Origin of the sequence: Mesorhizobium sp. M0207, assembly GCF_040321995.1 — a bacterium.
Lineage (GTDB): Bacteria > Pseudomonadota > Alphaproteobacteria > Rhizobiales > Rhizobiaceae > Mesorhizobium.
Genome location: NZ_JAMYSQ010000027.1, coordinates 1 through 55,734, shown reverse-complemented (window position 1 = coordinate 55,734; position 55,734 = coordinate 1). Strand labels below are relative to the sequence as shown.

General features: G+C 61.5%; 56 protein-coding genes and 6 pseudogenes (1 of these 62 only partly in view). 30 read left to right on the top strand and 32 right to left on the bottom strand.

All coding sequences use genetic code 11. The features are described from left to right. The 4 genes and pseudogenes from NKJ15_RS27215 to NKJ15_RS27195 form a co-directional block, all read right to left on the bottom strand. On the bottom strand, positions 1–616 hold the 5' portion of the coding sequence (locus NKJ15_RS27215) for a protein-L-isoaspartate(D-aspartate) O-methyltransferase (RefSeq protein WP_352818851.1). The gene continues 59 nt to the left of window position 1, outside the view; 616 of the gene's 675 nt are visible here — the first part of the coding sequence; it begins with the start codon at positions 614–616; its stop codon lies beyond the left edge, outside the window. Positions 617–1,326: 710 nt separating this feature from the next. Further along, positions 1,327–2,085 (bottom strand): annotated as a pseudogene (locus NKJ15_RS27205) (tyrosine-type recombinase/integrase); the annotation flags it as partial. A 151-nt stretch (positions 2,086–2,236) separates the two neighbouring features. Beyond that, positions 2,237–2,920, bottom strand: coding sequence for an RES family NAD+ phosphorylase (locus tag NKJ15_RS27200; RefSeq protein ID WP_352818812.1), 684 nt, complete (start codon positions 2,918–2,920; stop codon positions 2,237–2,239). Further along, positions 2,913–3,698 (bottom strand): hypothetical protein, encoded by a 786-nt coding sequence (locus NKJ15_RS27195; protein ID WP_352818810.1) that lies wholly within the window; start codon positions 3,696–3,698, stop codon positions 2,913–2,915. The genes NKJ15_RS27200 and NKJ15_RS27195 overlap by 8 nt, the downstream gene beginning before the upstream one ends. Between NKJ15_RS27195 and NKJ15_RS27190 the strand changes: the two genes are divergently transcribed. The 3 genes from NKJ15_RS27190 to NKJ15_RS27180 all read left to right on the top strand — a co-directional run bounded on the left by NKJ15_RS27190 (position 3,673) and on the right by NKJ15_RS27180 (position 5,240). Next, positions 3,673–3,822 (top strand): DUF1612 domain-containing protein, encoded by a 150-nt coding sequence (locus tag NKJ15_RS27190; RefSeq protein ID WP_352502796.1) that lies wholly within the window; start codon positions 3,673–3,675, stop codon positions 3,820–3,822. The two genes, NKJ15_RS27195 and NKJ15_RS27190, sit on opposite strands and share 26 nt — an antisense overlap. Continuing rightward, on the top strand, positions 3,782–4,330 hold the full coding sequence (locus NKJ15_RS27185; protein ID WP_352818848.1) for a DUF1612 domain-containing protein: 549 nt from the start codon (positions 3,782–3,784) through the stop codon (positions 4,328–4,330). The genes NKJ15_RS27190 and NKJ15_RS27185 overlap by 41 nt, the downstream gene beginning before the upstream one ends. 712 nt (positions 4,331–5,042) lie before the next feature. After that, a complete protein-coding gene (locus NKJ15_RS27180) occupies positions 5,043–5,240 on the top strand; it encodes a hypothetical protein (protein ID WP_352818807.1) in 198 nt (65 codons plus the stop codon). Between the two features lie 13 nt (positions 5,241–5,253). On the opposite strand, the pseudogene NKJ15_RS27175 reads toward NKJ15_RS27180, so the two are convergent. The 6 genes and pseudogenes from NKJ15_RS27175 to NKJ15_RS27150 all read right to left on the bottom strand — a co-directional run. Next, positions 5,254–5,409, bottom strand: a pseudogene (locus NKJ15_RS27175) (hypothetical protein); the annotation flags it as partial. A gap of 137 nt (positions 5,410–5,546) precedes the next feature. After that, the gene (locus NKJ15_RS27170) at positions 5,547–5,918 is read right to left on the bottom strand and encodes a hypothetical protein (protein ID WP_352818805.1); all 372 of its coding nucleotides are present in this window, start codon (positions 5,916–5,918) and stop codon (positions 5,547–5,549) included. Further along, entirely contained in the window at positions 5,867–6,388 is a 522-nt protein-coding gene (locus NKJ15_RS27165; protein ID WP_352818802.1) for a PAS domain-containing protein, read from the bottom strand. The genes NKJ15_RS27170 and NKJ15_RS27165 overlap by 52 nt, the downstream gene beginning before the upstream one ends. 25 nt (positions 6,389–6,413) lie before the next feature. Continuing rightward, positions 6,414–7,181: an ATPase domain-containing protein gene (locus tag NKJ15_RS27160; RefSeq protein ID WP_352818800.1), complete on the bottom strand. Its 768-nt coding sequence runs from the start codon at positions 7,179–7,181 to the stop codon at positions 6,414–6,416. Further along, positions 7,162–7,434 (bottom strand): BrnA antitoxin family protein, encoded by a 273-nt coding sequence (locus NKJ15_RS27155; protein ID WP_352474883.1) that lies wholly within the window; start codon positions 7,432–7,434, stop codon positions 7,162–7,164. The genes NKJ15_RS27160 and NKJ15_RS27155 overlap by 20 nt, the downstream gene beginning before the upstream one ends. Further along, positions 7,418–7,720: a BrnT family toxin gene (locus tag NKJ15_RS27150; protein WP_352818797.1), complete on the bottom strand. Its 303-nt coding sequence runs from the start codon at positions 7,718–7,720 to the stop codon at positions 7,418–7,420. The genes NKJ15_RS27155 and NKJ15_RS27150 overlap by 17 nt, the downstream gene beginning before the upstream one ends. Before the next feature lie 337 nt (positions 7,721–8,057). On the opposite strand from NKJ15_RS27150, the pseudogene NKJ15_RS27145 reads away from it, so the two are divergent. From NKJ15_RS27145 to NKJ15_RS27130, 4 genes and pseudogenes are all read left to right on the top strand, one after another. Beyond that, a pseudogene (locus tag NKJ15_RS27145) lies at positions 8,058–9,029 on the top strand (ParB N-terminal domain-containing protein); the annotation flags it as partial. A 59-nt stretch (positions 9,030–9,088) separates the two neighbouring features. Further along, a complete protein-coding gene (locus NKJ15_RS27140; protein WP_352541829.1) occupies positions 9,089–9,265 on the top strand; it encodes a helix-turn-helix domain-containing protein in 177 nt (58 codons plus the stop codon). Positions 9,266–9,933: 668 nt separating this feature from the next. Continuing rightward, positions 9,934–10,926, top strand: a complete 993-nt coding sequence (locus NKJ15_RS27135; protein WP_352474894.1) for a LacI family DNA-binding transcriptional regulator — start codon at positions 9,934–9,936, stop codon at positions 10,924–10,926. Between the two features lie 44 nt (positions 10,927–10,970). Next, positions 10,971–11,384, top strand: coding sequence for a heme-binding protein (locus tag NKJ15_RS27130; protein WP_352818795.1), 414 nt, complete (start codon positions 10,971–10,973; stop codon positions 11,382–11,384). 40 nt (positions 11,385–11,424) lie between these two features. Here the strand turns inward: NKJ15_RS27130 and NKJ15_RS27125 are convergent, their stop codons facing one another. Beyond that, a complete protein-coding gene (locus NKJ15_RS27125; RefSeq protein WP_352818792.1) occupies positions 11,425–12,456 on the bottom strand; it encodes an L-idonate 5-dehydrogenase in 1,032 nt (343 codons plus the stop codon). A 15-nt stretch (positions 12,457–12,471) separates the two neighbouring features. After that, positions 12,472–13,392 carry a 2-hydroxyacid dehydrogenase gene (locus tag NKJ15_RS27120; RefSeq protein ID WP_352818846.1) on the bottom strand — a complete coding sequence of 307 codons (921 nt, stop codon included), beginning with the start codon at positions 13,390–13,392 and terminating at the stop codon, positions 12,472–12,474. A gap of 100 nt (positions 13,393–13,492) precedes the next feature. Here NKJ15_RS27120 and NKJ15_RS27115 point away from each other — a divergent pair, with 100 nt between their 5' ends. The 9 genes from NKJ15_RS27115 to NKJ15_RS27075 all read left to right on the top strand — a co-directional run bounded on the left by NKJ15_RS27115 (position 13,493) and on the right by NKJ15_RS27075 (position 21,251). After that, a complete protein-coding gene (locus NKJ15_RS27115) occupies positions 13,493–14,305 on the top strand; it encodes an SDR family oxidoreductase (RefSeq protein WP_352818843.1) in 813 nt (270 codons plus the stop codon). Next, entirely contained in the window at positions 14,274–14,852 is a 579-nt protein-coding gene (locus NKJ15_RS27110) for a gluconokinase (RefSeq protein ID WP_352818790.1), read from the top strand. Before NKJ15_RS27115 ends, NKJ15_RS27110 begins: the two co-directional genes overlap by 32 nt. After that, positions 14,849–15,733, top strand: a complete 885-nt coding sequence (locus NKJ15_RS27105; RefSeq protein ID WP_352541833.1) for an NAD(P)-dependent oxidoreductase — start codon at positions 14,849–14,851, stop codon at positions 15,731–15,733. The genes NKJ15_RS27110 and NKJ15_RS27105 overlap by 4 nt, the downstream gene beginning before the upstream one ends. 80 nt (positions 15,734–15,813) lie before the next feature. Next, a complete protein-coding gene (locus NKJ15_RS27100) occupies positions 15,814–17,310 on the top strand; it encodes a sugar ABC transporter ATP-binding protein (protein ID WP_352818787.1) in 1,497 nt (498 codons plus the stop codon). A gap of 19 nt (positions 17,311–17,329) precedes the next feature. Beyond that, positions 17,330–18,385: an ABC transporter permease gene (locus NKJ15_RS27095; protein WP_352818785.1), complete on the top strand. Its 1,056-nt coding sequence runs from the start codon at positions 17,330–17,332 to the stop codon at positions 18,383–18,385. Between the two features lie 22 nt (positions 18,386–18,407). Further along, a complete protein-coding gene (locus NKJ15_RS27090; protein WP_352818782.1) occupies positions 18,408–19,343 on the top strand; it encodes an SMP-30/gluconolactonase/LRE family protein in 936 nt (311 codons plus the stop codon). 73 nt (positions 19,344–19,416) lie between these two features. After that, positions 19,417–20,532 carry an ABC transporter substrate-binding protein gene (locus NKJ15_RS27085; RefSeq protein WP_352541837.1) on the top strand — a complete coding sequence of 372 codons (1,116 nt, stop codon included), beginning with the start codon at positions 19,417–19,419 and terminating at the stop codon, positions 20,530–20,532. Between the two features lie 132 nt (positions 20,533–20,664). Continuing rightward, positions 20,665–21,054: a hypothetical protein gene (locus NKJ15_RS27080; protein WP_352541838.1), complete on the top strand. Its 390-nt coding sequence runs from the start codon at positions 20,665–20,667 to the stop codon at positions 21,052–21,054. A 23-nt stretch (positions 21,055–21,077) separates the two neighbouring features. Beyond that, positions 21,078–21,251: a hypothetical protein gene (locus NKJ15_RS27075; RefSeq protein WP_352541839.1), complete on the top strand. Its 174-nt coding sequence runs from the start codon at positions 21,078–21,080 to the stop codon at positions 21,249–21,251. A 247-nt stretch (positions 21,252–21,498) separates the two neighbouring features. Here NKJ15_RS27075 and NKJ15_RS27070 read toward each other — a convergent pair whose 3' ends face one another. Continuing rightward, positions 21,499–23,427 (bottom strand): adenylate/guanylate cyclase domain-containing protein, encoded by a 1,929-nt coding sequence (locus NKJ15_RS27070; RefSeq protein ID WP_352818779.1) that lies wholly within the window; start codon positions 23,425–23,427, stop codon positions 21,499–21,501. Positions 23,428–24,064: 637 nt separating this feature from the next. On the opposite strand from NKJ15_RS27070, the gene ligD reads away from it, so the two are divergent. Further along, positions 24,065–25,837 (top strand): DNA ligase D, encoded by a 1,773-nt coding sequence (ligD, locus tag NKJ15_RS27065; RefSeq protein WP_352818776.1) that lies wholly within the window; start codon positions 24,065–24,067, stop codon positions 25,835–25,837. Between the two features lie 74 nt (positions 25,838–25,911). Here ligD and xth read toward each other — a convergent pair whose 3' ends face one another. Further along, positions 25,912–26,700, bottom strand: coding sequence for an exodeoxyribonuclease III (gene xth / locus NKJ15_RS27060; RefSeq protein WP_352818773.1), 789 nt, complete (start codon positions 26,698–26,700; stop codon positions 25,912–25,914). Between the two features lie 355 nt (positions 26,701–27,055). Next, on the bottom strand, positions 27,056–27,286 hold the full coding sequence (locus tag NKJ15_RS27055) for a hypothetical protein (protein WP_502904314.1): 231 nt from the start codon (positions 27,284–27,286) through the stop codon (positions 27,056–27,058). Between the two features lie 204 nt (positions 27,287–27,490). On the opposite strand from NKJ15_RS27055, the gene NKJ15_RS27050 reads away from it, so the two are divergent. The 4 genes from NKJ15_RS27050 (at position 27,491) to NKJ15_RS27035 (ending at position 31,029) form a co-directional block, all read left to right on the top strand. After that, positions 27,491–28,633: a Fic family protein gene (locus tag NKJ15_RS27050; protein WP_352818770.1), complete on the top strand. Its 1,143-nt coding sequence runs from the start codon at positions 27,491–27,493 to the stop codon at positions 28,631–28,633. 420 nt (positions 28,634–29,053) lie between these two features. After that, entirely contained in the window at positions 29,054–29,302 is a 249-nt protein-coding gene (locus tag NKJ15_RS27045; protein WP_352455498.1) for a plasmid stabilization protein, read from the top strand. Next, on the top strand, positions 29,299–29,712 hold the full coding sequence (locus tag NKJ15_RS27040) for a type II toxin-antitoxin system VapC family toxin (RefSeq protein ID WP_352818767.1): 414 nt from the start codon (positions 29,299–29,301) through the stop codon (positions 29,710–29,712). Before NKJ15_RS27045 ends, NKJ15_RS27040 begins: the two co-directional genes overlap by 4 nt. A 225-nt stretch (positions 29,713–29,937) precedes the next feature. Then, the gene (locus NKJ15_RS27035) at positions 29,938–31,029 is read left to right on the top strand and encodes an AI-2E family transporter (protein ID WP_352818765.1); all 1,092 of its coding nucleotides are present in this window, start codon (positions 29,938–29,940) and stop codon (positions 31,027–31,029) included. 86 nt (positions 31,030–31,115) lie between these two features. On the opposite strand, the gene NKJ15_RS27030 is transcribed toward NKJ15_RS27035, so the two are convergent. Then, the gene (locus tag NKJ15_RS27030) at positions 31,116–32,105 is read right to left on the bottom strand and encodes a Tim44 domain-containing protein (protein ID WP_352818841.1); all 990 of its coding nucleotides are present in this window, start codon (positions 32,103–32,105) and stop codon (positions 31,116–31,118) included. A gap of 366 nt (positions 32,106–32,471) precedes the next feature. Here NKJ15_RS27030 and NKJ15_RS27025 point away from each other — a divergent pair, with 366 nt between their 5' ends. The 5 genes from NKJ15_RS27025 to NKJ15_RS27005 all read left to right on the top strand — a co-directional run bounded on the left by NKJ15_RS27025 (position 32,472) and on the right by NKJ15_RS27005 (position 37,344). Next, on the top strand, positions 32,472–33,191 hold the full coding sequence (locus NKJ15_RS27025) for a FadR/GntR family transcriptional regulator (RefSeq protein ID WP_352503247.1): 720 nt from the start codon (positions 32,472–32,474) through the stop codon (positions 33,189–33,191). Positions 33,192–33,205: 14 nt separating this feature from the next. Next, positions 33,206–34,411, top strand: coding sequence for a mandelate racemase/muconate lactonizing enzyme family protein (locus tag NKJ15_RS27020; RefSeq protein ID WP_352541846.1), 1,206 nt, complete (start codon positions 33,206–33,208; stop codon positions 34,409–34,411). 39 nt (positions 34,412–34,450) lie between these two features. Continuing rightward, positions 34,451–35,434: a sugar ABC transporter substrate-binding protein gene (locus NKJ15_RS27015; RefSeq protein ID WP_502895713.1), complete on the top strand. Its 984-nt coding sequence runs from the start codon at positions 34,451–34,453 to the stop codon at positions 35,432–35,434. Positions 35,435–35,629: 195 nt separating this feature from the next. Next, complete coding sequence (locus tag NKJ15_RS27010) at positions 35,630–36,610, top strand: ABC transporter permease (protein WP_352818761.1); 981 nt, start codon at positions 35,630–35,632, stop codon at positions 36,608–36,610. A gap of 2 nt (positions 36,611–36,612) precedes the next feature. Further along, positions 36,613–37,344, top strand: coding sequence for an ATP-binding cassette domain-containing protein (locus NKJ15_RS27005; RefSeq protein WP_254819755.1), 732 nt, complete (start codon positions 36,613–36,615; stop codon positions 37,342–37,344). A gap of 52 nt (positions 37,345–37,396) precedes the next feature. Here NKJ15_RS27005 and NKJ15_RS27000 read toward each other — a convergent pair whose 3' ends face one another. The 11 genes and pseudogenes from NKJ15_RS27000 to NKJ15_RS26950 form a co-directional block, all read right to left on the bottom strand. Further along, the gene (locus NKJ15_RS27000) at positions 37,397–38,395 is read right to left on the bottom strand and encodes a sugar-binding transcriptional regulator (RefSeq protein ID WP_352541848.1); all 999 of its coding nucleotides are present in this window, start codon (positions 38,393–38,395) and stop codon (positions 37,397–37,399) included. 97 nt (positions 38,396–38,492) lie between these two features. Beyond that, positions 38,493–39,548: a hypothetical protein gene (locus tag NKJ15_RS26995; RefSeq protein ID WP_352541849.1), complete on the bottom strand. Its 1,056-nt coding sequence runs from the start codon at positions 39,546–39,548 to the stop codon at positions 38,493–38,495. Next, entirely contained in the window at positions 39,549–40,631 is a 1,083-nt protein-coding gene (locus tag NKJ15_RS26990) for an ABC transporter ATP-binding protein (RefSeq protein ID WP_352541850.1), read from the bottom strand. Positions 40,632–40,708: 77 nt separating this feature from the next. Then, positions 40,709–42,034, bottom strand: coding sequence for an iron-containing alcohol dehydrogenase (locus tag NKJ15_RS26985; RefSeq protein ID WP_352541851.1), 1,326 nt, complete (start codon positions 42,032–42,034; stop codon positions 40,709–40,711). Further along, positions 42,027–43,556 (bottom strand): xylulokinase, encoded by a 1,530-nt coding sequence (locus NKJ15_RS26980; protein WP_352541852.1) that lies wholly within the window; start codon positions 43,554–43,556, stop codon positions 42,027–42,029. The genes NKJ15_RS26985 and NKJ15_RS26980 overlap by 8 nt, the downstream gene beginning before the upstream one ends. Positions 43,557–43,621: 65 nt before the next feature. Then, a complete protein-coding gene (locus NKJ15_RS26975; protein WP_352541853.1) occupies positions 43,622–45,151 on the bottom strand; it encodes an ABC transporter substrate-binding protein in 1,530 nt (509 codons plus the stop codon). Between the two features lie 47 nt (positions 45,152–45,198). Beyond that, positions 45,199–46,098, bottom strand: coding sequence for a carbohydrate ABC transporter permease (locus tag NKJ15_RS26970; protein WP_352818755.1), 900 nt, complete (start codon positions 46,096–46,098; stop codon positions 45,199–45,201). Continuing rightward, complete coding sequence (locus NKJ15_RS26965; RefSeq protein WP_352474341.1) at positions 46,098–47,009, bottom strand: carbohydrate ABC transporter permease; 912 nt, start codon at positions 47,007–47,009, stop codon at positions 46,098–46,100. The genes NKJ15_RS26970 and NKJ15_RS26965 overlap by 1 nt, the downstream gene beginning before the upstream one ends. A gap of 553 nt (positions 47,010–47,562) precedes the next feature. Beyond that, positions 47,563–48,260: pseudogene (locus tag NKJ15_RS26960) on the bottom strand (ArdC family protein); the annotation flags it as partial. A 587-nt stretch (positions 48,261–48,847) separates the two neighbouring features. Further along, positions 48,848–49,240 (bottom strand): hypothetical protein, encoded by a 393-nt coding sequence (locus NKJ15_RS26955; protein WP_353016357.1) that lies wholly within the window; start codon positions 49,238–49,240, stop codon positions 48,848–48,850. Positions 49,241–49,935: 695 nt separating this feature from the next. Further along, the gene (locus NKJ15_RS26950; protein WP_352818751.1) at positions 49,936–50,277 is read right to left on the bottom strand and encodes a hypothetical protein; all 342 of its coding nucleotides are present in this window, start codon (positions 50,275–50,277) and stop codon (positions 49,936–49,938) included. A 358-nt stretch (positions 50,278–50,635) separates the two neighbouring features. Here NKJ15_RS26950 and NKJ15_RS26945 point away from each other — a divergent pair, with 358 nt between their 5' ends. Beyond that, positions 50,636–51,103, top strand: coding sequence for a hypothetical protein (locus tag NKJ15_RS26945; protein WP_352474337.1), 468 nt, complete (start codon positions 50,636–50,638; stop codon positions 51,101–51,103). Positions 51,104–51,575: 472 nt separating this feature from the next. Here the strand turns inward: NKJ15_RS26945 and NKJ15_RS26940 are convergent. After that, positions 51,576–51,997: pseudogene (locus NKJ15_RS26940) on the bottom strand (exopolysaccharide biosynthesis protein). Positions 51,998–52,067: 70 nt separating this feature from the next. Then, a pseudogene (locus NKJ15_RS33070) lies at positions 52,068–52,275 on the bottom strand (hypothetical protein); the annotation flags it as partial. Between NKJ15_RS33070 and NKJ15_RS26935 the strand changes: the two are divergent. Both NKJ15_RS26935 and NKJ15_RS26930 read left to right on the top strand, forming a co-directional pair. Further along, positions 52,224–52,547, top strand: coding sequence for a DUF4142 domain-containing protein (locus NKJ15_RS26935; RefSeq protein WP_352541855.1), 324 nt, complete (start codon positions 52,224–52,226; stop codon positions 52,545–52,547). The pseudogene NKJ15_RS33070 and the gene NKJ15_RS26935 overlap by 52 nt on opposite strands. A 188-nt stretch (positions 52,548–52,735) precedes the next feature. Next, on the top strand, positions 52,736–52,978 hold the full coding sequence (locus NKJ15_RS26930; RefSeq protein ID WP_352686328.1) for a polymerase: 243 nt from the start codon (positions 52,736–52,738) through the stop codon (positions 52,976–52,978). 105 nt (positions 52,979–53,083) lie between these two features. Here NKJ15_RS26930 and NKJ15_RS26925 read toward each other — a convergent pair whose 3' ends face one another. Next, a complete protein-coding gene (locus NKJ15_RS26925) occupies positions 53,084–53,983 on the bottom strand; it encodes a DUF1236 domain-containing protein (RefSeq protein WP_352818746.1) in 900 nt (299 codons plus the stop codon). 201 nt (positions 53,984–54,184) lie between these two features. Between NKJ15_RS26925 and NKJ15_RS26920 the strand changes: the two genes are divergently transcribed. Beyond that, positions 54,185–54,484 carry a DUF1236 domain-containing protein gene (locus NKJ15_RS26920; protein WP_352541859.1) on the top strand — a complete coding sequence of 100 codons (300 nt, stop codon included), beginning with the start codon at positions 54,185–54,187 and terminating at the stop codon, positions 54,482–54,484. A gap of 249 nt (positions 54,485–54,733) precedes the next feature. On the opposite strand, the gene NKJ15_RS26915 is transcribed toward NKJ15_RS26920, so the two are convergent. Further along, the gene (locus NKJ15_RS26915; RefSeq protein ID WP_352818743.1) at positions 54,734–55,108 is read right to left on the bottom strand and encodes a hypothetical protein; all 375 of its coding nucleotides are present in this window, start codon (positions 55,106–55,108) and stop codon (positions 54,734–54,736) included. A 233-nt stretch (positions 55,109–55,341) separates the two neighbouring features. Beyond that, a complete protein-coding gene (locus NKJ15_RS26910; protein ID WP_031211977.1) occupies positions 55,342–55,599 on the bottom strand; it encodes a hypothetical protein in 258 nt (85 codons plus the stop codon). Positions 55,600–55,734: the final 135 nt, after the last annotated feature.

Sequence of the window (55,734 nt, the reverse complement as noted above, 5' to 3'; positions counted from 1 at the left end):
CTGCCGCATCCTTGTCGATGACAGTCAGAAACTGTGCTTCTTTAGATCCCAAAGGCAGAACCAGCCGTCCCCCCGGCTTGAGTTGCTTCAGAAAAGCCGGCGGTGTCTGCTCAGCCGCCGCCGTGACCAGGATCTTGTCGAATGGGGCGTGCTCGGGCCAGCCGCGAGACCCGTCTCCGACACGAATGCCGACATTGGATAAGCCTAGCTCCTGCAGGAGAGCCTCCGCACGGCTTACGAATTCCTCGATGATTTCTACGCTCCAAACCTGCCCGGCGAGTTCCGCGAGGATTGCGGTTTGATAGCCCAGGCCAGTGCCGATCTCGAGGACCGCCTCGTGCGGTTGGGGAGCGAGGAGATCGGTCATGAGAGCGACGATGAATGGCTGCGAGACGGTTTTATCGAAGCCGATCGGCAGCGGCATGTCCTGGTAGGCATAAGGTGCAACCGAGGCTGGCACGAAGCGATGCCGCGGCACTCGCCGCATCGCCGCCGTCACCCGCTCATCGAGCGCTGCCTTGCCGAGTTCTTCGCTTGCAAGGTCGGTATGGATTGCAATCATCTCGACCATGTGCCTGCGTATGACCGCAAGGTGCTCTTCGTTCATTGGCTTCATGACGGTGGGGCCTTCCTCAACCAGCTTGCTGCCGGTGAGCATTATATCCTGTTCGTCACGGTAGCGCCCGCCATCGTTTCCATTACGGGTGCCCACGGCAAGCGTGGGTGACCGTCTTGGCAGGCTATCGCCGGCGGCGACCCTGGAGATTCTGGGCGCTATATCGCATAGCGGCGTGTCCCACATACGGCTATCTCGCGCATCAGCTTCGCCAGCACCGGCCGGGAGGGCGAGGCGCCGGAGCCGTGCTCCTGGTGGGCGAGGCGGCAGCCAGCCGCCTTGACCTCGTCGGGCGTCGGTCGCCCGATCCTCCGTCGAGACGCGGGGATCGCCAATGGGCGGCCGATCGAGAGAACTGGACGTTGTGCGTGCATTTGGCCGGTTTCGGGGGCGACATTGTCGATCTGAGGACGGCGCAAGGCCAGGCCGACGCCCAGTTCGAAGATATGGCTTGTGCCTGGATGGATTTTCTCGTCGATGGCAAACGGCCGCCGTCATGGAGCATCCACGACCGCTTGGTTGCTGAAGGCAAGTTCGGCATTCTCGTGCCCAGCTTCGCCCCAGGTGCCGGCACATCCGATCAGAACCTCGTGCTATGGAGCTGGGGCGAGGGGCTCCCGCACCAGGTCAAGGTGATCGATCCGGAAGGCCGGCTGCCTCGGAACCAATTGTCTGGAGCTAACGCCGCAAGGGTCGGATCGAATTGCGACTCAGGCGATTATCCGCGCCGCCCGCGAGCGTGCGTTCCGCGTCATTGTAATAGTTTGAGGCCTGCTGCGCGGAGCGATGCTGCGACTGCTGCATGGCTTCGGGCAGCGGAATACCGCGGCGTGCGATTTCGGTGAGATAGCCGGAGCGCAAGCTGTGGGCGGAGAAGGCTTCCGGATCGAGCGCCCGGCCTCGGCGGTGCGCCGCTTCAGGATCAGATTGACGGCCTGCGGCGTCAGGACGCGCGCTTCGAGATTGCCCCAGTGGTCGATGCCGCCAAACACGACGCGGTCGCTGATCCTGGCGCGTTCCAGCCAGCACAGGCCGGCCGACGAGCAGCACGAAAGCGTCGCTGTCGGCTTGCGTCGTCTCTGTGCGGCCGAGCCGTATCGACAGGCACGGCAATTTATCGCCGCCGGGAGCGTTGGGATCGGCCGGAACCGGGTCTTCGTCGACCAGCTGTTCGACGCGAAGAGCAGAAATTTCGCTGCGACGCCGGCCGCTGCAGGCGAAGGCCGTGATGAGAATCGCGCGATCCCCGACGTCGACGAGACGGTCACCGGCGCATGTTTCAAGAGGGCGGCCAGAATATCGGCGGTCACAGCGTTCCTGCTCTTGCGGCCGCGGACGGGCCTGGCGCGCACCGCCAGTTTGATCGCGCTCTGCAGGCCCCGGGGCTGCAAAATTTCCGCGCAAACCGCGCCATTGAATCACGTCGAACAGCTCGACAGCCGCCAGCGCACGGTGCACGGCGCATACGGACGGCTTTTACCCGCAACCGTCCCTCCGCCTTCGGCGCGGCCATGACCGCAACGGCACACTCTGATCAGACGGTTGCCGGAAGGCGCGGCTGGGGAGGTCAGCGACTACCTCGTTGTGCCCCCAGAATTGCCATGATCTCCTGTCCCGCCATCAGAAGCTGATGCCTACGATCTTTACGCCGATACGATCGGCGAGTTCGAGCAATTCGGAATAGACGTCAGAATTCCCGGTCAAATCGAGCGACACGCCGGACTGCACCAACGTCCTTGCCGGAATTCGATCGCCAAACAGCATCACGGCGAGAGCCCGGTCGTCCTGCCGAGAAATCCAGCAAAGTCCCTGGATATCTGGGCATTGTACGTGAATGGCTTCAGCCCAGGGGCGTGTTGCTGGGTAGCGGTCCTTCTCGGTGTCGATGATCTGGCTGCGCTTGATGCCGAGTTTCCTCAGCGCTGTGACGCTCAGATCAGCCAAGACCAATTCGCCCTGCGGCGCCACCTGCGAATAGACTTGATCCGCCAGTTTCCCCTTGTCGTAGGTCTTCAGGCCCGGCGCGAATGGCACATCGTGGAAGACGGTTTCCATCGCCGCGCAGTCAAAGGTCGTGCCGCCGTACAGAGTTGGGATATTGGCCCCAGTTGCATTCTTGATCGGGCTGAAACGGGCATTGCCTTTCAGGCCTGGATTGAACTCGACGCCGGCATAGAGATTCAAATGGATACGATGGATAACTTGGTCCGCCGGCCATATCGTTCGGGTGATGATATCCTGCAAATCGTGCGATGGAACGGGAACTGGAATCCCAGGTCCCCGTCCAATCTTTGATTTAGCCATGGAGTGCGCCTACCAACTCATCCTCGGCGGCTGCAAGAACGCGCTCGGGTTGCGCAGGGAGCACATCTTGCGGACGCTTGCCCCCAAGGAAGCTATTGACCGATGCAAACCAATAGGCGAGCCCCCAGTCGTCTTTTTTCTCGTGTAAGACGCTCAGAACCTTAGCGAGCGTTTTGATAGGCCGATATCCAGCGGCGGAATCCAGAGCATACCCAGGGAAATAGTCTACGCCCCGATGCCGAACTGCAAAGATCTGGCCTTCTTTCTTCCACTTGTTTGGCTGCGCACTCAGGTTGCTTGTGCTGAACCCAGCCATTTTGGCGATTTGGGGAGCGGTCAGCCAATCGCCGCTCTCCAGCACTGCCTTTCTCGCCTCGGCCGTCATCCGCGCCTCGACAAGCATGTACTGCGGGGGCGGCACCTGAGGGACCAGGGCCTCGATTATTAAGGTAATGGCTTCACGTTGACGACTCATCAGGATGGTACGGACCAGAGGCGCGATGCTGACGACCGTGTCCGCAAGGGCGCGAACTGCGGGTTCACTCCCATGCTCGAACGTTAGCGCTATGACTTGCTCCGCAGTCAGCCGATCAAGTTGGTCACCAACCTCCTTCGGAGTTCCGGTGAGCGCGCCAAATCCCGATAGCTCAAAGGTGTCATTGGTATGTGCCATAATATTCCACTCCGCTGGGTTGGTGAGGATGATTACATATATAGCACGATAACCGATCTCATCAAGTGCTGTTGCTGCGATGCTCTCGGACGCCTGGGAAGACATCAGTCCACTCCAGCATCAACCCTGGCTCGGCACCCTTCTAGTCGCTCGCATGCTGCGGCAGCGCCGCAAGACCGCGGCCCCACCTGCTGGCGCTCAACAGCGGCCTGCACGTTATCGGCCGTGAGCGCCGGCGTCACCGTGACCGGACCACACGCCTGCTGGCATTTGTCGACGCCTTTACTGAAGCCACCGCGCTCGGCCTAAAGGAACATGACCGGCCGGCGTTGGCGCGGGAACAGATGCTGCGCCGCACCAGGAGCCGGCGCGGCAACTCGAAGCTGCCTCCGCATAATCCATTCCAGCAAATCCGCATCGAGCGTTGCGTGCCTCCCGCCGTGCAGGTAAGTGCCCCACCACTGTCCATCATGCATCACTCTTGCAGCAAACATCCTGCGTCGATCATGCGGAGACGCCGAATGCTTGCGCGAGAAGGCTGGAGCCGCGGATCTGCACTCTACGTGGACACATCACAGCTCCGGGCAAAGCGGCCTATGGATCAAAACTTACGTGGAAACGTGCCCCACCAAACTTTGTCTGGCAAACGCATGTCGGCCCTGCCGATTTCGTTGCGAGGGGCGAGGCTGGATCGCGCGCACTCGGTCTTCATCGCGTGTTTTCGAAAGAGTTCGTGAGAAGGCAACGGGTCAAGTAGTTCAGTGTTCGATCTGGGGGAATTGAAGCTGCTCGGCCTCGATCCGACAGGCAATCGATTACGGCCCAGGGGTGACTACGATAAACCTCATTCCCGTTAATCTCCGGCCCCTGTTTCGAGGCAAGAGAATCGCACGCGCGGCCTCGTCGAGGAATTCCGCACGTATGGGCATGTATGGGGCCCTGTCGAGCCGCGACATCTACTTAATGTCTACTTTAGACAGTCGCCGCGAGCATAATTTTTGATAACAGGTCAGGGTCGCGGGATGCCGAGCCGCTTGAAATACCGAGTTGTGCGGGTGCTCGCGATCGTCCCGCCTCAACCGCGCAAGTGCGCCATCATCGCCGGCGAGCGCCATAGCCAAACCGGGAGCGCTTATTCTCGACGGAGCACCGGGCATCGTCTGGTTGTGAAGACGGTGCTTGATCACCAGCCGCCTGAGTGTGTCGTCGCTTGCGTTGTAGTCGTGCCTGAACAGATCAATGACCCTCTGGACCGTGATCGCCTCTGCCCGTGGCAGGTCGAGCGGCCGAAGCCGTTCGCCTGTTTCTGGCGCTGTTTTGACAGGAGTGCATTGGTCATTCGGCCCATAGCGCTATTCTGCGGCCCGCCGTTTCGCCCGACATCAGGGAACGATATCGCCCCCCATGTATTAGAAACCCATGGACACTATGGAACCCCACGGCCACGGGATGGCGGCCGATATTTTGACATCGGAAGTTGCCAATGCCAGGCAGCGCATCCACCGGACCGAGCTCGCGCTTCAACGTACTGAAGAGATGCTGGCCGAAAATCTCGCGCTGTGCAGCAGGATACGAACTGCGGTCGAGGCCGCAGACCGCTTGATGGAGATCGATCCCCCCAGCTTTGAACGACATCACGTGGGTTGAACTGGGCCGGCGTTCATTCGTCGCGACCTTGCGGCACCCTGCCGCAAGAGCTTGCCCTGTTGGCATCACAGCGTGAGCAAACATTGGAACAATGCACGCTGGTCCCTTTGCCCACCTGGCTATCGATGCGGATGTGCCCGCCGGACTGTTTGACGAAGCCGTAGACTCGGCTGAGTCCGAGCCCTGTTCCCTCGCCATTGCTTTTTGTCGTGAAGAAGGGCTCGAAGACCTAGGCGAGAACTTGCTTGTCCATGCCGTGGCCGGTGTCGCTCAGCGTCAAGCGAACGAACAACGCCGCCAATCCTTTCAGATCAGATCGTCAGGCGCGTCACTCGTCTCGATCGTGAACCTGCCGTAGTCTGTCATTGCATGCCTGGCGTTGACCGCCAGGTTGAGAATGGCGACGTCGAGCTGATTGGCGTCGATGAGAACCGGACCGAGCGCTGGATCGAGATGACGCTCGATCCTGATGTCGCGGCCGAAGGTCCGCTCCAGCAGAGCGGTGAGCGATCCAATATGTTGGTTGAGATCGACCTTTTCGGGCTCCAGGAACTGACGCCGGGAGAAGGCGAGCAACTGCTGCGTCAGCGCGCCGCCATTTCGCGTGCGCTTCAGCATCTCCTCGATCAGCGTACCGATTTTCGGATCGGCGGGATTCTCCGCAAGCTGCTTTGCCAACTGCCGGAGGCCGGATTCGAAGAGGCGATCAGATTGTTGAAGCCATGAACGATGCCGGCTGCGATGCGACCGATGGCTTCGAGTTTTTGCGACTGCAACTGGCGTTCTTCCTGCGCGGGGCGCGCGGACACGTCGCGAAGGCTGGCGAGCAGGGCAGGTTTGCCATCCCAGGTCACCTCGACGACGCGCATCTCGACCTCGGCCGCCTTGCTGCCCGGACGGGCCACGGTGATTTCTGCGGTTTCTCCCGAGACGACGGGCCGCCCGAGGGGAACATGAAGAAGCTCTTCGAGCGGATGCCCGAAAATGCGGGCCGCGGCCGGATTCGCGTAGAGAACCGCTCCCGAAAGATCGACGACGAGGACACCGTCGGCCGTGTTCTCGATCAGGAGACGGAAACTGAGCTGGCTGATGCTGGTCAGCTGCGGATCATCGGTCAGGTCGGAAATTTCCGCCGCGCTCCGCGTCATCGTTCTGGCCTCCTCACAGGTATGACTATGACGAATCGTTCGTCGCGGAACCGCCGAAGACATCCGGCGCGCCCTCTATCGGCTGGCCGAGATGCATTCCGCCGCCATCGATCGTGAAGCGTCTGATCTGCTTGTCGTGTTCGCTGCCGCGCATCTTCAGCACCATGAGGCCGCGATACATGAACTGTGCTTTCTGAATGTAGCGCAAAAGGATGAAGGAGTCGGTCAGCGTCGAGATGTGCTGTTCGCTCGCCGAATGGCCGCCGACCAGCGACTTGTCCGTGGCGGTGCAAAGTCCAGCGATTTCCCGTTTCTTGACGAAGGATGTGAGGCTGATCAGGAACTCGCGAAAGCCGGTCTCCGGCGCAATGCGTTCGAGCGCGGAAAGGCTGTCGATGGCAAGCCGATCCGGTTTGAATTCCTCGACCAATTGACGGATCATCAGCAGATGGTCGGGAAGGCTTTGCGCCTCCGGATAGAGACAGACGACCTTGAGCCCGCCTTCCGCTTCCATCGTCTCGAAATCGACACCCCAACTGCGCGCGTTGCGAATGAGCTGACCGCGGCTTTCTTCGTAGCCAACCAGTAAGGAGCGTTCGCCGGCCGCGACGCCACCGGCCAGGAAATTGGTCACCAGCAGCGTCTTGCCGGTGCCGGTCGCGCCGCTGACCAGCGTAACGCTGTCGCGGAAGAAGCCCCCGCTCGTCATCCTGTCAAGATCGGCATTGCCGCTCGTTATCGGGAGAGGTAGAGGCGGCTTAAGGCCGGCCTCCTTAGCCTCGAGAGGCGTCAATTTTCTCGGACAGCCAGGTCTTGATAAGGGACTGATAGGGCACGTCGCGCTTGTTCGCCGCGACCTTGATCCGTTCGAGCAGGCTATTGGGCAGCCGCAACGAGATCGAGGTCGACGACGGCTTGAGGTTGGGCAGGCGGACCCGCTCTGCCTTGCTCCAATCGACATGCTCACTGGAGTCGTTGGACTCCCAGAAGGCGCGCTCCTCGGCCTCCGATGCAAAGGTCGGAACCGGCTTAGCTGTCTTGGTCATAGTAGCCTCGCTCCTTGCGGCTCATATCCCGGGCGGAAATCACCCGGATCTTGGTCTCCTTGTCCCGAAGCGTGAAGGTGATGTGCAGCAGCCTTCCATCATCGGTGCGCCCGAGAGCATGAATTCGTTGCTCGATGGCGCTGTGCTTTGCGTAGGGAACGGTCAGCAACGGCTCGTTGAAGAACACCTGTTCCGCCTCGGCCTGGCTGACGTCGTGCTTGTCGATGCTCTTGCGGGCATTGCCCGCATCCCAGTCGAAGCCGGCAATCCGTTCCCATTCGATCATCGATGTATATTGCCATAATATACGCCGATTTCAAGCTCCGTCAGGCGTGAGCGCTCCGCCCAGCAGATTTGGACAGCATAGGGAGAGGAAATGGAGGCAAGGAAAACCCCCTCGCTGATCGGCCAGACCGGTGGCGCTGACGCTCAACCGCCAGCCTCGCAATCCCGGCCGCGTCGTCCGGCGCAGGGCTGAAAGCCCCGCTTGTCCTGCCGGGCAGGGATGCTCACCAGGCAGTTGCACCGGCCCGCCGGCTCCGCGGGCAGGGGGATGTCTTCGAAAGGAAGACGAGAAAGGACCGGTGAAAGGCCGCGTCTGCAACCCTCCAAGGAGAATTCCTATGGAACTGAAATTCGTTGATCCGCGCTCGCTCAAGGACAATCCCGACAAGGCGCGCCGTTCCAAGTCCAGCCCGCAGGCCGACGCGCTGCTGCTGGCGACGATCAAGGCTGTTGGCATCGTGCAGCCGCCCGTCGTCGCCGCAGAAACCGATGGCGGCAACGGCTTCGTCATCGACGAGGGCCACCGTCGCGTCAAGCAGGCGATTACCGCCGGCCTCGAGGAAGTCGCCGTTATCGTCGTTCCCTGCGCCGAGGATGGCGGCGCCATGCGTTCGCTGGTCACCACGATCGCGCATGAGCAGCTTAACCCCGTTGACCAGTGGCGCGCCATCGAGCGTCTCGTGGCGCTCGGCTGGACCGAAGAGGCGATCGGCATCGCGCTCGCCCAGTCGGTGCGCCAGATCAAGAAGCTGCGCCTGCTCGCCAATGTGCTGCCGGCGATGCTGGATCATATGGCCAAGGGCGACATGCCCGACGAGCGCCAGCTCCGCACCATCGCGGCCGCCTCGCTCGAGGAGCAGAAGGAGGTCTGGAAGGCACATAAGCCGACCAAGGGCGATCCCCAGGTCTCGTGGTGGGCTGTCGCCAACGGCCTCGCCAAGACCCGCATGTATGCGCGCGACGCCAGCTTCGGCGACGATCTGCGAGAGGCCTATGGCATCGCCTGGGTCGAGGATCTGTTCGCCCCGGCCGACCAGGACAGCCGCTACACCACCGACGTGGACGCCTTCCTGGGGGCCTAGCAGGAGTGGATGACGCAGAACCTGCCCAAGAAGGGCGTCATCGTCGAGACCAACAATTGGGGCGAGGTGAAGCTGCCGCCCAAGGCCGAACGCGTCTACAGTACGCCCAAGAAGTCGGACCACACAGCGATGTATCTTGACCGCGACGGCAAGGTGAAGACGGTCCACTTCCGCATGCCCAAGGCCAGGAAGCCCAAGGGCAAGGGTGCGGAAGACGCCGGCGGCTCGCGGCGGTGCTCGAAGGTTCGCCCATGCCGCCCAGGCTTTCTCCGCGACAGGCCGAGATCATGATGCTGGTCAACAAAGGCATGACCAACAAACAGATCGCCAAGGATCTCGATATCTCGCCGGCGACGGTGAAGACCTTGCTCGAACGGCTGTTCCGGATTTCGAAGGCGAAGAACCGGATCGCCCTGATTCATTGGTGGCAGGGGACAGATCAGCCCAATGTGTTCGACGGCTGAGCATGGTGCGCCGGCTGCTCGGATAATTCGGCAGATAGGCTTCGTTATGCCCACGGGATCCTGGTCGGCGGGGTCATCGCCGCCGCCGTCGGCAACGATCTGGTGCTGGCGCATTCCCATGATCCGCTCAAGACGGCCTAACCTAAGTCCTGATCCTCACTGGCGGACCGGCGATCTATCTGCTCGGGAGCGCCAACTACATGAAGGCGGTCTATCGTGTGGTGCCGGCATCCCAATGGCGGGCGTTCCTGCCCTGCTGCTCCTGATCCCGTCGCCTACACCGTCGACTTGCTCGCTATGGGCTGGCTGACAGAGCTGGCGCACCCACGCCCGGCAGGCATCGAAGAAACGGTGTCCGGTCCTGTCGGGCGGACCTCATTCGGCAATCGTCGTCGGCAGGAGAGCCAAAGTGTGATCGCGGCCCAAACCGGTGCTCATGACCATGTTGACGCTTGGGCCGTATGTGGCTGTTGTCTTTTGATATGGTATCGATAACATGCCTTGCGTGAAGTTGATTCCAACGGGTGGTTCATGAGCGATGCCGGACGCCGCAGAGAGCTTGTGCCCGAGTGTCCAGCGTTTTGCTTGGGCACATCGCTGCCGGCTGGTGGAGCGGCATGATGGCCAAGGCCGCCTCATCGAGACCGGGCGAGAGCCACGCCCCGACGATGGTCGACGTGGCGCGGCGGGCAGGTGTGTCCACCATGACGGTTTCACGCGCCCTGAAAGAGGGCAGCCTCGTTTCCAAGGCGACGCGGGAAAAGATCATGGTCGCGGTCAACGACCTCGGCTACGTGCTCGACCAATCGGCCGGCAGCCTGTCCTCGCGCAAGACTGGATTTGTTGCCGCGATGGTTCCATCACTCAACAATTCCAACTTCGCCGATACGGCGCGCGGCATAACGGATGAACTGGAGAGCACGGGACTCCAGCTTCTGCTCGGCTACACCGACTATACGGTCGAGAAGGAGGAAAAGCTGATCGAAGCGATGCTCCGTCGGCGGCCCGAAGGCATCATTCTGACCGGCGGCGCCCATACGGAGCGCGCCCGCCGGCTTCTTAAAAACGCGGGCATCCCTGTAGTCGAAACCTGGGAGTTGCCGGCGAAACCCATCGATCAGGTGGTCGGATTCTCCAATGAAGAGGCGATGGGACTTCTCGTCAAGACGCTGGCCAGAAAAGGCTACAATAAATTCGGTTACATCGGTGGCACGACCTCGCGCGACACGCGCGGCAGCCAACGGCGCGAAGGCTTTGTCAGAGCCATTGAGGAGCTCGGCCTGCCAACCGGGCGCCTCGTTTCCTTTGGCGTGCCGCCAATATCCATCGAGCAGGGAGGCCAGGCCGTCGTCAGCATGCTGGAGCGCTGGCCGGACACGCAAGCCGTACTCTGCGTTTCGGACCTTTCGGCCTTCGGCGCACTGATGGAATGCAAGCGCCGGGGCATGCGGATCCCGCAGGACATCGCCATTGCCGGCTTCGGCGACTACGAGGTAGCCGCCTTTTGCCATCCCGGCATCACCACCGTGAATGTCGACTGCTACGGCATCGGGCAACAGGCCGCCCGCAGATTGATCCAGGTGATCCGAGGCGACGAGAAACGACACGGCGAAGAAATCGTCCTCACAAGCTATCGCGTCGTCGAGCGCGAAAGCACCTGAGTTCCTGCATCGATTCAAACGCAGCGAAGGGCAGCCCAGCAGCGATGTTTCGCGAGACCATCACCCTCACGCATGACGGTGCTTTGAAAGCCGTTGCAGCCGGAGCAGCGCGCGCCGTCACGATGGGCGTGCCGCAATGTCTCGTGGTCGTCGATGCGAGCGGCGAAGTCCTCGCCAGCCTGCGCATGGATGGCGCGCGGTTCCTCAGCATGCGTACGGCGCAGGCGAAGGCGTGCACCCGCGGCGTCAATAAACGCCGCTACTGGCGGCATGGCGTTCGAAGTGGCGCTCTCAGCCGGTATCGCATCGCAGGGCGACGTGACCAATTTGCCCGGGGGCTTGCCGATCCGCTTCGGCAGACGCCTTGCGGGCGGCATCGGCGTCGGGTCGGAACCGGCGAGCAGGATTTCGATGTGGCACACGCCGCCTTGGCGGCGGTTGGCGCCGACGTGATTTAATGCGATGTGCCGATGCGCCTCCAGCGCAACCGAAGGATCTTCAGAACGCTATCTGAACCTTCATGGATTTGTTTCGGTCACCAGCGATGTCGAAAGCCGCGACCGCCTCGTCGAGAGCATAGATGCCTGTCAGTAGCGGTTTGACATCCACCCGGCGGCGATTGATCAGGTCGACGGCGAGCGCAAACTCCTCGTGGAAACGGAAAGTGCCCCGCATCTCGATCTCTTTCGCGACGATGAGGTTCTGCGGGATTGACAGATCGCCGCCGAGACCGAGCTGCACGAGCACGCCGCGTGGCTTCAGGACATCGAGCCCTGCACGCACCGCGCGTTCATTGCCGGAGGCCTCGAACATCATGTCGAAACTACCCTTGTCGACATTATAGGCGGCGAGCTCTTCGCTGTTTGTCGCGACGTTGATAGTGCGATCGGCGCCGATCTCCAGGGCCTTCGCCAGCACGCCCTCCATGACATCGGTGGCGACGATTTCGCGCGCACCGTGGGCTCGTGCGGCGAGGATGCAAAGCGCGCCGATCGGCCCGCAGCCGGTGACCAGAACCCGCTTGCCAAGCAGCGAGCCGGCGCGGTTCATGGCATGCAGGGTAACCGCGAAGGGCTCCGCAAACGCGGCTTCGTGGATGGAGATGTGGTCGGCTATTCTGTGGCACTGCCACGCCTCGGCGACCAGGCGCTGGCGGAAGGCGCCCTGGATGTGCGGCATCGGCATGGCGCTGCCATAGAAGCGCATGTCGAGGCACTGGTTCTGCATGCCTTGCAGGCAGTAGCGACAGGCATTGCAGGGCCGGCTGGGCGAGATCGCCACGCGATCGCCCACCGCAAGTGTGGAGATGCCGTCGCCGAGGGCCCGCACCGTGCCCGCAACCTCGTGGCCAAGAATCATGGGTTCACGAAGGCGGATCGCGCCGAAGCCGCCATGGTTGTAATAATGCAGGTCCGAGCCGCAGATGCCGCCAGCCTCGACCGCGATCTCGACCTGTCCGGCGCCAGGGGAGCCCGGATCGGTCTCCTCGATCCGCAGGTCTTTTGCCGCGTGGATGACGATCGACTTCATTGATGTGATCCCTTCTCAGACGACCGGTGTCAGCAAGGTCTGTCCGCCGAAATGGGCCGCGAGATTATCGCGAACGAGCTGACCCATGGCCTTGCGGGTCTCCACCGTGCCGCTGGCGTGGTGCGGTTGCAGCACGATGTTGGTAAGCTTCAGGAAGCGCTCGTCGATGGTTGGCTCGTTCCAGAACACGTCGAGCCCGGCACCCTTGATGGCACTGGATTCCAGGGCCGCGAGCAACGCGGTCTCGTCGATCGTGCTGCCGCGCGAAATATTTATGACGATACCGTCTGCTCCGAGCGCTGCCAGGATCGACGCATTAATGATGTGTTTTGTGCTTTCGCCGCCGGCGAGCGTTACGATCAGAAATTCGCTGTCGCGCGCCAGTTCGACCAGATCGCCGACAAAAGCATAAGGAAGATCGTCGCGCTTGCGGTTGTCGAAATAGGAAATCGTGCAGTCGAATGCAGCGGCGCGCTTCGCCACCGCCGCACCGACGCGGCCCATGCCGACAATGCCCAGCCTTTTTCCACAGACACGCGTGACCAGCCCCATATTGCCCTTGCGCCAGCTTCCATCGCGTACGTAGGCGTCGGCCTGCGGGATTTTTCGCGCCACGGCGAGCAGCAGCCCGATGCCGATATCGGCTACGTCCCCGGTCAGCACATCTGGTGTATTGGTGACACGAATGCCGTTCGCCCTGGCATAGGCAAGGTCGATGGCGTCGGTGCCCACGCCGTAGCAGGAAACGATCTCGAGCTGCGGCAGCTTTCCCATCAGCGCAGCACTTGCGCCAAGCTCGCCGCGCGTAGCGATGGCGCGGATCGCGCCGGCGTGGCTTGAGAGCAACGCGTCCTTGTCCTCGGACTGCCAAAGTTTGTGGACGCGATACTTCGCCTCAAGATCTGCCATGTCCCAATCCGGATAGGGACCTGTCATCAAAATGTCGGTCACGGCATCATCTCCTGTGCGAGTCCATTTTTTCCCATTGACTATGTTATCGATAACATTCATGTCAATAGCGACTGGCGGCGGGGTGATGGAAATCGCGGCCGCTTCAGGAAAGCTTGCTCGGGAGGAGCGTTTGGGCAGTTCGTTGTTTGATTTGAACGGCATGCGGGCGCTGGTCACCGGCTCGGGGCAAGGGATCGGCCTGGCGCTGGCCGAGGGGTTGGCGCAGCACGGCGCCGAAATCGTGCTCAACGGACGCAGCGCCGAAAAAATGAAAACGGCTGCGGATTCACTGACAGCGAAGGGACACAAGGTCCATAGCGCCGTCTTCGACGTCACCGATCATGCTGCGGTGGCGAACGGCGTCGCGCAGATCGAGGCGACGATCGGCGCCATCGATGTCCTTATCAACAATGCCGGCATGCAGTTCCGAATGCCGCTCGAGGATTTCCCCGCTGACAAATGGGAGGAACTCTTGCGCACCAACATCTCCAGCGTGTTCTTCGTCGGGCAAGCGGTGGCGCGGCACATGATGCCGCGGCAGCGCGGCAAGATCGTCAATATCGCCTCGGTGCAAAGCGAACTGGCACGGACGAACATCGCGCCCTATACGGCCACGAAAGGCGCTGTGCGCAACCTGACGCGCGGCATGTGTGCCGATTGGGCGAAGCATGGCTTGCAGATCAATTCCATTGCGCCGGGTTACTTCAAGACGCCGCTCAACCAGGCGCTGGTCGACAATCCCGAGTTTTCAGCCTGGCTGACCAACCGAACACCGGCGGGTCGTTGGGGCGATGTCGGCGAACTGGTCGGCGCGGCGATCTTTCTAGCTGGACCGGCCTCATCCTTTGTCAATGGACACACGCTCTATGTCGATGGCGGCATCACAACCTGCCTCTAAGTCCTGGCCCATCGTTGTGATGGGTGTCAGCGGCTGCGGCAAGACCAGCATTGGCGTCGCTATCGCGGCTCGTCTAGGGCTTGCTTTTGTCGAAGGCGACGTGCTGCACCCGCGTGGCAATGTCGAAAAAATGTCGGCGGGCATTCCGCTTACCGACGAGGATCGTTGGCCTTGGCTGGACCTGTTGGGCGCAGCCTTGCGCCATGCACATCAAGAAGGACGTGGGCTCGTCGCGAGTTGCTCGGCGCTGAAGAAGTCCTATCGCGATCGCCTTCGCCATGGTGCTAGCGGGCCGGTGCTTTTCGTATTTTTGCACGGGTCACGTGCGGTGCTGCAAGCCAGACTCGCCGAGCGCGGCGGCCACTTCTTTCCACCCGCTCTGCTTAACAGCCAGTTCGCCACACTGGAAAATCCAGGCGACGAACCGCTGGTGGTCACAGTGGACATCGACGCGCATGTGGACACGATCGCCGATAGAGTGTTGGAGGGTCTGGGTGCATTTGGGGTCGCCCCCGCCAGGATCAAGGAAAAAGGCACGTTGAGATGACGCAACCAGCAAAAGTCGCCGTTGTCGGCGCCGGCATCATGGGGTCGGCGATCGCCACCCGTCTGATCGAGACTGGGCAAGCCGTGACGGTATTCGATCTGGACAAGGCCAAGGTCGCCGCGCTGACTGCAAAGGGTGCGGTTGCCGTCGCGTCTGTTGCCGAAGCAACGCGGACGAGCAGCTTCGTCATCCTCAGTCTGAACCATGCCGACATCGTGCGTTCCGTGGTGTTCGGCGATGCCGGTGTCGCGGCCGCTGCGTCGCCCGAAAAGCTGCTGATCGACATGTCTTCGATCGATCCCGTCGACACCGCGCAGATGGCCAGGAAGCTGTCTGCCGAGACCGGCATGAAATGGCTCGACTGCCCGCTTTCGGGCGGCGTTCCCGGCGCGCTGGCCGGCCGACTGACCGTCATGGCGGGCGGCGAGGCGGCTGATTTCGAACAAGCCCGCACGGTGATGCGGCATCTCTGCGCCAACTACACGCTGATGGGGCCGAGCGGGGCAGGGCAGACCACCAAGCTGATCAACCAGCTTTTCTGCGCAGTTCTGTTCCAGGCCGTCGCCGAAGCCGTGAAGCTTGCCGAAGCCGGCGGCGTCGATCCGAAGGCAATTCCGGCGGCACTCAAGGGCGGGCGGGCCGATTCCAGCATCATGCAGGAGTTCATGGCAAAATTCGCTGCCCGCGATTTTTCGCCGACCGGCCGCATCGACAACATGCTGAAGGACCTGGATTCGCTGCAATCCTTTGCCCTCAAAACCAAGACGCCGATGCCGATGACCGGGCAGGTGGTCGAGATCCACCGCCTGCTCTGCACCGCAGGACTGGGGCCAAGGGATTCGGCCGAAATGATGCGTCTGCTCGACGGCAAGACCAACTGATCCGTTGGCCATATTTTCTTTGATGCTTGACGCTTAGAAATGTTATCGATAACATAATTTTATCTCGGGAGGAACGCATTGTGACCGAGCAAAAACTGATCGAGTTCAAGTCAATTACCAAGGAGTTCGGCGGCACCCGCGCGCTCTCCGACGTGACGCTTGATCTGCACAAGGGCGAGATCCTGGCGCTGCTCGGCGAGAATGGCGCCGGCAAGTCGACGCTGATAAAGACGCTCGCCGGCATCTATCGGCCGGATGGCGGCCAAATCCAGTTTCGCGGCGAGCCCTACCATCATCGCCCGCCGCGGCCGAACCAGCGCCAGCCCGTCGCCTTCATTCACCAGGATCTCGGTCTCATCGAATGGATGACGGTCGGCGAGAATGTCGGCTTGGCCCAAGGCTTTTCGCTGCGCTCCGGGCTGATCGACTGGCGATCGACCGAGGCGAGGGCGCATGAGGCGTTAAAGCTGGTCGGCTGTGACTTCGACCCGACGACACGCGTTCAAGATCTGACGCGCACCGAAAAATCGCTGGTCGCCATCGCTCGCGCCTTGGCTACCGAGGCCGATGTGCTGGTGCTCGACGAGCCGACGGCCAGTCTTCCCGCCGACGAGGTCGAGCGGCTGTTCGACGCCATCCGTCCGCTCAAGCAACGCGGCGTCGGCATGATCTATGTCTCGCATCGCCTGGATGAAATTTTCCGCATCGCCGATCGCGTCGCCGTGCTGCGCGACGGCAGGCTGGTCGGCCAGAAGAAGGTCGCCGATACGAAACCGGACGAACTGGTCGAGATGATCGTCGGCCGTCCGGTCAGCCAGGTTTTCAGCAAGGCAGAGACGCAGGCCGGCGAGACGATCTGCGCCGTGCGCGACCTTGTCTGCGCCGGTGCCGGCCCGGTGTCTTTCGACGTTCGCAAGGGTGAGTTGCTCGGCCTGGTCGGCCTGCGCGGCGCCGGGCAGGAACTGGTTGGCCGGGCGCTGTTTGGCTGCCAGGCCTTTTCCGGCACGGTGACGATCCGCGGGGCTGTGCCGGACCTGTCCAGCCCGATCGCGGCGATGTCGTCCGGCATCGGCCTGATCGCGCGTGACAGGACCGAAGAATCAATCGCTGGATCCTTGTCGATCCGTGAGAACAGTTTCCTCAATCCCGGCGCCGGCAAGCGCGGCCTGTTTTCCTTCCTCGCGCCTCATAAAGAGGCTGCGCTAGCGCAGGCGATCGGCAGTTCCGTCGGGCTGCGCCCCAACGACCCGAATCTGCCGATCGAAGCCCTTTCTGGCGGCAATCAGCAGAAGGTGGTCGTCGGGCGCTGGCTGCACACCGGGCGTACGTTGCTGATCGCCGAGGATCCGACGGCCGGCGTCGATGTCGGCGCCAAGGCTGAGGTCTACCGGCTGATCGGCCGCGCGCTTGAAGCCGGCCTCGCCGTCGTCGTGGTGTCGACCGATTTCGAGGAGATTGCCCACATCTGCCACCGCGCTTTGGTGTTTTCGCGAGGACAGATCGTTCGCGAACTCACCGGCAAAGACCTCACCACATCCGCCGTGATCACCGCGGCATCGGCTTCCGAAGCCGCCTGATCTTTCTGGGAGCGAACTCATGCAATCGATCGAATCCAGCGCCCTCGAACCGACCCGCGGCGAGATGGCTGATTTGTCCATGGGGCAGAAGGTCATCCGGCTGCTACCGGTCTACGGGCTGGTGATCCTGACGGTGTTGCTGATCCTTTTGTTCTCGATCCTGCTGCCGAACACGTTCCCGACGCTGCTTAACCTGCGCTCGATCATCTCCGACAAGGCGATTATTGCGCTGTTGTCGCTGGCGGCGATGATCCCGATGGCGTCGGGACGGATCGACCTCACCGTCGGCTACGGAATTGTGCTGTGGCACATCCTGGCCATCAGTCTGCAAACCATGTTCGGCATTCCGTGGCCGCTGGCAGTGATGATTGTGCTGGTTCTCGGCGCCGCGACCGGCTTCCTCAACGGCCTGCTGGTCGAAGTCGCCCGCATCGACTCTTTCATCGCCACGCTGGGCACCGGCACCGTGCTCTATTCCTTGGCGCTTTGGCACACTGGCGGCCGGCAGGTTGTCGGCGTTTTGCCCAACGGCTTCTACGCGCTCAACGGCACGATGGTGTTCGGGCTGCCGATCACCGGCCTCTACGTGCTGGGCATCGCCGTCGCACTGTGGATTATTCTCGAATATCTGCCGATCGGCCGCTATGTCTATGCCATCGGCGCCAACCCGAAGGCGGCTGCTCTCAATGGCATTCCGGTGCGCCGTTTCGTCATCGGGGCGTTCATCTCGTCGGGGTTCCTGACGGCGCTGACGGGCGTGCTTCTCGCCTCCAAGCTGCGTATTGGCCAGGCCAGCGTCGGATTGGAGTATCTCCTGCCGGCTCTGGTCGGTGCCTTTCTTGGCTCGACCACGATCAAACCCGGGCGTGTCAATGTCTGGGGCACGATGACCGGCGTCATCATCCTTGCGGTCGGCATTTCCGGCATTCAGCAGTTCGGCGGCTCGTTCTTCGTCGAGCCATTGTTCAATGGCGTGACGCTGCTCGTCGCCATAGGCATTGCCGGCTACGCCCAGCGCAAGCGCGGCGCGGCGCAAAGAGCCAGGACCAAGACCGTCGCGCAGCGCTCGAAGTGACGTCGGGCCTCGGGGACCTGGGATGAGCGACTACGAGATTCTCGACGATCGGTTCGGCAAGCTGATGATCGGGCATGCCAAGCTCGAACGGCTATGGACCGGTAGCCGTTGGGCGGAAGGACCGGTGTATGTCCCCGCCGCAAGGCATTTGCTGTGGTCGGACATCCCGAACGATCGGCTGCTGCGCTACGACGAAGGCGACGGCTCGGTAAGTGTCTTCGAAACGCACTGCAACAATCAGAACGGCCACACCCTCGACCGCGAAGGCCGCGTCGTTGCTTGCGAGCATGGCGGGCGCCGTGTCTCCCGGCTCGAGCATGACGGGCGTTGGAAGGCGCTTGTCGAAACCGTTGCAGGCAAGCGGTTCAATTCACCCAATGACGTGGTGGTCAAATCCGACGGTACGATCTGGTTCACCGACCCGGTCTACGGCATCGAAAGCCACTACGAGGGCAAGATCGCCAGAGCGGAGATCGGCGGCTCCCATGTCTACCGGTTCGACGAGCTTTCGGGTGAGGTGAGCGCCGTTGTCACCGACATGGTGCAGCCGAACGGCCTGGCTTTTTCGCCCGACGAGACGATCCTCTATGTCTCGGAGAGCGGCGCCAGCCATGTGCCCGGCCTGCCGCGCGCGATCAAGGCCTATGACCTTGCCGTCGATGGCCGGTCGGCGCGTGCAGGCGGCATCTTCGCCGAGTGCGGGGCTGGCCTCTTCGATGGTTTTCGCGTCGGTCGCGACGGCAACATCTGGGCCTCCAGCGCCGACTCGGTGCGCGTCCATGCACCGGACGGAACCCTGATCGGCCGTATCCTGGTTCCCGAGCTCGTTTCCAATGTCTGTTTCGGCGGTCCCAAGCGCAACCGCCTCTACATCACCGCTCAGACATCCCTCTACGCCATCTACGTCAACGCACATCCGGCCGGTGTTGGTCCGGTGGCGGGCGACATCAGCCGGTGACATGTCGCCAACTCCAATCGAAAGCCGAGTTTGAAAGATCATGCAATTTCTAGAAACCAAGGGAGGTACCAACATGCAACGCAGAACATTCCTGAAATCATCCGTAGCCTTGATGGCCATGACAATCGCTGCTCCTGTCCTGTTCGCCGGCCAGGCACGGGCGGACGCCACAGCCGACGCCATGGCGGTCGTCCAGAAATATGCGCAGAAGGTCACGGCCTGGGATGGCCCGACCACCGGTCCGAAGGCGCAGCAAGGCAAGACGATCGTCGTGCTCGCCGGCGACCTCAAGAACGGCGGCATCCTGGGCGTCACCAACGGCGTCGAGGAAGCAGCCAAGGCGATCGGCTGGGAGGTCAAGGTGATTGACGGCGCCGGCTCGATCGGCGGCCGCACCGCTGCCTTCGGCCAAGCCATGGCGTTGAAGCCGAATGGCATCGTCATCAACGGTTTTGACGCGGTCGAGCAGGCGCCGGCGCTGGAACAGGCCAAGGCCGCAGGTATCCCGTTGGTCTCCTGGCATGCCGGACCGGTGATCGGGCCCGACGAGAAAAGCGGCGTGTTCGCCAACGTGTCGACGGATGCCATGCAAGTCTCCACGGCCGCGGCCGACTGGGCCTACGCCGATGCCAAGGGCAAGCCCGGCGTCGTTATCTTCACCGATTCGACCTACGCCATCGCCATCGCCAAGGCAGACAAGATGAAGGCGGAGATCGAGCGGCTGGGCGGCAAGGTGCTCGAATATGTCGACACGCCGATCGCCGAGACCTCCCAGCGCATGCCGCAGCTGACCACTTCGCTGCTGCAGAAGTACGGCGATACCTGGACGCATTCACTGGCGATCAACGACCTCTATTTCGACTTCATGGGACCCTCACTTGCCGCCGCCGGCAAAGCCGGTACCGACGCGCCGATCAATGTCGCCGCAGGCGACGGTTCGGAATCGGCCTATCAGCGCATTCGCGCCGGTCAGTTCCAGAAGGTGACCGTTGCCGAACCGCTCAACTTGCAGGGCTGGCAATTGGTCGACGAGCTGAACCGCGCCATCGCTGGCGAAAAATGGTCGGGCTATCTGTCGCCGCTGCATGTGGTGACGGCCGACAATGTCGAGTTCGACGGCGGGCCGAAGAACGCATTCGACCCCGGCAATGGCTACCGCGACGCATACAAGAAGATCTGGGGCAATTAGGAGCCCGGCGATGCGGGCGCAATACGCGATGCGCCCGCATCTCATTCGCACGACAAATCCACGAATTGCACCGCGACCTGCCCTTGCCGGCCGGCGGCCATCCCAAGCGCAGAAAATCAGGAAACCCTCGCCATGATCATTCGCTACGCCCTGTTCGAAGGCGAAATCCACCCCGGACGCGAGAGCGAATTCCGGCGCTTTGTCAGGGAAAGGCTAGTGCCGTTGTGGACGCAATTTCCTGGAGCCGAGGAGGTGCGCGTTCTGGATGGCACGGCACGGGATGAGGGCGCCCCCGTCTATGCCATGGCGCTCGCCATCCGTTATCCCGACATGGACGCCTGCAACAAGGCGCTGCAGTCCGACGTTCGCTTTCAGAGCCGCGATGTGACCGGAGAGCTGCTCAAGATGTTCACCGGCCGTGTGCATCACCATGTTTTCGAAGCGAACGAGTTTCCAACCGCTCGATTACGGCGACGGGACGAGGTTTCAGAAATTCGCGTTCGAGGGCCTGGGCGAGATTGACTTCATCGTGGTCGGGGCCCGGCGTGGATCGTGTCGCTCGAACAAGGGAGCGGCTTGCAGAGCTGAATCCGGAGTTCGTCAGACGGACGATCGCACAGCTCATGATCATGCCAGACTACGAGGAGATGACTGCTGATAGCCTTGCCATTACAACAGCCCTGCTCGAAGAGGTGCTGTCGCCAGCGACATCATCCTGACCAACACCGGCAGCCGGCTTCGAGCGGGACCTTTAGAGCCCAGACGCCTTGGTGAGGTTGGTCCGGAAGATGGGAGTCTTTGAGCGACCCCGAGGGGAAGGTCGTTCGCGCAGGACGAATTCACGCCGATGACCCTTTCGAGACCTTGCGGAGCCGAATTCTCTTTTTGGAAGTCGGCATTAGCCGGAACCAGCATTCGCGCGGGCTTCTCCAAGCCGCCGATCAGCGGCAGGGAAGCGGCATGGCCCTAGCCTGCTTGGGCGTGGCGAACGTCCACACGGGGCGGTGCTGACGTCGCGACTTTGTGAAGCTGAAAGACTTCCGTCGCTTCGCCGCGCCCGCGCAACCTGTGCTTGCCCGCCGGGATCGTTTCGAACTTTTCGTCGAGCCGCGAAACAGTCTCGCCGGAAATCGCGATGGCGGTCGCGGCATCTGGTGCGAGCAACTTGCCGAGTTCCTGAAGCCGCTGGCTGATGTTCACGGTGTCGCCGACGATTGTGTAGTTCACGCGATCGGATGCGCCGATATTGCCGACGATGACGGAGCCCGTGTGGATGCCGATGCGGACGTGAAGCGGAGGCCGGCCTTTGCCAGCCGCTTCCAGATTGTCCTTGTCCAGCTCCTCGCGGATCGCCGCGGCGGCGCGGACGGCCGCGGCGGCATGGCCCTTCAGACGATCCGGCGCGCCGAAGAACGCCAGCATGCCGTCGCCCAGGAACTTGTCGACCGTGCCGCCATGTGCATCGACCGCGCCACACAGGATCGCGAAGTGGTGGTTCAGCAGCCTGGCCGCGGCTGCGGCGTCCATCTGCTCCGACAGCGTGGTGAACCCGACGATGTCGGTAAACATTACGGTGACGACCGCTTCGCGCGGTTCGGCGATGCCGACCTCTCCGGTGCGCACCAGCTTGGCCACCAGCGAGCGCGGAATATAGGTCGAGAATGCACGCAGACCGATCAGCATGGCGTTGAAGGCCGAAGCCTGGTTGTCCAACTCCAGAACCCTGCTGCGCGGCAGCGGAGTCACGCCGTCGAGATCGAAATCGGCAACGCGCATGGCCTGGCCGGCGATCGCCTGGATCGGTCGCGACAGGCGCCTCCCAAGCAGGATCGCGACGATGACCGCCACGGCCATCGCCCCGACACCGAGCAGGGCCGATCCCAACACGCGCTCGATCTCCTTGCTGATCTGACTGGTCTCGAAATACGCGCCGAGCGTCCAGGGCTTGTCGCCATAGCCTGCGATCTTGCGGGTGATGGCGATGTAGGTGGCGTCGCCGCTCCACTCGGACGCATTGTCCACGCTGCGGTCGATCTCGGCGATTTCTATGTCGCGGGCGCGGCGCGTGTCGAAATCCCGCTCTACCTTCCGCGCGCTATAGGCGGCCAATACCGGATCGCCATACGTGGCCAGCGGCGTCAGCGGCAGGACGCCGTTCTTCAGAGCGTCGGGATCGGCCAGCCTTTGGTCGGCGAGCACGCGGTCTTCGCCATCGAGAATGAAGGCATGCGTGCCAAATCGCGATGATAGCTCCCGCGTGATATCGGACAGTTTCTGCAATTCGACCGCCGCGATCACCCAGGCCTGCGTCACGCCATCACGTGCCAGCGGCACTGAGACATGCGCGTACAGGCCGAACTCGTTGGCTACGAATGCCCCCCATTGCCTGCCGCCGACCCGTCTGCGTTGTTCGAGGGCGGCGCGGACTTGGGGCGACTTCTCGGGCTTGGCCGGAAAATGCTCGATGGCGCCCGTTGCAACGTTGTTTTCGACTGAGCGCGCGGCGCCGCGGCAGACCAGGTCGGGGGTGCAGATCAGCATCGCCTCGACCCCCGAGGCGGTAGCCAGAGCACCGGCAACGGCTGCAGACATCGCCTCGTCGTCGATCTGGAACTCGCCCTGGGCATACAGCTGCGCGATGCCGTCGACCGCGTTCTCGGCGTCCCCCATCTCTGCGCGCAGCGAGTCCTCCATCGCATCGATCAGGAGTGTCGACTGGGCGCCGAGCAAGTCGAACGTGTTGCGAAAATTGGCGCCGACCGACAACGCGAGCACGCCTCCGACCGACAGGAATACGAGGCTGCCAAAACTCAACGCCATGATGACCGCAATAGGGATGCGACGCCGCTTCTTTTCGGGGCGGGCCAGACGCACTGGTTGTGCGGACGTGCTCATGCAACAAGTGTCGCAATGCGCCACCGAATTGCAAGCCCCGTGACGGCTTTAAAGAGGGCGCGCCCCGAATGCACGAGCCTCGTTGCTTCCGTGCCCAGCGCATCACCCGAATGTCCACTTCGGAAGATGTTTCTCAATTTCTGTTCATGGCGCGCCCGTTCCGGTTCAGATCGATCGCAGCAATGTGAGGCTTCCACCCGACCGTTGCTCATCCATGGCAGCCGCAATGAACGGCTATTCACAAAGCGGACCTTTGGTGAGGACAGAAATTGCCGCTTGCCCCGATGCAGCCATGAAAGGACAGTCCATGTCAGGACGCACATCAGATCAGGATGGCGCAAGGAGGCTCGGCGGACCCCGACACCTCGACTACGACGCCACGGCGGTGCAATTGCGGTGCGACTACGATCCGCGCCACGCACGCCTCCCAAGCGTTGGCTATTGTCATTGCATTTTGGCTGGCGGCAGATCGAGCCATAGCAAATCCGCCTCCAGCTCGCGCCAGTCCTTGCTATGTGCGCGGCTTGATAATTGATGCTAATTCCAACCGAACCATAAACTGCCCCAACATACAATTTCGCTAAAATGCCCCGGAACCTATTGCTGCTCTGCGTCTTGACTCGCCGTCGGAGGGTGCATGCGTAACGCCACAGACGGGCTTTCTTTCATTGAGTTCCAGTCGCCGACGCTGGTCGAGAATGCGCCCGAGGGCGGCGAATGGCTTCATGAGATCAAGTACGACGGCTACCGCACCGAACTCATCATTGAGGGCGGCAAAGCGAGAGCCTTCACGCGCCGTGGCTACGACTGGTCGCACCGGTACCGACGAATTGTTCAAGCGGCGGCGGGCTTGCCGGTGAAGGCGGCGATCATCGACGGGGAGGCTGTCGTTCTCGGCGACACTGGCCTGCCGGACTACCAAGCGTTGGAACGGGAGTTGGGCAACCCAGACTCGCCGAGGCTCATCTTCTGCGCATTCGACCTGCTGCACCTCAACGGGCGCGATCTGCGGCAGCAGCCGCTCGTAAGGCGTAAGGCAGCCCTAGAGAAGCTGCTGAAGAACTCAGCCCCGACATTGACCTACGCCGAACATCTGGAGTTGGGCGGCACGGACGTGTTTGAACATGCCTGCCGCATGGGGTTGGAGGGCATCGTCTCCAAGCGCACCGATGCCACCTACCGCTCAGGGATCCAGACCAGTTGGCTCAAGGTGAAGTGCATCAAGAGCGACACTTTCCCCATCGTGGCATTTGTCGAGAAGCTGGGCGCTCACCCGCGCCGCATCGCATCCCTCTACATCGGTCGCCGCGAGGGCGACCGACTGCTCTATGCCGGGAAGGCCCGCAGCGGCTACACCTTGAGCGTTGCTCAACTGGTTCGAGAGCGGCTCGACCCGCTGATCATCAGCAAGTCGCCTCTGTCAGAGCCCATCGTGAAGCCGAAGGCGACGTGGGTCAGACCAGAGGTGCTGTCCGAGGTACAGTTCAGCGGCGTCACTGATCGCGGCGTGTTGCGCGAGGCAGTATTCAAGGGTCTGCGAGAAGACCTGGTCGCGATCCCGGCCAAGCCTCCGGCGCCATCAAAGCGACGTGGACCAGCCCAGGAATATGGCGTTCCCAGCGAGAACATCCTGCAACTGCTGCCCGACGCGGTCTCGCCCTCCAAGGACGAGCTTGCGCGCTACTGGCAGAGGGTTGCCGATTACGCACTCGTCCATCTCGGCCACCGACCGCTGAAGCTGGTCCGCCATGCTCTCGGGGCAACCTTCTACCACAAGGGCGCGCTGCCGAAGATCCCCGCAGCAGTGCATCAGTTGCGCGTTCAGAAGCGCGAGGGTGGCGAAGGTGTGCGCGTGTGGGTGGACGACCTTGCCGGCTTGCTGGGGCTGGTCAAGATGGATGCGGTAGAGCTGCATCCCTGGAACGCTACTGTTGACGACATCGAACATGCCGACCGGGTTGTTCTGGACCTTGATCCGGGCGAGGGGGTCGAGTGGGATGAAGTGATCGAGACCGCGCTAACGCTCCGCGACATCATGGAAGCGGAAGGTCTGCAGAGCTGGCCGAAGGTGACGGGCGGCAAGGGCATTCACCTGATGGCCCCACTTGAGACGAAGATCACGCACGACAATGCCCGGCTCCTTGCTCGATCGTTCGCCAAGCGCCTCGCTGAAGCTCATCCCGATCGCTATCTGCTCTCCGCTGCGCCGGCAGCCCGAAAGGGCCGCATCTTCATCGACTACCTTCGCAATGGGCGCGGCAACACGGCGGTCGGCGCCTTCTCCCCACGAGCGCGACCCGGCTTCCCAATCGCCCGTCCCGTGACCTGGAGCCAGGTGGAGGCAGCCATCCGTCCGGATGCGTTCACCATTGACCGTCCGTTTAGGGCGGCTGCGAGAAAAGCAGCGTGAGCAATCTCGCAGCGCATTCTATTAGCAGTGGGCGAAGACGCCCGGCGATTCCGCCGAACATTCGATCATGTCAACTACTTGCCGGACGGGTCGATCTCTATCCAGGCGGGCACATGATCACTCGGCTTTTCCCAGCCTCGCAGGTCAGCGTCCACGCCCGCGTCACGTAACCTGTTCGAAAGTGATGGGCTGACGAGGAGGTGGTCCATCCGCAGGCCGGAACTCCGATCATAACCGCCTCGGTAGGAGAAGTTCCAGTACGTGTAGATGCCTTTCTCCGGATGAATGCAGCGGACGGCATCCATCCAGCCATTGTCTAGCATTTCGGCGTAGGCCTGCCTGCTCTCCGGAAAGTAGACTGCGTCGCCCGTCCAACGTCTCGGCACCACCGCATCGATCGGCGTTGGCACGACGTTGTAGTCGCCGCACAGAACGCTTGTGATCCCCTCCTTGAGCAGTAGCTGGCCGTAGCTGATCAGACGGTCGAACCAGCGGAGCTTATAGTCGAATTTCGGGCCGGGAGCTGGATTGCCGTTGGGCAGGTAGATGCACCCCACGACGATCCCATCCACCTCTGCCTCGATATACCGGCTGTGAGTATCGTCAGGGTCACCCGGCAGGCCGCGTCGACGCTCCAGGGGCTCCTTTCCCCGTGCGAGTATAGCTACACCGTTGTAGGACTTTTGCCCGTGCCAGATCGCGCCATAACCGGCGTTCCTGACGGCTTCCGCGGGAAATTTCTCGTCCGAAGTCTTCAGTTCCTGAAGGCACACGATGTCATAGTCGGTCTGACCCAGCCACTTGATGAGCAAGGGCAGGCGACCGTTCACGCCGTTGACGTTAAAGGTTGCGATACGGGTCATCCGAAGTTCTCAACAACCCTCGGCGATTTGAGCATGGAAGGCTCAGATGTTGATGCTTGCATCATGCCGCCAAAGGGAGGCCTTGTCAGTCGTCTTTCTAGAATGGCGGTCGAGCGGTTTCAGCGAGCTTTTCCGCGTGCCAGATGGCGCAATGAGCGCAGGAGCTGGTCGTCGGGAGCGTCGTAGGCGAAGTCGCGAGCGGTAGATGCGGCGCGCACAATCCGGCGTTAGGGCGGCCGCAACGCACGGACGGGTGGAGCTTGGGCAGGTCTACTGCTGATTGAGGGCGACCGCCTTGGGTCCAGTGGGTTTAAGTAATGCTGCGAAGGAATCCTATATGGCCGAGCCACAGCTCTCAATTCGTAGCGGCAAGGCGGGCGATCTTGCGAAGGGTTGAACCGAAGCACGGCTCGACCTTGTGGACCACATCGGCCATGGTCTTGTCCGACCGGACCCGCTGCTTGTGCTGGACGGCATCCTTGCCCAGCCCGGCAGTTCGGCCGACTTCGTCGCTCGTCGTGCGAAAGGCGTCGGCAATCGTGCGCGGAGCGAAGAAGCCATTGTCGGAGTACTGGACCAGTGCCATCTCACTGCCTAACCGCAAAATGCCTCATAACCTGAGGAGATATAGCGTCAAAATGGGAGGTCTTTGAGAGAAGAAGCCGACAAGAGGAATAATAAGCCGTGACCATGCGGTGTTTAGCTGGTCTATTCACCGCATAAATTGCGGCAAATGATCTTGCATATACGACGATTGAGGCCCATATTCGACGCAAAAAGTGCGGAGAATATGGCGACCTATATCTACGAGCGTGAAAACTGGCCGCAGTTCGAGTGGCGCAGCCAGGACCTTGCCGATCAACTGGCGACGGTGCGCCATCGGCAGGGCCGGCTGCTGGGGCGGATGGAGGCGCTAGGCTTCGAATTGCGTGCCGAGGCGATGCTTCAGACCCTAACGGAGGACGTTCTCAAATCCAGCGAAATTGAGGGTGAAATTCTCGACAAGGAACAGGTGCGGTCGTCCATCGCCCGCCGACTGGGCATGAATATTGGCGCACTGGCGCCGGTCGACCGCGATGTCGAGGGCGTGGTCGAGATGATGCTCGACGCAACTCAGAACTATCAGGCGCTACTTACGGATGAGCGGTTGTTCGCCTGGCATGCGGCCCTGTTTCCGACGGGTCGCAGCGGCATGACGAAGATTATCGTCGGTGCGTGGCGGCATGAAGCCTCTGGTCCGATGCAGGTCGTCTCAGGTCCCATCGGTCGGGAGAAAGTCCACTATGAAGCTCCAGCAGCGGCCCGGCTTGAGCTTGAAATGGCCTCGTTCATCGACTGGTTCAACCGTTACGCGCCGCTTGATCCCGTTCTGAAGGCGGGGGTCGCCCATCTATGGTTCGTCACCATCCATCCCTTCGAGGATGGCAACGGCCGTATCGCCCGCGCGATCGCCGACATGATGTTGGCGCGATCGGAGGGCAGCGCTCAGCGGTTCTATAGCATGTCCGCGCAAATCCGGGCGGAGCGGAAGGACTACTACGCGATCCTCGAACGGACGCAGAAGGGCAGTCTCGACATCACCCCTTGGCTGCAATGGTTTCTAAGCTGCCTCGACCGCGCCTTCAGCGGGGCCGAGGAGATTTTGGCCAATGTGCTGCGCAAGGCCCGTTTTTTGGAGGAGATGGTCCAACGACCTCTAAGCGAACGCCAGCGCAAAGTCGTCAATCGGCTCCTGGACGGCTTCGAAGGCAAGCTCACCTCCTCGAAATGGGCAGTGCTGACCAACACCTCACCTGACACGGCCTTGCGCGATATCAATGATCTCCTGGCGCAAGGGATACTCGTGAGAGATGAAGCCGGTGGGCGAAGCACGAGCTATTCGCTGGCAGGATTGGATGACGGGCCGGATCGCGCGCCTCGGCGACATCGTTGAAACAGGAGCGCGAGCCGACAGCGCGCGCCCAAAGCATGATTGGCCCGCTCGATTGGTTCGGAGAATGCGTCTATGCCGTTTGTCGCTCGGCACTGGTCCATCGGGTTCGGTCGCAAGCCGTTAGCGCCAGTCATTGACGAACTTTCCGCCTTGATAGCCGCCATTGAAGCCCCAGCGAGCGGTTTGATAGGCTGCAAACCCCTGAATCGCGCTTTGGCTTTGCTAGGCACCCAACGCCTTCTGGTTTCGCCATCCTGACAGCACCACAACCCGTACGGCAACCGACGCTGGGCCTGACATTTTATCTCCTATTTCTGCGCAGCCGCAACTCGCTGCAACATCGGTTTTGACATCAAGCCATCAGTTGCCATCTTGCTAGCAGGCGAAATGAGCCTATACAATGGTGCCAAGGAGTCCGATATGGCCGAGCCACAACTCTCAGTCCGCAGCGCCAAGGCGCGTGATCTTGCACACCGGCTTGCCCGTCGTGAAAACCGCTCGATTGCGGAGGTGGTCGAGCGCGCCCTCGAATCTTACGAGGTCCGCGAGGCCGGTCGTGAGCCTGCTTCTGCCTTCTACCCGCGGCTTTCAGCGCAATCCGGCACAGACATCGACCTTGAGGCGGTGATCCGTGAGAGTCGCCGGCCGAATCGAGGCGTCGAGCTTTGATCTTTGTCGATACGAACGTCGTTTCCGAAACGTTGAAAAAGACCCCAGACGAGGCAGTCATTGCCTGGCTGATCCGATACGATGCCGAACTCGCGCTTCCAACCGTGACGATTGCCGAGATCGCGTTCGGCATCCAGAAGATAAGACCGGATCAACGTGCCGAACGGCTGGAGCAAGGATTGTCGGACTGGCGCCGGCGTTTCGCAGACCGCACCTTCGGTCTGACAGAAGAGGCTGCGCTGGTTTATGGGGAAATTATGGGTGCTGCTGCTCGCCAGGGACGCGGCATGTCGGCACCCGATGGCATGATCGCGGCGATCGCTCGAGTAAACGGGGGCCGCCTCGCCACGCGCAATCTGACTGACTTCGAGACGGCAGGACTCGTTCTGACATCTCCGTGGGAGTTCTGAAGCGTTTTCCTGTCGTCGCTTTTGTTCAAGCCCCATCTGCCTGTCAAAGACGGGCTGAAAGGCCGTCAAAGCGCAGGCGAGCGATATCAGGTCAATTTGCATGTCGTCAAAATCCCCTGAAGGTCACTCGAAGCGCCTCAGCGGCAGCCTGACCGGGTACGGCAAGCGACCTGCCTTTTCTTCGGGAAAACCATTAGGCTCGCTGGGCTTGCGAGACGGCGAGAGATGCCCGATCTGAAACAGATGCCGGATGTGAAACAATTGAAATTGCTCGGCGTCCTGGCAGCGACGGGCGTCGGTCTATATGTCTGTTATCTGCTGGCGTGGCCTTTTTTGCCGGCATTGACCTGGGCGCTCGTCCTGGCAATTATTCTGTCTCCGGCTCACCGGTGGGTTGAGAGACGGGTCGGAAATCGAAACCTGGCAGCGCTGATATCGGTAAGCGTCGCGGCGATCGCCGTCGGCCTGCCGCTGGCGCTCGTCGCACAACAGCTCGTTCGCGAGGCGGTAAACGGAGCGACTTATCTGGAGGAGGTCATCCGCGGTTGGGACGCAGTCGGCTTCATGTCTGGCTATCCCACGCTTTCGGCCATTGCCCAATGGATCGAGAACCAATTCGATCCGGCCGGCTCAGTCGCCGCATTCGTGCAATGGCTGACGGGACAAAGCACATCGCTATTGCGTGGCTCCATCTATCAAGTCGCGATGTTCGGCCTGACATTTTATCTTCTGTTCTATTTTCTGCGCGACCGCCAACATGGCCTGCAAGCCGTCGCGGGCCTTTCGCCCCTGCGCGCTCCGGAGACAGCCTACATCTTGTCTCGCTTTGCGGAGACCGTCCATGCAACACTGCTCGGCACCGTGTTCGTCGCCGCCGTCCAGGGAACATTGGGTGGCCTGATGTTCTGGTGGCTCGGCCTGCCGACGCCAGTCTTTTGGGGCCTTGTCATGGGACTTCTTGCCATCGTGCCCGTGCTCGGGGCGTTTGTGATCTGGGTGCCCGCAGCGGTCTATCTCGCACTGGAGGGAGCTTGGGCCAGCGCAGCGATATTGACCGTCTGGGGCGGCGACATCGTCGGCGGCATCGACAATCTGCTCTATCCGATGCTTGTCGGGAATCGGTTGCGCCTCCACACGGTGGTGGCCTTTATCGGCGCGGTCGGCGGCATCGTCTTGTTCGGAGCATCCGGCCTTGTCCTCGGACCTGCGGTGATCGCCATCACAATCAGCCTCATCGACGTGCTAAAGACTCGATTGACCGACCGGCCGACGCCGGCGCGCGCTGGTGAGCTACCGCATCAGTCCGTGACGGATTGATCAAGCGCGAAAAGGGCGCTGGTCTTCGAGTGGTAGCGCGAAACCTGAACAACCTCTGGGCGGAGATCTCAACGAAGGCAAGCACATCAGCCAGGCTGCTGTATTGCGGCAACCTTCCAGTCACCGCCGTTCTGCCGCGTAAAGGTCCACAGTTCGACCGTCTCCGTCGGCTGATCGGCCCCGCCCTCAACGACCTTGCCGCTGATGCGGTCGCGGGTCACGTCGCGAGACTCATAGCGCAAAGCAGCCGTCGCGTAGTCGCGATCACCCTCCCGCCAACTTTCCGCAATATCGGCCTCCAGCAGGCTGACGTCCGACACGTCGTTCCTGACGCCCTTTTTGGCATTGTCGGCAAGTTCCTCGGACAGATAGGACACCATCTCGGATGTCACCAACCGGCGCAATGCAGCATGATCTTCGCGCCCGAATGCCTCCTGAACTTCCGTCAGCCGTTGCTGGAACGTGTCGAGGTCGGTTTGGGTGAGTGTGATCTCATCGGAAGCATTGTCTTGGTTCGTTCCGCCATATCCTGACCCAATGCCTGGAATGGGGAACGCTGCGGTGTTGCTCGGGTCAGGCCGGGCTGCAGCGCTTCGCCCAAAGGTCCCGGTGCCTCGCGAGGCACCGGCCATAGCGGGTGCCGGGTTTTGCGCCGCCTGCGAGCGGAAAAAGCGGATCGCCAGCATGATCGCGCCGCCGAACAGCAGTACTTGGAGCAAAAGACCCAACATGCCGGCCAAGCCGCCGAACCCATGACCCAGAAGAACGCCGATCAAACCGCCGAGAAGTAGCCCACGTATCATCGATCCGCCGAGGCCGTTGAAGAAGCCCGGGCGCTGGAATGCCTGCGGCTGACGGGCCGCATTGTTCGTGGCCGCATTGGGCGTCATCGAGCGCTCGACCGGTGCGGCCGGTTGCGGCGCAACTCTGGTCGGCGGGACCGGCTGGAAAGTGCGCATGCCGCGACTGCCGAAGCTGCCGCCACGGCGCGCATCGGCGTGATCCACAGCGACCATGGAAAATGCCAGGAACAACCCCACAAACAAAACTGCAAACCGTCCCCAACGCGAAATCAGCATAGGCAAGTCCTCAAGTGACACTCTTTCCGCTCATATGGGGTGCGTCGATCGAAATAGCAGTGAATCGTCCGTCGAGATATTTTCGGGCGGCATGGTCGGCCGCCCGCCGGTGTTCACGACGAGAATGTCTGCCCTACCCAAGCGCGATGATCGCTGTTCGACCACGCAGGCTCCCGCACCCGGCCGACCGGCATCGGTCGCGTCAACAGCATCGCTCATGCAAGCCTCTGGTCATCGATGTCCCCGGCGATGATGCCGAGGTCTCCCGGCGAAGACTCGATTGACTTACAGCTTTCCTATGTACTATCAACATATCTGGAAAACCTGCCATACAGGTTTGCCCACTCCTGAACGGGAGATTGCGTGAGCACGGCCGTATCCGCAAAACATTCCGACGCAGCGAGCCTGGTCAGCAATACGATCGGCGAGATCACGCGCCATATCCGCGCGCATGAGCTCGGGCCCGGCGACCGGCTGCCCAGCGAGGCCGCGCTTTCGAGACAATTGAGCGTCTCGCGTACCGTGGTTCGCGAGGCCTTCAGCTCGCTCGCCGCCATGCGGCTTATCGACCTGAGGGCGGGCAGACGGGCTACCGTCGCCGAGCTGGATTATGGCGCGATGTCACTGGTGATCGAGCATGGCGTCCACACCGAGCAGATCACGGTGCAGCAAATCTATGACGTGCGCCGCACGATTGAGACCCGCACCGCCATGCTGGCGGCCTTGCGCAGAACAGCCGACGAAGTGGAAAGGATCAGGACGCACGCGCTCGCCATGCTCGAGAATTTCCAGCGGCCGGAACAGGTCATGGAGCACGATCTCGCCTTTCACCTCGAAATCGCCAAGGCTGCGAAGAATCCGGTTTTCAGCCTCATCGTCGGCGCGTTCGAGCGCGTATCGCGCCAGACCTGGCCGATCGGCTGGCGGACCCGCCCTTCGGATGCCGAGCAGTTGGCGATGATCCAGATCCATATCGACCTCGCCGAAGCAATCGAGACCGGTGATCCCCAGTCGGCGCGTGACCTGATGGCGAGGCATTTTGACGAGAGCGTCAAGGCCCTGCTGGCGGCCGGCATCGCCTGAGGAGCAGGGGCGCAATGAAGATCACGAAACTGGAAACGCTGCGGCTCAAGGAGCGGCCGAACCTTCTGTGGGTCCTGGTTCACACGGACGAAGGCCTCGTCGGACTCGGCGAGACCTTTTTCATGGCTGAAACCGTCGAGACCTATCTGCACGAATATGTCGCGCCGTGCGTGATCGGGCGCGACCCCTTGCAGATCGACTTGCTTGCCGCCGACCTCGTCGGCTATCTCGGTTTCCGATCGACGGGCGCGGAAGTCAGGGGCAATTCCGCTTTCGATATCGCGCTTTGGGATCTGTTCGGAAAGGCGACGGGTCAGCCGATCGCACAACTCCTCGGCGGGTTCACCCGGCACGAGATCAGGACCTACAACACCTGTGCCGGAACCGAATACATCAAGAAGGCCACGGGGCAGACGACGGCCAACTACGGGCTCGATAAGCCTGGCGACGCCTATGATGATCTGAACGGCTTCCTTCACCGCGCCGACGAACTGGCGCATTCGTTGTTGGAGGAAGGCATCACGGCCATGAAGATCTGGCCCTTCGACATGGCCGCCGAGAAGACGCGCGGCCAGTATATATCGCAGCCCGACTTGAATTCCGCGCTGGCGCCGTTCGAGAAAATCCGCAATGCGGTCGGCGACAAGATGGACATCATGGTTGAATTCCATTCAATGTGGCAGCTGCTGCCGGCCATGCAGATCGCTCGCGAGCTTGCCCCCCACAAGACCTTCTGGCACGAAGATCCAATCAGGATGGACAGCCTGTCCAGCCTGAAACGCTATGCCGAGGCTTCGCTGGCGCCGATATCGGCTTCGGAAACGCTCGGTTCCCGGTGGGCCTTCCGCGACCTTCTCGAAACCGGAGCGGCCGGTGTCATCATGCTTGATATCAGCTGGTGCGGCGGGCTCTCGGAGGCGCGCAAGATCGCTGCCATGGCTGAAGCATGGCACCTGCCGGTCGCGCCACACGACTGCACAGGTCCAGTGGTGCTCGGCGCATCGACCCACCTGTCGCTGAATGCGCCGAACGCGCTTGTCCAGGAGAGTGTCAGGGCCTTTTACAAGACCTGGTACCGCGACCTTGTGACCGCTTTGCCGCAGGTGAAGAACGGCATGATCACCGTGCCTCCCGGACCGGGCCTCGGCATGGAACTGAACCCGGAGATCGATCGCGCCTTCACGGCGCTTCGACGGGTGAGCGAGGCATCTACTCTCTGAAAATGAACCTGAAGCAGCTTTCTACGGAGGAGGAGAACCATGAAGAAGCTACTTATCTCGGCAGCCTTGGCAGCAGTACTGGCTGGAGGCTCGGCAATCGGCTCACGCGCACAGGAGCCGATGAACATCGTCTTCACGCATCATTCGTCGGCGTCGAACCCGTTCTGGCAGGCGGTGAAGAAGGGCTTTGACGACGCCTGCGCCAAGATCCAGGCCAATTGCCAGATGGTCTTCACGCAGACCGAAGGTTCGATCGAGCAACAGTCGGCCAACATGCAGGCGGCACTCGCGGCAAAACCGGACGCGCTGATCACCTCGATCGTCGACAACAATGCCTTCGACCAGATCATCGCCGACGCCCGCGCTGCCGGCGTCACGGTCATCGCGTCCAACGTCGACGACACCGAGGGTGCAGCCGGCAATGCCCGCCAGGCCTTCATCGGCCAGGGCTTCATTCCCGCCGGCTACGAACTCGGCAAGAAGATGTCCGAGTTCTTCCCCAAGGAAGGCAAGATCAGGGCGCTCGTCGGCGTCTCCGCGCCCGGTCAGAACTGGTCGGAACAGCGCGCTGCCGGCGTCATGAAGTTCCTTGAGGAATACAAGGCGGCGAATGCCGGACGCGAAGTGGTCATTGAACGGCTCGACACCGGCACAGATGGCGCCGTCGTCGCCGATCGTGTTGGCGCCTATCTGTCTGCCCACCCGGACACCACGGTGTATTTCGACACCGGCCTTTGGCATGCCTACGTCGCCCAGGTCCTGATCGATCGCGGCATCGAGCCGGGCAAGGTGCTGATGGGCGGCTTCGACATCGTCTCGGAAGTCCTGCAACAGATGGAAGCGGGTTACATCCAGGTCCAGGTCGACCAGCAGCCCTACATGCAGGGCTTCATGCCGGTGATGGAAGCTTATCTCGCCAAGAACGTCGGTCTGCTGCCGGCAGACATCGACACCGGCAAGGGCATCATCGTCAAGGAAGACGTGCCGAAGCTCAAGGAACTGGCCGCACAAGGCGTGCGGTAGGCGCGAAGCCGGCGTCCTCTCCTCGTTCTTTACGCGGAGAGGGCAAGGGGAGGGCCAGGCAGCACGGCCTTGGGCGTCGGCTCCGTCCCATCCTCCAACGGCATCTCCATTGTCAGGGGCGGTAGCAGACAGACTGCCGCCATCCCCTTGCCGATGCGACAAGCCAGCGCAAACAATCCCAAGCCGGAGCGAATGATGAAGCGCTTGATGAAGATTTATCTGGAGAAGCCGGAGCTTGCGGCGGTCGTGTTCCTGCTCCTCCTCCTCCTCGTCTTTCAGATTCGCTCGAACGGCGTATTTCTGAACACACAGAACGTGCGCGGAATGCTTGGGCTGCTGCCTGAAATGGGGCTGGTCGCGATCGGCGTGACCCTGCTGATGATATGCGGCGAGTTTGATCTTTCGGTAGGCTCGGTATTTGCGCTGACCCCGATGACCATGGCGGTGATGCTGGCGGCAGGCGTGCCGTTCGCGCCGGCCTTTGCCGCCGGGCTCGCGATCGCCGCCCTGATTGGCTTCTTCAACGGATTCATAACGATTCGTTTCGCGATACCAAGCTTCATCACCACGCTTGGCATGCTGTTCATCGCGCGTTCGCTGACGGTGGTAATCTCCGGTGGCTTCCCTCCTGTCATCCCGGCCAACGCTCTGCCGAAATGGCTGTTTACGATCTATGTGGGGCCGGGCGACCTCTTTCGCATGTCGTTCTTCTGGTTTCTCGCCGTGGCAATCCTGGTGACGGTGCTTCTGTCGCGCACGAATTTCGGCAACTGGGTGCGCGCCACCGGCGGCTTTCTGCCCGCCGCGCAATCGATGGGCATCCCGACGGCCCGGGTGAAGGTCGCCTGCTTCATGATCTGTTCGGTGCTCGCCGGCTTTGCCGGCACCATTCAGGTGGTGCGGCTTGGCGCGCCGCTGCCTTCGATCGGCGAGGGGCTGGAGTTGCAAGCCGTGTCGGCTGCCGTCATCGGTGGCGCCTCGCTGACTGGCGGCATTGGCACTATCTTCGGCGGCATCATCGGGGCTGCCCTGATCCGCGTCATCGACAACGGACTGGTGCTGAGCCAGGTTGACGCCAACTGGTTCAAGATGGCAATCGGCTTCCTGACTATCTTCGCGGTCGTCGTGAACGCCTGGCTTCGAAAGCGGGGCAGGGCAATGAAGGTGGAGACCTGATCATGGCGGCACCCATCATCGCGATCAAGGGGCTCCAGAAATGGTATTCCGGCGTCCACGCCTTGAAGAACGTCACTCTGGACATTTATCCAGACGAGGCGCTGGGCCTTGTCGGCGATAACGGCGCCGGCAAATCGACGCTGATCAACATCCTGTCAGGCACCCAAAAGCCCGATGGCGGCGAGATCAGGATCGAAGGTGAACCGGTCCGCTTCTCGAACCCGCGCGACGCCATGGATCGCGGTATCGAGACGATCTACCAGTACAATTCGATGGTCCCGACCATGACCATCGCACGCAACGTTTTCATCGGACGCGAACCGGTGAAGGGCTCGGTTTTCGGCATCGGCATCCTGGACCAGAAGCGCATGCGTGACGAAAGCGTCAAAGCGATCGCCGACGTCGATCTGCATCTGAGGTCGCCCGACGCGCTGGTCGGCGAACTGTCGGGCGGCCAGCGCCAAGGCGTGGCGATCGCCCGGGCCATGCACTTCAAGTCGAAAGTCATGATCCTCGACGAGCCGACCAATCATCTCTCGGTCAAGGAGACGCGAAAGGTGATCGGCTTCGTTCGCGCCCTCAAGGCCCAGAACATCACCAGCGTCTTCATCAGCCACAACATGCATCATGTTTTCGAATGCTGTGACCGGGTCGTGGCGATGGCGCGCGGCGAGATCGTTCTCGACAAGCGGATCGGCGAGACTTCGATCGAGGAAATCCACGAGGTTCTGTGACGCGAAGAAGCGGTCACTGGCGAGCCGTTCGGCTGGTAGAGGTCAGTCTGCGCTACGGCTTTTCCGCAAGGATCGCCTCGGCGGTTTTCTCGTCGGTGATCAGCACATCGACGACTCCCAGACGCAACACGGCGCGCAGCACCGGAACCTTGTCGAGGCCGCCGGAGGGCAGGATCACAGTGTCGACGTCGCGCAGATGTTCGGGGGCGAGGCCGATGACACGGCTGTTTAGCGGGTGATCGACGAGTTGTCCGTCGGCGCCGATCCAGTGACCGCAGATATCGCCGACGGCTCCGGCTTTTTGGAGCGATCTGAGATCATTGTCTCCTACCAGTCCGATCCGAAAGATGGTGGCGTCTTTGTGCACCGCGCCCACCGAAACGAAAGCGGCGTCAACGTCGCGGGCGTGGGTGAAGGCGTCTTCCAGAATGGACTGGCGCATAAGCAGATCGCGCGTGGCCTCCGTATCCGTGAACACCGGTGCCGCGATGTAGTAGCATTCCGCGTCGAAGAGCGCCGCGAGCCGCGAGGCGATTTCATAGATGTTGATCGCCGATCCACGCGTGAGCCCGCCAAGCAGGGAAACGACCGACATGCCTTTGACGGGGCGCACGGTCACTGAGCGCAGACTAAGCTGGAGCGTGCGTCCCCATCCCACGCCCACCGATATCCCGTCACGGATTCTATGCGACAGGGCTTCACCGGCAGCGGCTGCGATCACCTGTGGCACCAGGGTAGGATCGGGCGGTGTCGGAACCACGATTGGGTCGGAAACGCCATAGGCGTCCCGCAGCCGGTGCTCCAGCTCGATGCAGTTCGCCACCTTGGAATTGATGCGAATCTGAACGATCCCGCGCTGACGGGCATGCGCCAGCATCCGGTTGACGCGAAGGCGGGTCAGGCCAAGAGACTTGGCGATTTGCGCCTGCGTCAGGTCACCGACATAAGCAAGCCAGGCGGCGCGCACGAGCAGCCCTTCCTCGCGATCGGCCGTGACGGAACTCGTTACGGCTTGGCGGCCGTCGCGTTTCTTTCGCGCTGGTTTCTCCATCAGATCATCCTGTCCACTCCGCGGCAGCGGGTCCAGACCGGCTCGGCGGAGCCATGTGCTCATCGATATGAGGCATCAATCGAGTTTCCCGGCTCCGCTAGCCTCGATGATAGCGGTCGAAGGACAAAACCAGCGGAGCATCATGGCAAATTGCGTCGATGATGGCGCTCGTCAGCGGCAGGCGATCGTGGGGAAGTACACCCCGGGCCATCATATTCTTCAAAGTCGGACCAAGGTCCAGCGCCAGTTGCGCGCCCTCGACCGTGTCTGAACTCATATGTTCGCGCTTCGCCACGGAATAGGGCAGGCCGCGGCCGAGCAGGCGCCCCATGCGACCGTTACGGCCCGCCTGGCAGGTCACGTAAAGATCGCCGGAGCCGGCCAGCCCCAGCACTGTTTCGACCTTTCCACCCAGGGCTTCGACCAGAATCGCCATCTCGGCGAGGGACTGCGAGAATAGCGACGAGGCAAGATTGTGCATCAGTGCGCCATTGGGCGCCTTGCCGTCGCGCTCGAGCAGCCCGACGGGAGCTCCAACGGCGAGTGTGTAGAAATTCTTGAAAGCGGCGCAGATCTCGACGCCGACGAGATCGGATGACGATCGCGCATGATAGAAAGGCGCGCGCAGAATGCGGGACGCCGCGGCCACCTGGTCGGGATCATGCCCGGCCACGATCACTGAGGTGTCGCGCTGCGCCGCCAGTTCGCCGGCAATGCACGGTCCGCCGACGGCCATCACCGGGACCGACAAGCCAGTGCGTTGCTCGATCTCGCGGGCAAGCAGATGTGGCAGGATTTCCACGCCTTCGTCGCTTGCCGCAAGCCCTTTCGTAATCATCAGTATCGGCACGGGCGACTTGATGCTTTCTGCAATGCGGTCGATCGCCCAAGGAATGCCGGCCGACGAGACGCCGAGTACAAGCAGATCGGGTCCATCGTTCATCGCCGCCCCGAATTCGGTCCAGGAACAGGCGGTTACCACATCAGGCAGATTGATGTTGAGGCGTGGGTGATGACTTGTGCTGGCCACGGAGCCGACGATCTCCTCATCGAGATGGGTCCCGACAAGAGTGATGCGGTTACCAGCGTGAGCGGCCGGAAGCGTCATGGCAGAGCCCATGACGCCGGCGCCGAGGATAACGATCCGCGCCATTCAGCTTCTTCCCTTGTCCAGCCGCTCGCCGCTGCCTTCGTCGAACAGGTGGATTCGCTCAGGCGCCGGCTCCACATGGATCACAGCTCCAGGAGAGACCTCCATGCGGTCATGCAGCACCGAGCAGATCGCGGTGTTGCCCATGCTGGCAAAGATGTGGATTTCGGGGCCAGTCGGCTCGACAACCGTAATCCTCGCTGGAATGCCGCGCCCGTCGGCCACTGGTCGAAGATGTTCGGGGCGAATGCCGTAGATCACCTTTTGGCCGGGCCGGACCGCAGCCCCTGGCGGGAGCGGGAGGGATAGCTCGTCGGTCCGCACCACCCAGGCGTCGCGCTCGGAAGCCACCTCGCCATGGAACATGTTCATTGCGGGCGAGCCGATGAAGGAGGCGACGAAGAGGTTTGCCGGGCGATCGTAGACATCGAGCGGGCGCCCGATCTGCTCGATATGGCCGTCGCGCATAATGACGATGACATCGGCCATGGTCATGGCCTCGATCTGGTCATGCGTGACATAGACGGTGGTGGTCTTCAGCCGCTGGTGGAGCTCCTTGATTTCGGTGCGCATCTGCACCCGCAGCTTGGCATCGAGATTGGACAGCGGTTCGTCGAACAGGAACACAGTTGGGTCCCGCACGATGGCGCGACCCATGGCGACGCGCTGCCGCTGGCCGCCCGAAAGCTGGCGGGGATACCGTTCCAGATAGGGTGTCAGGTTGAGGATCGATGCCGCCCACCCGACCTTCTGTTTGATTTCTTCGTTGGGGCGCTTCTTCAACTGCATGGAAAAGGCCATGTTGTCGAAGACGGTCATGTGCGCGTAAAGCGCGTAATTCTGGAAGACCATCGCGATATTGCGGTCTTTGGGATGGAGCATGTTGACGACCCTGTCACCTATGGCGATCTCACCGGACGTGATGGGCTCGAGACCGGCTATCATGCGCAACAGAGTGGACTTGCCGCAGCCGGACGGCCCCAGCAGAACGACGAACTGGCCATCCTCGATCGAGAGATCGAGTCCGTCGATAATCGAGAGGGCGCCATAGTCCTTCTTTATGTTGCTGATGGTGACAGACGCCATAAATTGCTACCCTTCGATTGCCCTTGCCGGTTGGATCTCATTTTCGCCATGCGAGCGATTGGCGATCGGATGCGCTCTCACCATTCGCTCTCCAGAAACTCTTCCAAGAGTCCCGCATCGGCGGCCAGGTTGACAAAGGACCATCGGCCGCGGATTTCTCGCGAATAGCGAATGGCGTCGTGCCAAAGCGCGCGCGGCAGCTCTAGTTCCGCGCCGGTGACCGGCCCTCCCGCAGCCTTGAGTGCTGCCTCCATGCGGGCGACCGGCATTGCCATGGGCCGAACCTCCTGGCGCAGCGCCGGCCAGATTTCCGCAAGCCTGCGGTTGAAGATTTCCGACTGGCTGGCGTCGAGTGCCGTCTTCTTCATCTCGGCAATGCAAAGTGGTCCAAGCTGCGCGCCATAGCGGGCCAGCATCGCCGCTTCGTCGATGGCGGTCGGCTTCACCTGCGGCGGCTCTTTCATGTCCAGCAGCCGCGCTTGCAGACGCGCCATGACCAGCGAGGCAACCCCGACCTGCTGGCCGTGCGTGGTGCCGGGATGACGCTCTCCCGCGAACATGTCGACCCAATGGGAAATCTGGTGCTCTCCCATGGACCCGGGATGGGAAACGCCGGCAAAGCACACGCCCATCGAGCACAGCGTCAAGACGCGCTGGAGATGCCCGACAGCGGTGACGTCATGCCTGGCAAGGCCAGGCGCATGGGCCAGCATCGGCTCCTCATCGCCCGCCTGCAGCAGGTAGGGCACCTCGGAATAGTAAGTGTCGAACAGCCGATGCGAAGCCCACCAGTCGATCTGGGCCGTGGAGCGGCAGAGGCTGTCGCCAAGCCCGGCGGCGCTGAGCCAGGCGGGCGCTGCGGCCGACACGCCAAGGTCCAGGAAGATGCCCCGGGGCGCGTGTGAAGGCAGCGAGATCTTGAGCCCGGAGGCCAAGGTCACCGACGCTGTCGAGGCGCCGTAGCCATTCATCGAGGCGGCCGTGCCGAAGACGGCATAGGGTCGCTCGTCGAGGAAGGTTGCATGCTTGCAGCTGTCATTGAGGACGCCCGACCCGACGGCCACGACCCCTTCGGCGTGACGTGTCTTCTCCCTGACCATCTGGATCGTCGCCTCATCACAGTCGAGGCCGTCAGGCAGCACGATTTCGTCGATGTCGGCGATGGCACGCAGCGCCTTCGCGACGCGCCTGCCCATCACATCGACGGTGTTGATATCGGAGACCACGGCGATGCGGCTGCCTAGCTTCAGCGGCGCAACGAGATCCGCCTCGCGGCCTTCCGTCGTCTCCAGCAATTCGATGGTCTGGAACGGCAGGACCGCGGCCGCGCCTGTCTTGGGATCTGTCCAGCGTCCAGCGACAACGTCCTCGATCAACGCGCTCCAGTTGGTCGCTTCAGCCATGATCGGCCTCCATGAAGGCCGCGAGGCGTTGGTTCCAGGCTGCAAGCGTTGGCCAAAGATCAGCATGGATCGCAAGAAGTTCGGCGTAGAGCGCGGCCCGTTTCGTGTCCGGTTCGAAGGTTTTGGCCGGCTCGCTGGCCATTGCGAGCGACGCTTCGGCGATCGTGGAAAACCAGCCCACCCCCTTTGCCGCCGCCATCGCCGCGCCTAGCGAGGAGGCTTCGACGGTCGTCGAACGCTTTATTGGACGATCGAGTGCATCCGCCAGAATCTGCATCCACAGGTCGGACTTCGCTCCTCCGCCGATGGCTATGAACTGGTCGATGGTCTGGGCGGCAGCCGCAGCCGCCCGCTGACTTGTCGCGGCCTGATGCAGCGCTATGCCTTCGAGCACGGCGCGATAGATGTCGCCGCGGCGGCTCGAGCCCGAAAGCCCGGCAATCACACCACGGGCCGCACTATCCCAGTGCGGGTCCATGACGCCCTGCCAGTAGGGCAGGAGCATTATGCCGCCTGCGCCGATCGGGCTGGCAGCGGCTTCGGTCTCGAGCGCCTCCAGCGCATCGCTTGCGCCATGCAGATCGACGCCAAGCATTTCGCGCGCCATCCAGTCGACAAGAAAAGTGCCGGCGCGAAGGCACGTCTCGTAGATGTAGCCATTATCGGCGACCGCCGTTTCGGTGCGGAAGGCCTGGTCGTGGACGTAGTCCGTGCCGAAGCTGCCGGAGACGACCGCCGTGCCGAGGTTGATGTAAGCGCATCGCGGCTGCAACACACCAGCGCCCGTGCCGGCGCATTGACCGTCGCCGCCGCCGGCGACGATCGGCGTGCCCTCGCGCAGGCCCGTCGAAATGGCCGCTTGCGACGTCAGTTGGCCCAGAACGGTGCCGGGCCGCGCCAGATCCGGCATCATGCGCCGGGCGACGCCCGCTGCCTCCAGTATATCGTTCGACCAGTCCATAGCCCGCATATCGAGTATGCCCATCGGGTCGGCGGATGCGGTGGACGTCACCCACCGGCCGCTCAAGCGAAAGACCAGATAGCCGTGGACTTCGGCCATCCGCTCCACGCGGGCAAAAATCTCGGGCTCTTGCTCGCGGAACCAGATCATGCGGTAAAGGCAAGGAATGACGTCCAGCGGCTTGCCGGATATTGCGTGGACGCGTGCCGCGCCGAAACTCTCGCCGAAGCGGCGTGCTTTGCCACGGGCGCGCTCATCGAGCCAGAGCGTCGCCGGCCCGACCGCTTCGCCTTGCTCGTCGAAAAGTCCGAAGCTCTCGCGCTGGTTGGCAATCGCGAGGGCGGCAATGCGTGCCGGCGAAACCGTTGACGTCACGGCGCGCAGCGCTGCGACCGTCGAGGTCCACCACTCGGCCGGATCCTGCTCGAAATAGCCCGAACGCGGGTTGGACATTGCAAGCGGTGCACGACCTTCGGCCACGGCCAGACCATTGCGGTCCCAGGCGATCGCCTTGGTTGCCGAGGTCGAGGAATCAATGCCGATGACGAGATCAGGAACCATTGCCGCCACGTTGCCAAACGGCGAGGGCGGCCGAAGCCGCCTTCGCCCAAATCACCGACCAGCCGCTAAAGACCGGCGTCCTTGACTTTGCCGTCGACAATGCCGGCAATGGCATCGAGGCACGCCTTGGCATCGCCGCCATAGTCTTGGCCCGTAAGCAACTTGCCGAGCTCAACCGGAATGTCGTTGTTCGACAGATCCGCCCAGATCGGCATGTCCGGCTCAGATCCCATCTGATTGTCGATCGTGTATTTGATCGCGTCGAAATGGCGTGTCGTTCCGGGGCCGACAACAGCCTTCGCCTTGACCCGAGGATCTGTAAAAGAGGAATTGCGCATCGGCGAGGCGCCGCCGCCGAGCGTCGATACCCGCGCCATGACATCCTTCGAGCAGACCCACTGCATGAACAGCCATGCCGCTTCCTTGTTCTTGGAATATTGCGACAGCGAGATCGTCGAGCCGCCCTGGTGGCCGACGGCCGGGATTTCGTTGAAGCCGCAATCGGCAGCGGCGCGACGACCAGGAACTTCCTTGGGCGCGGGCAGGGCCTCGAACAGGCCTTTGACCTTGGAATCCTTGGCATCGAAGCCGGGGAAATCCTCGCCCCAGGTGATTGCCATGGCGGCTTGTCCCTGTGTCAGGGCCTGTCCTTGGCCGTCCCAGGTCCAAGTCGTCGCCGACGGCGGCGAGTTCTTGACCAGCTCCTGATAGAATTTGAGCCCGGCCACGCCGCGCTCGTCATTGCCGACAAACTTCTTGTCCTTGTTGAAGACAGAACCGCCATGGCCCCACAATGCGAAGGTCCAGTCGCATTCCAGCGAATAGTGGCCGGACTTCGCCTGGCACGCGGTGCCGAAGATGCCGTTGCTCTTTTCTGCCTCTGTAAGCGCCTGGACGGCCTTGAGGTAGGCGTCGAGGTCTGTCGGCAGGGCAATGTTGTGTTTGTCGAAAAGATCCTTGCGGTACATCAGGATGAAGATCGGAATATCGAATGGAATTCCGCACTGTTTGCCGTTGTACATGGCGATGCCGTCGACCAGCGGCTTGGAGAAATCGTCCCAGTCGAAGTTCGGCATCGCCAGTTCTTTGTTCTGGTCGTAATACTCGCGCGGATCGACGACATCCTGGGCAAATGTCGCCATCCAGGACTGGTCGAGATAGTAGACGTCATAGGTGCCAAGCTGGCCCTGTACGTCTTGCGTCGCCTTGGCGAGAACCTGCTCCAGCGGCACGATCTCGACTTCCACCTCAATGCCGGTTGCCTTGGTGAATTCACCCGCGACAAGCTGGTTGGCAACAATCGTTGGCGGCGTCGCTTCCGACGTGTAGCGGATTTTGGTGCCGGCATATGGTTTGCCGACGTCGGCCAGCCACTTCAGCATATCGGCGTCCTGGGCGCGGGCTTCTTCAACCCCGAGGCCCAGCATCCCCCGACTGGTGCGGCCACCACCTAGCATGGCCGATCCGAAGGCGGAAAAGCCGACACCGGCGAGCGCCATCTTCCTCATGAAGTCGCGTTTGGTTATCCGGCGCGCCGTAAAGTCATTGCAGGTATCGGCTACGAATGTCTTCTTGTCGTGTTCACTGAAGCTCATGATCGTTCCTCCATTGCGTTTTTGTCGTCGTTCTTCTCGTCAGCGCCTCACTCCTTCAGCGATCCGAGGGTGAGGCCGCGGACCAGATGCCGTTGAACCAGCAGGATAAAGATGAAGCTGGGTATGATCGCGGACGTGCCGAGCGCTGTGATGTAGCCCCACTCGGTCGCGGTCGAGGTGACAAAGGTCGAGATCTTCACCGGCACAGTGCGGATCGACGTTGTCAGGAACAGTGAGAGCAGGAACTCGGTCCACGAAAAGATGAAACACAGCACGGCCGTCGCAGCGATGCCGCCCTTGACCATGGGAAGGACCACGCGTCGGAACGTCTGCCAGCGCGTCGCGCCGTCAATAAGCGCCGCCTCATCAACCTCGCGCGGAACATCGTCGAAGAACGACTTCAAAAGCAGAACCGCCAGCGGCAGGTTGATCAAACTGTGAACGAGGACGAGGCCCGTATAGGTATCGCGCAAGCCGAGATCGCGGAACATGAAAACGATTGGAATGACGATCGCGATTGGCGGCATGAAGCGCTGCGAAAGAATCCAGAACAGGAAGGACTGCTGGCCGCTGAACTGCATTCGCGACAGGCAATAGGCGGCCAGGGTGGCCAGCACCAGCGTCAGCGCCGTAGATCCGACGGCTATGATGGCGCTGTCGAGCAACGACTGGCGGGAATCGTATGAACTGGCGCCACCCTTGATCACCCCGGCCGCCTCGCCGCCCTGTTCCATGCCGATGTCGACGCGTGAGACGCCAAGCAACGTCACGCGGTAATTGTCCGGCGTCGGTGTGAAACCGACGTAGACCGGTCCGCTGCGGTCGAAGATCGCCGAATAGGGTTTGATAGACGACAGCGCCCACCACGCGATGGGGAACATGAAGATCGCCACCACCAGGACGGCGAGCACGTCGCGGGCGATCGTTTGGGCGCGCGACGACTCCATCAGAACCTCACCTTGAACAGCCTGACGAAGAGATTCGACACGACGATCAAGACGACGAGCACGATCAGCGACAGGGTCGCGGCATAGGGGAAGTCTCCGGTGAAGTAGATACGGCCAGCGTAGAACGAAAGCGTCTCGGTGGCCGTGCCTGGCCCGCCGGCGGTGATGATGTAGACGTAGTCGTAGATGCGAAAGAGATCGACGCCGCGGATCAGCACCGCGACCGCTATCACCTTGCGCAGCATCGGCAATGTGAGCCGCAAGAACGTCTGGATGCCGTTGGCACCGTCGATCGCGGCTGCCTCGAAAGGTTCCTTCGGCAGCGCCCTGAGCCCTGCCAGGATGATGAGCACCATGAACGGCGTCCATTGCCATATGTCCGCCAGCAGGATCGCCGCCAATGCGGTTCCGGGCTGCGTCAGGATCGGCTGTGCCGGCGAGATCAGGTCGAGGGCATAGAGGTAGAACGACAGGACGCCGAAAGAGCCGTCCTGCATCAGCAGGAACATCATTCCGGTCACCGCAGGCGGCACCACCAGCGGCAGTGTCATCAGCGCCCGCAGCACGCCGTAACCTTTGCGATCGGTGTCAAGCAGAAGCGCGATGAGGATGCCGAGCGCAAGCTGAACCGCAAGCGCGACGAAGGTGTAGATCAGCGTGGTTTCCAGCGAATGCCACATACGCGCATCCGAGAAGGCGCGCGTCCATTGGTGGAGCCCGGCGAAGTCGAGCTGACGGGAAACGACATTGCGTTTGTGAAGCGACAGCCAGACCGAATAGGCGAGGGGATAGATGCCGAAAACGAGAAGCATCACCGTGATCGGCGCGAGCCAGGGGAAAGGATGCTCGGCCGTCATGAACCGGGGAAGGGCCCATCTGGGCGCTTCGCGGGTCACGGTCACCGTGCTCACGCGCAAATCTCCGCTCGGTCACACAGACGCATCGGCCTTCTCCCTATCGGCCAGATTGTGCCAACTTGAACTTTTGTAAGTTTGTTGTGCCTTTTGTTAAGAACGTGTCGGACGGCCGCCGATTTGTCAAGTGTCGGTTCAGTCAGGCTCAAGGGATTTGCTCGTGGTCCCAGAGGATGCGTGATCGCCGAGTATGGAGTTGTTTTGGAGGAAACGCCGCCGGCAAATGCCGTGCACCAGCCTCAAACGCGCTCAGGGCCGCCGCCAATTTTGGCTGCAACATCCTTGGCCCTCGAACTGCGCAATTAGCGCTAAGATGCGATAAACTGCGCAGTCACAATAAGACCCTTTTCGTTACGAATTTACAAATGCTTAACCCTGATGCCGTTTCGAGCTTAGTTGTCCGCGGACAACTCACAGGGAATGCAGGAGAACACCTCAGAAAGAGCAGTGGTTGTCCGCGGACAACCAAATGGCGCCAGGTGGAACGATGAAGGATCGATTGCTATGATGGCGCCGAAGTCCACCGCCGGCCTCCGGACACCCCATCTCATTACGCGGCTTCCAGTCCGACGGCCGGCTGCAGCATTGTGAGATCCTCGGCAGCGGCCTGCGCCTTCGCAGCGGCCGTGATGATGGCTCTCTTGTCACTCTTAAGGACGGCGAGCCAGCTCGCCAGATAGGCGGCTGTGTTGTCGCGTGGATCATGCGCCACGCCCAGGTCGGCACACAGGAACGATGCCGCGAGCTCCGCAACAAGCTCCTCCACGGCGTAGCCTTCACTGCCGAACCTGCCCGTCAGATCGCGGTCCAGGCGATGCTTTGCGCCGGACCAATGCGAAACCTCGTCTAGCAAAGTCGAGTAAAGGTGAACCTCGCTGTCGAAACGCCCGCGGTCAGGCATGAGGATGTCGTTGATGCTGGGCCGGTAGCAAGCTTTGGCACCACCGTAGCTGACGCTTGCGCCGATGTTCTGGACGAAGCTCCCGAGGGCCTCGATGTGCGGAGCCGGATTGCCGAGAGCTCCTCGGCGGGGCTGAAGAAGCGATCCGGTATGTTCTCGATCTGCTCAATATTGAAGACGGTGTAGCCCTTCAGATATGGAATCGCGCGGTCTTCGTCATCGTCGTGATGCTTCGGCGTGAACGTGCCATATTTGACGACGAGGGTGCCTTTTTCGCCCTTACGGGCTTGACCACCGAAGTCCTGCGCCTGCCGGTAGGTCATCCAGGTGTTTTCCTCGCAGCCTGAGCCGAACTCAACGTGGGCGGAACCTGAATGTTGCAAAGTGAGGATCGGCATGGCTGGATACGGTGACGATGCAGGCTCCACGGCCTATGCGACGGCAGGCAGCTATACCTGCCAGCAGGCACGATCGCAGCGGCGCGCCACGCGGCAGCGCCTATATTGACGGCCCCTACGGCATGCTTCCCCAGCGTGCCCACGGGGGCTTGGCACAGCCACGGGCTTGGCCTCCACCGTGTACGGCGCGACGCTCGCTAGCGATCTGACCCTGCAGCGGGTGATCGATGCCTCGTATCAGCCCGCATACCTCGAACTGGTCAATCCGGGCTCGCTGCGAGCGCTATGTCACCGATTCGGACGGCATCGTCCATGTGCCGTCGACCCGTTCAGACCGACGCGGACAATTTGCCCATCATTGCTGAACTTGTAGGTCCCAATTCGCCCTTGCGGGCCACCGACGCGGTAAAGAGCTTGATATCAAACATTCTTTTTGGTTCAGACTCGTGGGACATTCAGACTCGTGGGACATGACCCACACGACGCGCTACCGTGTGTCTCGCCATCACGCCACCGCCATCCGACTTTGAGAAAGATCAGGTAGACCGGTCGAAACGGCCCGATTTGCGAAGCTTCGCAAGCAAGCTCTCTGCCGCGCCGTGGTAGTTGGCAGAGGCCTGCTCGGCCATCGGCAGCGAACTCCACACGGTTAGTTCGGCCACCAGAAAGTCGTTGTCTGCGTCCACCGGCGCGGATCTAAGTTGTCCGTTTTTATCCATCATGATTGCTACCACGGTGTCGTTTGCGCCGTACCCAATCGCCGCCATCCTCTGAATACGAGAATCGCCGTCCACGCGAACGTCGAACAAGACAGATCCGCCAGTTTTCTCCGCGATGTCATCCACTCGGTCGGAAAACGCCCGATTCATACCGCCTGTATTGGCAAGTGATTGCTCCAACAAAACCAGTTCAACATACTCCGCCTTCATGCCGTGACTATGGGCGCACAGGCCCAATCGGCAATCCTACCCGGATCTTTTCACACAGGAATCCCAATGACATCCTCCAACGCGCCGCGGCGTGCGCGGCGACAATCAAGGTGAGACCGAACCAAGCACGAGACAGATGATATTGGTGATGATTGCGATTTCGACGCTCTTCCAGGTGGCTGCGATCAAGCGGTCGTTCTGCCACAACGAAGCGTACCACTCCGTCGTCCCTGATTGTCCTGACCCACAAGCTCCTCCCCAGGAAGAAACTAAGCCTTGAGCGGGCGCGTGGGCGGCTGCAGCATCCGCAGACGACCCTCCGATCTCTTTCCGCTTCCTCGCAGGAGCGCCAGCTCCATGTTCGGCGTTTGCGCCGATTGCTGAGGGACGGAGACAAGGAACGCGACTGCCTCTCCGCTCGTTGACCGTCTCGACCCGAGTTGCCGTCATGCCCTCCACCTCCATACGCAAAACGGGGTCTGATCCGGAAAGAAGAATCCTCTCGGTCTGGTTTGTAGCCAGCGCCAAGGCATACCGAGTTTGACAGCGTTCCGCCGGAGACCTTTGCCGCGTTCCGGGCCGCATCCGCCAGGGTCGCTATTTCGACGACGCATCGGCAACAACTTCCGGTACCACCTTGTTGCTGCCGGTAGCGACCGGGGGACGACCTGACATTTCGGTGCCGAGTTCGTCCTTTACGCTCCAACCGTCGGTTTGTGGACGCATGGAAGCTCTGGAATACCAGTGGCCCTGATCGCGCATCGCGCGGAAATTTGCGGCTGTTGCGATGCTCCGCCAAGCGGCCGGATGTTCAGCGTCAGACCGCAGTCCGTGCAGGTGGAATCTATCTTGACCAGACGTTCTCTGGCCTCGGCCAGTCGACGTTGTGCAGACCTAATCCTGTCGCACAGCGCGATGTTAATGCCGACGCCGCAGTCTTTGTCCAGCATTTCGGTCGCACCCTGGAGAGACAGCTCCGCTCGTTTCACGCGCTGCCTGGCTTTAGGCAGCTCGATGTTCAAAAGATCGACCATCATTCAAGATCCGAGGGGCCCCTTCGATTGTTAACCGGACCCGGTCGCATTGGTTCCAGTGGGAATCTGCACAGGGATTGGACGCGAGGATTCGTAAGCCTTGGATTGCCGACCAACTGCGGCCACAAAATCTTGCCATCGATTGCGTGCGGCGGCGCTGGCCAGCGGCAGCTCACTAACGGCGCCTCATCGGGCCAAGGTGATCGCCCGAGTACGAGTTTGGAGCCAAGTCGGGTTAAGCAGCCGTGTCGAGCGGCGCCGCCGGCGTCTGCGACTAAGCCAGCTTGCCGATGCTAGGTCGGCTTGGCAAAAAACTCCGGCAGGGTATGGACGGTATATTACTCGACCCTAATTAAGCGCCATGTTCCGCTTGCTGCTTAGCTTCGTCTCGTTGTTATTTTCCACCACGCTTCTTTATGCGCAAGAGTGGCAGCCCTTCGGCATTAAGCAGTTTGGCTTTGTATTCGATGCGCCCCCCGGCTTTGTTTTAACTCAGCGTTCCGACCAGGGAGCAGCTTTTCAGGGCAAAAACGAGGCCTTTCTTGCTGTTTGGGGCGCAAGGCTCGGAAAGGCCAGTTTCCGCGCCGAAATAGAGCATCGAATTGTCGAGGATGAAAAGGCGGGCTGGAAAGTGACCTATCGGCGCGTTAAGCCGACGTGGGCCAGTTATTCCGGTATCAGGGACGGGCAAATCCGCTACGTACGCGTCATTGCCGTCTGCAATGACGGTGCGGCGCTCTTTATAATGAACTACAGCAGATCCGAAAAAATCGCCTACGATCCCGTCGTCGTGCGAATGGTGCGATCGCTACGGGCGGAAGGCTGCTAAAGCCTGAGACTTTCAGAAATATGTGTGGACGTTGATCGCGTTGGCCTGCAGCGAAGACTGAGATTTAACGGCAACAGCGGTTCTCGGTCGCCCCGTTCCACCGCCGCACCGCCAACGTGAGGGAATCTGCCGTTTCCGTGGCTCCGCAACGGCGAAACCGAACCAGGCTGGGCGCCTATCCCTCACCGCGACCGCGGCGCAGCCGAGGAGATGGGGATGTTACGGTCCTCTGTTTAGGGCCGATGGTCAAAAAGTTTACCAGCTCCCGACCGGAAGCTGGTCGCAGAGGAAGTCCTTCTCTAAATTCCATAGCAATCCTTTGGTTCGCACCTCCAGTGCACCCCGTGATAAGGGAGTTGCGGCGCAGACTTGAGGCAGATGAAAATGTCGAAGAGCAGGCCTGGGCCGTCAGTGAGCGGCGGGTCTCGGACTCAATGCCTGACGACGCGCCCGTGATCTCGCAATCCCGCGCTTAGGACGTCGGGACCGCTGATGCCACAACAACAAGCAGAGCCGCAGTCGCGACAAACGACGTCGAGGCGAGCAGCAGTCCAATCAGGGTTACGAGACCGTCGCATTCCATCAATGCGACGGCCAAGACTACCAGTGAGAGCACCGGCAGGATATTGCCGAAGGGAATCAGCAGGGCGATAACGACAGCGAGCAGGAAGATCGGAACGCCGAGCGGGTCTGCACCGTCGGGCCCGTCAGGATCTGCAGCCGACCGGTGCGCACCACTTTCTCCACCCGGCTGATCATCGGCACCGAATGACGGACCATAAGACCGAACGCCACAGGCGAAAACTGGCGCTCTCTGATGATGGCGGGCAACCAGACCCTCCGGCTGCCCGCGACGATCTGGAGCGGGACCAGCGCGAGCCCGCTGCCGAACACCGTGCCGAACGGCCCCGGGATCGGCGTCAACGCTGGGATGGCTCGGACATCTCACCCACGCAGCCGGTCCTCACGCATCCTCGCCGGCTCTGTTCAGAGCCCGGACAAGGGCTGCGCATTGCGGGTCCTGGCTATCCAGAAGCTCCGCCGGCGCGGTACGGCCAATCGCTATATTGATGGCGGTGGACCGCCGCCCAGCCGTAGTCGCCGGCGGCGCGCTCGATGAGTGGCGGGTCCTGAGACGTCAGGCAGTTCTGAGACTGGCGAACGATCTCCACGGAAGCTTCGCGCGCTCTCCGACCAACTCAAGGAGGCCAGTGGTGACAGCTTCCAATCGAAATATATCGACATGCAGACCCAGGCGCATAAGGAAGCGGTGGCGCTGTTTTCCGCTTACGCAAATTCCGGCGACGATCCGGCTGAAATGAAGGAGTTGCCAAAAAGACGCTGCCAGTGCTGCAGATGCACGAACGTCACGTCAAGGATCTCGCTGCCGCGCATCAATGGCGACGACCGCCAGCGGCTTCGCAAACGGAAACGTCCGGCATGAAGGGAGCGGCTGTCGCCGGGACCCGGGAACAAAGTACCGAGAGTGCCGTTATTCACCTGGCTTATTCCCGAGAGGATCCAACGGGAGGGGGCATTCGCGAGGCGCCAAGGGCAGTAGAGCTGGGTTTCGGCACCGTCCCGATTGCCGCTGTCACAGGCTGAATCGATTTCCGGCCAGGACAGGTTACCATGCGCTACGGCGAGATATTTGCAAACGCAACGGCACTCTTGTTGGTGACGCTGATGATTGGCGGCGTCTTCGTCCTGTTTGGAGAGCCGCTGTGGCCGCGGCACTACGCGAGAATGGTGCTGGTCACGGATATCGATGCCATGACCACCGCGTCAGTCCGAACAAGCTGCCTGCCCAGTCCCTGCCTGCCCGACACCATCGATCATACCGTGCTCACTCCTCGCCCCGAGGACGGACCTTGATTTGCGATTTGCAGACGCTGGAGCTGGGTACGGAAAAGCCCGCCGCCCGAGCTGCGCGGCGGGCTTTTTTGGTGAATCAACCCACGGTAGACCGTCTGGCCACGACTAGGTCAGGATAATCACGATCTTGTAGGTATTCGGGTCGACGATGACGATCCGGCCGTCAGCGAGCACGAAATACTCGTAATTTTCATAAGCCGGAACGATCTTGACGATGCGCGCCGGCAGACGATGCAGCCGGACCTTCTTTCGCGGAACCTCGACGCCGACGGAGATGTCGAAATCGACATTGGAAACGGGTTGGACGTTCGTTTCCTTGATGACCTGAGTGATCTCTGTCTTCTGCTCAACGGTCACATTGCTGATGGAAGCGGTCGAACTCTGGTCCTGCGTCCGCGTCGAGGCATTGCCTTGGGTCTGCTCGGTGGTCGTGGTCCCGGCCTTGCCCTGAGCCTGCTCGTCGGTCTTCATCTTGGTGCTGCCCGTGGCCTGTTGTTCAGTCGTGGCGCCAGCCTTGCCCTGAGCTTGCTCGGTGGTTGTGGTGGTTCCAGCCTTGCCCTGAGCCTGCTGATTGGGCTTTATCTTGGAGCTGCCCTGAGCCTGCTCGGTGGTGGTGGTTCCAGCCTTGCCCTGGGCTTGCTCCTCGGTCGTCATCTTCGTGTTGCCCGTGGCCTGCTGGTCAGTGGTGGCGCCAGCCTTGCCTTGGGCTTGCTGATCGGTCTTCAGCTTCGGTTTGCCTTGGGCTTGCTGGTCAGTCGTAGCGCCAGCATTGCCCTGTGCCTGCTCGCCGGTCTTCAGCTTCGGTTTGCCCTGCGCCTGTTGATCAGTGGTGGTGGCGGCCTTGCCCTGAGCCTGCTCGCCCATCTTGGCGCCGTTCTGGCAATTGGCAGTGCCGGCTGCACAATTGGCGCCGGACTGGTCGTCGGTCGACTGCTGCGTCTGGGCAAGTGCGGCCCCGCAGCTGACGCTGATTGCTAACATGCTGGTGATCAGAACGCCTTTCATGAGAGATCTCCTTGGAAAATGCTTCCCTTCACCCCGCAAAACTGCGGCTAAAAAAGTTTGTTCCAAACTAATGGAGCGAAACGGCAAGCGATCCGATCGGCGGAACTAGCTCCACCCGATAGCGTTACCGGCCTAGTCACCCGCTGCGAACGGCATGACGCAGCGCAGCGCAGAGGTGGCTCACGACGAAAGGAGACAATCATGAGAATGCATCTTTCCACAGCCGCGGCTGGGTTTTTGCTGCTTGCGGGTATTGGCGCCGCTGCCGCCCAGGATGTGGTCATCGAACCGCAGCAGGAGACGATCGTACGCGAGTATGTGAAAAAGCAGCCTCTGGCGTCCGTCCAGCTCCCCGGCGTGGAGCTCAATGTCGGCTCGACCCTGCCCGATACCGTCGAGCTTCATGAAGTCCCCAACGTCAAATACCGCTACGTCGTCGTCGACAACCAGACCGTCCTGGTCGATCCAGGCACACGCAGGATCGTGAAGGTCATCGAGTGAACAAGCGCGTCGCTTTGAAGGGACATGCGGCGACGTTGAGCGACAATGAAGTACCGCACCGACACCGTGGCTACTGGCCATCGTGGCAAGGACCACGATGCGCATGACAAGGCCCAGGGTAACCAAAGCCCCGCTCCGGCGTTGGGGCGAGGGCGGGGGACGCTTTGGCCGGAGCGGGGTTAGGCTAGGTGGTCACCCCGTGGCAAGCAAAGGCGACCGCAGTTGAGATTAGCGGATTTTGTCGCGCTTTCAATATTTCAATATCCGTGACTGAGTGCCTATCGCCTCAGCGGCGCTGGTAAGGAATCGGGCTTCTCGCAAGAGCGAGTCCCAGTTGAGGTTGCCCAATAGGTTGATGAGATCGCGCGCCTGTTCGACGGTGATCCCCGTTTCTTTGACCAGCCGCAGAATGACCAGGTCGTGCATCGGCGGTGGATTGGCGACTTCGCCGGCATCGCAGAACCTTCCAGCGGCAGCCCAAATCATCGGGACGAGGTAGAGCGTCTGCATTAATGGGCAAGAAGGACATTCTACAAGCGGACGTTTGTACCTGCTGAACTCAACCGGCTGAGTAATCAACATCAGGCTTAGGCTGCGGTGCATGAGCACGCGGTAGCTGCGCAAGCTTCGCCGCACCAGCGCACTGGGTCGTGCGCATTGGCACGCTGGCATGTGCATCGGTGGCGGCAACCGGCAGGGTGGGTGGTTTCAGAGATTGAGTACAGAAAAGGCCAGGAATAAATCGGGAGCGACTGTTCACGCGTTGTCCTCGACACGCTTGCCCTCCGCATCCGTCCCTTTGATCTCGGTAGTCCACGCCTCGGTTGGCGCCGATTGCTGGCGGATTTGATATAAGCCTATTTGGGCCGGCGTGCGGCAGCGATGGCCTGCAACAGATTGATGCTGTTCACGTCGGGTTCGCTGGATGCGGCAACGGCAAGTGCGGCGGCCTCGGCTATTTTGGCGACGTCGTCGCTGCTGATCGTTCCGCGCTTTTCCAGCAGATTTACGAGTTCGACAACGAGAAGAAAGGCGTTCACGCCATATCGTTCGGCTCTGAGCTCGAACTCGCCTCGAGCCAATTTCTCCGCGTCTCCTTCAGCCCGTTTGTCCACGTTGGCGTCCTCTCCTATGGCTAGAAGCTATTAACGCTTAGCACGAATGGTTTAATCCTTCGAACTGGCCACAACCTTCGCCAATTGCCGGGCATAGTGTCGCCGGTGGCAGGGGCATGGGTTCAGCCAAGGATG

Bases quoted from the DNA above. Each gene is read 5' to 3' on its own strand.
- NKJ15_RS27200 (WP_352818812.1), bottom strand. From the start codon at position 2,920: ATGGCTAAATCAAAGATTGGACGGGGACCTGGGATTCCAGTTCCCGTT.
- NKJ15_RS27190 (WP_352502796.1), top strand. From the start codon at position 3,673: ATGCTCTCGGACGCCTGGGAAGACATCAGTCCACTCCAGCATCAACCC.
- NKJ15_RS27195 (WP_352818810.1), bottom strand. From the start codon at position 3,698: ATGTCTTCCCAGGCGTCCGAGAGCATCGCAGCAACAGCACTTGATGAG.
- NKJ15_RS27180 (WP_352818807.1), top strand. From the start codon at position 5,043: ATGGCGGCCGATATTTTGACATCGGAAGTTGCCAATGCCAGGCAGCGC.
- NKJ15_RS27165 (WP_352818802.1), bottom strand. From the start codon at position 6,388: ATGACGCGGAGCGCGGCGGAAATTTCCGACCTGACCGATGATCCGCAG.
- NKJ15_RS27155 (WP_352474883.1), bottom strand. From the start codon at position 7,434: ATGACCAAGACAGCTAAGCCGGTTCCGACCTTTGCATCGGAGGCCGAG.
- NKJ15_RS27150 (WP_352818797.1), bottom strand. From the start codon at position 7,720: ATGATCGAATGGGAACGGATTGCCGGCTTCGACTGGGATGCGGGCAAT.
- NKJ15_RS27140 (WP_352541829.1), top strand. From the start codon at position 9,089: ATGATGCTGGTCAACAAAGGCATGACCAACAAACAGATCGCCAAGGAT.
- NKJ15_RS27135 (WP_352474894.1), top strand. From the start codon at position 9,934: ATGGTCGACGTGGCGCGGCGGGCAGGTGTGTCCACCATGACGGTTTCA.
- NKJ15_RS27130 (WP_352818795.1), top strand. From the start codon at position 10,971: ATGTTTCGCGAGACCATCACCCTCACGCATGACGGTGCTTTGAAAGCC.
- NKJ15_RS27125 (WP_352818792.1), bottom strand. From the start codon at position 12,456: ATGAAGTCGATCGTCATCCACGCGGCAAAAGACCTGCGGATCGAGGAG.
- NKJ15_RS27120 (WP_352818846.1), bottom strand. From the start codon at position 13,392: ATGACAGGTCCCTATCCGGATTGGGACATGGCAGATCTTGAGGCGAAG.
- NKJ15_RS27115 (WP_352818843.1), top strand. From the start codon at position 13,493: ATGGAAATCGCGGCCGCTTCAGGAAAGCTTGCTCGGGAGGAGCGTTTG.
- NKJ15_RS27110 (WP_352818790.1), top strand. From the start codon at position 14,274: ATGTCGATGGCGGCATCACAACCTGCCTCTAAGTCCTGGCCCATCGTT.
- NKJ15_RS27105 (WP_352541833.1), top strand. From the start codon at position 14,849: ATGACGCAACCAGCAAAAGTCGCCGTTGTCGGCGCCGGCATCATGGGG.
- NKJ15_RS27095 (WP_352818785.1), top strand. From the start codon at position 17,330: ATGCAATCGATCGAATCCAGCGCCCTCGAACCGACCCGCGGCGAGATG.
- NKJ15_RS27090 (WP_352818782.1), top strand. From the start codon at position 18,408: ATGAGCGACTACGAGATTCTCGACGATCGGTTCGGCAAGCTGATGATC.
- NKJ15_RS27085 (WP_352541837.1), top strand. From the start codon at position 19,417: ATGCAACGCAGAACATTCCTGAAATCATCCGTAGCCTTGATGGCCATG.
- NKJ15_RS27080 (WP_352541838.1), top strand. From the start codon at position 20,665: ATGATCATTCGCTACGCCCTGTTCGAAGGCGAAATCCACCCCGGACGC.
- NKJ15_RS27070 (WP_352818779.1), bottom strand. From the start codon at position 23,427: ATGAGCACGTCCGCACAACCAGTGCGTCTGGCCCGCCCCGAAAAGAAG.
- ligD (WP_352818776.1), top strand. From the start codon at position 24,065: ATGCGTAACGCCACAGACGGGCTTTCTTTCATTGAGTTCCAGTCGCCG.
- xth (WP_352818773.1), bottom strand. From the start codon at position 26,700: ATGACCCGTATCGCAACCTTTAACGTCAACGGCGTGAACGGTCGCCTG.
- NKJ15_RS27055 (WP_502904314.1), bottom strand. From the start codon at position 27,286: ATGGCACTGGTCCAGTACTCCGACAATGGCTTCTTCGCTCCGCGCACG.
- NKJ15_RS27050 (WP_352818770.1), top strand. From the start codon at position 27,491: ATGGCGACCTATATCTACGAGCGTGAAAACTGGCCGCAGTTCGAGTGG.
- NKJ15_RS27045 (WP_352455498.1), top strand. From the start codon at position 29,054: ATGGCCGAGCCACAACTCTCAGTCCGCAGCGCCAAGGCGCGTGATCTT.
- NKJ15_RS27035 (WP_352818765.1), top strand. From the start codon at position 29,938: ATGCCCGATCTGAAACAGATGCCGGATGTGAAACAATTGAAATTGCTC.
- NKJ15_RS27020 (WP_352541846.1), top strand. From the start codon at position 33,206: ATGAAGATCACGAAACTGGAAACGCTGCGGCTCAAGGAGCGGCCGAAC.
- NKJ15_RS27015 (WP_502895713.1), top strand. From the start codon at position 34,451: ATGAAGAAGCTACTTATCTCGGCAGCCTTGGCAGCAGTACTGGCTGGA.
- NKJ15_RS27010 (WP_352818761.1), top strand. From the start codon at position 35,630: ATGAAGCGCTTGATGAAGATTTATCTGGAGAAGCCGGAGCTTGCGGCG.
- NKJ15_RS27005 (WP_254819755.1), top strand. From the start codon at position 36,613: ATGGCGGCACCCATCATCGCGATCAAGGGGCTCCAGAAATGGTATTCC.
- NKJ15_RS27000 (WP_352541848.1), bottom strand. From the start codon at position 38,395: ATGGAGAAACCAGCGCGAAAGAAACGCGACGGCCGCCAAGCCGTAACG.
- NKJ15_RS26995 (WP_352541849.1), bottom strand. From the start codon at position 39,548: ATGGCGCGGATCGTTATCCTCGGCGCCGGCGTCATGGGCTCTGCCATG.
- NKJ15_RS26990 (WP_352541850.1), bottom strand. From the start codon at position 40,631: ATGGCGTCTGTCACCATCAGCAACATAAAGAAGGACTATGGCGCCCTC.
- NKJ15_RS26985 (WP_352541851.1), bottom strand. From the start codon at position 42,034: ATGGCTGAAGCGACCAACTGGAGCGCGTTGATCGAGGACGTTGTCGCT.
- NKJ15_RS26980 (WP_352541852.1), bottom strand. From the start codon at position 43,556: ATGGTTCCTGATCTCGTCATCGGCATTGATTCCTCGACCTCGGCAACC.
- NKJ15_RS26975 (WP_352541853.1), bottom strand. From the start codon at position 45,151: ATGAGCTTCAGTGAACACGACAAGAAGACATTCGTAGCCGATACCTGC.
- NKJ15_RS26970 (WP_352818755.1), bottom strand. From the start codon at position 46,098: ATGGAGTCGTCGCGCGCCCAAACGATCGCCCGCGACGTGCTCGCCGTC.
- NKJ15_RS26955 (WP_353016357.1), bottom strand. From the start codon at position 49,240: ATGAAGGCGGAGTATGTTGAACTGGTTTTGTTGGAGCAATCACTTGCC.
- NKJ15_RS26950 (WP_352818751.1), bottom strand. From the start codon at position 50,277: ATGATGGTCGATCTTTTGAACATCGAGCTGCCTAAAGCCAGGCAGCGC.
- NKJ15_RS26945 (WP_352474337.1), top strand. From the start codon at position 50,636: ATGTTCCGCTTGCTGCTTAGCTTCGTCTCGTTGTTATTTTCCACCACG.
- NKJ15_RS26930 (WP_352686328.1), top strand. From the start codon at position 52,736: ATGCGCTACGGCGAGATATTTGCAAACGCAACGGCACTCTTGTTGGTG.
- NKJ15_RS26925 (WP_352818746.1), bottom strand. From the start codon at position 53,983: ATGAAAGGCGTTCTGATCACCAGCATGTTAGCAATCAGCGTCAGCTGC.
- NKJ15_RS26920 (WP_352541859.1), top strand. From the start codon at position 54,185: ATGAGAATGCATCTTTCCACAGCCGCGGCTGGGTTTTTGCTGCTTGCG.